We start from the raw sequence: 55,472 nt of genomic DNA, 5'->3' as shown, positions 1-55,472 counted from the left end.
TGCAGGAGGCGTGGGCGGCCACCTCCTGCTCGGTCAGCTCGACCTGCTGCCGGGCCAGGCCCTCGCCCTCGGGCAGCAGGTCGCCCCACTGTTTGTGATGATCGAGCAGGGTCAGCGCCTCGGCGGCGAGGACCCGTTTGACCCGGTGCGGGAGCAGAAATCCCAGCCGTGCGATTCCGGTCTCCGCCAACCGGTTCCGCGCGTGGTGCAACGCCGAGGGATCCACTCCCCTCAGGTGCCGTAGGGCGATGTCCACCGTGCTGTGAGCCGGCATCGCGCACGTCCCTTCACCCGGCCGTCGCGAACGGCCCACTGCCGAAAAGACCGGGTCGTGACCCGGGCGACCCGGTCTCAATTGTATTCCGTTGCCCGGCAACGACTATGGAATCGGGTTGCCAGTTGATCACGATCTGGAACGGCTGCCGCCGCCCGGACGCGCCGAATCCGCCCGATTTCGCCCGGGCGCCCCCGGCAGCGCGGTAGCTTGATATTCGCTATGGCGGATTACGGGCATGAGCTCCGTTTCGGGATCTTCGTGCCGCCCGAGGCGGCGCGCGGGCGTCTGCTGCTGCGCCTGGTGCGTCACGCCGACGAGTCCGGGCTGGAAGTGCTGGCGGTGCAGGATCATCCGTATCAGCCCGCCTTCCTGGACACCTGGACCCTGCTGTCCTATCTGGCCGGCGTCACCCGCAACCTCACCCTCATGCCCGCGGTCGCGAACCTCCCGCTGCGCCCGCCCGCGGTGCTGGCCCGCAGCGCCGCCAGCCTGGACCTGCTCAGCGGCGGCCGGGTCGAACTGGGCCTGGGCGCCGGCGCGTTCTGGGACGCCATCGAGACCATGGGCGGCACCCGCCGCAGTCCCGGCCAGGCCCTCGCCGCGTTGCGCGAGGCCATCGCGGTCGTTCGCGCGCTGTGGGGTGAGGGTGAACGCTCGCAGCTGGCCGGCCAGTTCTATCCGCTGCGCGGCGCGAAACCCGGTCCGCGCCCGGCCCATCCGATCGGCATCTGGCTCGGCGTCTACGGTCCCCGCGCCCTGCGCCTGACCGGTGAACTGGCCGACGGCTGGCTCGGCAGCGTCGGCTACGCCCCGCCCGCCACCCTGACCGCCATGATGACCGCCATCGACGCCGCCGCGCGCGGGGCGGGTCGCGTCCCGGCCCTGATCCGCCGCGCCTACGTCATCGACCCCACCATGACGCCCGGCCAGCTCACGGAAGTGGCCCTGGCCCACGGCATCAGCGAATTCCTGCTCCCCGTCGACCCCGGCGGCGACCGCGCCACACACCATTTCGCCACCGAGACGGTGCCCGCGGTCCGGTCCGCGGTCGCCTCGGCCCGCGCCGGTCACCCGGTTGTCTAGCCCCGAAGACAGCTATCTGGCCCCGAAGAATCGGTTGTGCATGATCTGGCGGATGGGGGAGAGCAGTCCGTCGAAGGTCACCCGGTCCGACCGGACGGTGTGCAGGCTGGCGTCGCCGCGCCTGGGGTCCTCGCAGATGACGCGCAGCTTCTTGGCGTTGCTGTGCACCGCGCCGAGCGTCAGGGTGGCGGTACCGTCGGCGCCGACGATGCCCCACGGACCGCTGATATCGGACGCCGCGATCTGGCACTTGTTGTCCGGCTTCTCGCCGGTGACCCGGGCGGTGACCTCGGTGCGGCCCTGGATCACGGCCTTGGGTTCGCCATGGGCATCGGTGGCGGCACCCACGGCGAGCACGGTGCCGAGGCTGCCGACCACGGCGACGGTGAGAACGCGGGTGCGCAGTGATCGAGACATAGCACCGATATTGGACCCTGCCTCGTGAGTATTTCGTGATGGCGCGGGATGAACTGCCAATGAACAACGCACCAAACCTGTTCGAGACCGCCATCGACGCGCAGGGTTGCCCTGCAGTATCTTGCATTTCAATCGCTGTGCACCCGACCGGAGTGTTTTCGGCGAGGATCGATTTGCTGTCGGTACGCTGTGCGCCGTTCTATGTGCCCTGATTGGTAGAGCTGGACGGAACCCTCCCGAGGAGGATGTGGTGACTGCAGTTGCTCCAAAGCCCGAACAGAATCTCGAGGCGATCCGCCCGTATCCGCCGCGACACGGTCCCAAGGGCTCGTTCGTCCTCAAGGTGATCACCACAACCGATCCCAAGATGCTCGGGATGATGTACCTGACCACGGCCATCAGCTTCTTCCTGATCGGTGGCCTGATGGCGCTGCTCATGCGTGCCGAGCTGGCCCGGCCGGGTATGCAGTTCCTCTCGACGGAACAGTTCAACCAGCTGTTCACCATGCACGGCACGATCATGCTGCTCTTCTATGCCACCGCCATCGTGTTCGGATTCGCGAATGTGGTGCTGCCGCTCCAGATCGGCGCGCCCGACGTGGCGTTCCCGCGCCTGAACGCGCTCAGCTACTGGCTGTACCTGTTCGGTGGCACCATGGCGACCGCCGGCTTCCTCACCCCGGGCGGTGCGGCCGACTTCGGCTGGACCGCCTACACGCCGCTGTCGGACATCGTGCACGCCCCGGGCGTGGGCGGCGACCTGTGGATTCTGGGTCTGGCCGTCTCCGGCCTGGGCACCATCCTCGGTGGCGTCAATATGATCACCACCGTGGTCTGCCTGCGCTGCCCGGGCATGACGCTGTTCCGGATGCCGGTGTTCGTCTGGACCATCCTGGTGACGAGTTTCCTTGTCCTGATTGCCTTCCCGATCCTCACGGCCGCCCTGTTCGCGCTGGCCTTCGACCGCCACCTGGGCGGGCACATCTACGATCCGTCGAACGGCGGCAGCATCCTCTTCCAGCATTTGTTCTGGTACTTCGGGCATCCCGAGGTGTACATCGTCGCGCTGCCGTTCTTCGGGATCATCTCCGAAGTCATCCCGGTGTTCTCGCGCAAGCCGATCTTCGGCTACACCACCCTGGTCTACGCGACCTTCGCCATCGCGGCGCTGTCGATCGCGGTGTGGGCACACCATATGTACGCGACGGGCGCGGTGCTGCTGCCGTACTTCTCGTTCATGACCTTCCTCATCGCGGTGCCGACCGGTGTGAAGTTCTTCAACTGGATCGGCACCATGTGGCGCGGTCAGCTCACCTTCGAGACGCCCATGCTGTTCGCGGTCGGGTTCATCGTCACCTTCCTCTTCGGTGGTCTGTCGGGTGTCATCCTGGCCTCGCCGCCGCTGGACTTCCACGTGTCCGACACCTACTTCGTGGTCGCGCACTTCCACTACGTGCTCTTCGGCACCATCGCCTTCGCCACCTATGCCGGCATCTACTTCTGGTTCCCGAAGATGACCGGCCGCATGCTCGACGAGCGCCTGGGCAAGTGGCACTTCTGGACCACCTTCCTCGGCTTCCACGCCACCTTCCTGGTCCAGCACTGGCTGGGTGCGCAGGGCATGCCGCGCCGGTACGCCGACTACCTGCCCAGCGACGGATTCACCACGCTGAACACCGTTTCCACCATCGGATCGTTCATTCTGGGCGCGTCGGTGCTGCCGTTCGTGTGGAACGTCTTCAGCTCCTACCGCTACGGCGAGGTCGTGACCGTGGACGACCCGTGGGGCTACGGCAACTCCCTCGAATGGGCGACCTCCTGCCCGCCGCCGCGGCACAACTTCTACGAGCTGCCGCGCATCCGCTCCGAGCGCCCGGCCTTCGAACTGCACTACCCGCACATGAGCGAGCGCATGCGCGCGGAGGCACATGTGGGGTGGGGCTCGAGGCAGCACGCGGTGGAGGAGTTCGAGAAGGCTCCCAGCTAGCTCGTTCCGCACGTCGGGCGCGGCGGCCGTCTCCGGACGGCCGTCGCGCTTTTTTGTGCGCTGAAAAGGAGCATCCCGGCAAGCAAAATTTTAGGTTTGACATAGAGAACGCATTTGGATAAATTTAGGTCCAACCTAGAAATGTCGGCGGAAGCGCCGGGTCTCACCGAAAGGCACTGCCAGTGCGCAAGATTCAGTTCTCCGGCCGTAGTCCCGTCGTCGTCACCGCCGCCGAGCTCGTGCCCGGCCCGGGCCAGCTGCTGGTGCGCACCGAGCTGGCGGGCGTCCACCTCGGGCTGGTGCGCATGCTGCAGCGGGACGGCGGCCCCGACGGCGGTGAGATCGTCGGCACCGTGGTGGCGGCCGGACCGGACCTCGCCGACTGGGTGGGCAAGCGGGTCGGCGGTGTGGTCCTCGAGGGGGCCTACGCCGAATATGCCCTCGCCGCACCGCAATTGATGTCCGAGATCCCCACCTGGGTGGATGCCGCAGACGCGCTCACGCTGGTGCGGGGCGGCGTCATCGCCCTGGGCCTGCTGCGGGCGGCACGGTTCGCCGCCGGGGAGTCGGTGCTGGTCACCGGCGCGGCCAGCGGGGTCGGGCATCTGGCCGTCCAGCTGGCCCGGGCGCTGGGGGCGGTGCGGGTGATCGCGGCCGTCGGCAGCCTGGACAAGGCCGGGTTCCTGCGCGACTGCGGCGCGGACGAGGTCGTCACCTACGCGGACGCCTGGACCGAGCGGGTGGACATCGTCCTCGACGGCGTCGGCGGCGACATGGCGCAACGCTGCGTGGACATCCTCGGCCCGCACGGTCGACTGATCGCCTTCAGCGCGTTCGGCGGAAATATCGACGCGGGCAGCCTGCTCGGCGAGCTGAAGACCGTCGGCGGCTTCTCGATGGGCCTGCTCAGCCGCACCCGGACCGATCTGCTGGAGGGGTGGCGTGCCGAACTGTGGAACCTGCTGGCGTGTGGGCGAATTCGTCCGCGCCACACCATTCTTCCGCTCGACGAGATGGACGCCGCACTCGAGCTCATCGAGACCCGCGGCAATCGGGGCCGGGTCGCGGTGCGCATCGCCTGAAGTCGGGGCGCACCCTCGGAAGCGGGTGCGCACCCCGGCGATTCGTCAGGGGCGAGGCCAGGGCCGCCCGTCGAGGCGCTCGATATCGGTGTTGAAGCGTTCGAGATAGCTCGCGAAGGCGGCCACGTCGTCGGCGGACCAGTTCATCATGACGCGGTCGAGGCCCTCGGTATTGGCCTGACGCTCGGCCTCCAGGGCCTGTTCGCCGGTGTCGGTGATGCGGAATTTGCGGGCGATGCCGCCGATGGGGTCGGGGATGCGGTCGACCAGTCCGGCGCGCAGCAGGGCGGCGGTCTGCCGGTTGACGGTCGAGGTGTCGAGGCCGAAGGCCTCGGTGAGCTGTCCGATGGACATCGGTCCCTCGACGCTGAGGCGGCTGAGCAGGACGTAGGCGCTGCGATCGAGGCGGGTGCCGTCGCGGCGGTAGCGGGCGGCAATGGAGTAGCGGCCGAGCAGCATGGTCTCGAATTCCACGCGGGCCGTGGGTTTTTCGGACGAGACCGGATTTCCGGACGAATCCGCGGGCTGTCCCATGCCGTCCTTTCGTCGCGAGCTGCGGAATCTGTCTATCACAGCGGGAAGAGTGATCGCCGTCCTGGCACCGGCCCGTCCCCTGATCATTCGTCCTTTGCGGCACTAGTCGAATAGCAGCGGACTTGCTGTTGCGGTGCGATACTGTCCGAATTCGGAGCGCGAAACTGCCGCGCTCCGGCGCAATCCGCAGGTCTCGACTCCGGGAGGGACAATGCTTGCCGATTCTCCGGATATTTGCGATACCGCAACGACGTTCGCCGGTAGCTCTACCGACTCGCCCTACGATTGGCAACGGCAGCTACGACGGTGGAACGACACCAGCACGGCCGTCGCGCTGACGCTACCCCAGCTGCTCACGCGGGCCGCCTCCTACGATCCGGAGGCTCCGGCCGTGGTCTCCGGGACCGTCACCCTCACCTACCGCGAGCTCGCAGAGCATTCGAATGCCTTGGCGTGCAAGCTGATCGAGTCGGGTATCGGCCCCGAGGACGTGGTGGCGGTGGCGCTGCTATCGCCCATGCCGGGCTCGCCAATCTGGTGGTGACCCAGGCGCAACGGTGCGACTCCGATCCGGACGCGCGGGTGCTGGCCGCCGCCGCGCCGGGCCGCGAGCTGATCGCCGACCCGTACGGCGTGCCCGGCGACCGGATGTACCGGACCGGGGAGCTGGGCTGCTGGCGCGGTGACGGCGAGCTGGACCACCACGGCCGGCTCGGGTCGCTGCCCATCGGACAGCTCGTCGGCTACGGCACCGCCACCGTGCTGAATACGGCGGGCGCGCTGATCTGACGGAAGTGGCTGCCGCCCGGCAGATTTCGCCGGGCGGCTACCCGATCCGCTCACGCCTGCTGGGTCGGCAGGACCACCACCTGGCGCAGGTTCACGTGCGCCGGACGGCTGGCGGTGTAGGCGATCAGATCGGCGATATCGTCCGCGCGCAGCGACTCCATGAACCCGAACATGCCGTCCAGCTCGCCACTGAGCTCGGCATTGTCGATGTGGCTGCCGAGTTCGGTGTCGGTGAGGCCGGGCTCGATATTGGTGACGCGCACCTTGCGTGCGCCCAGCTCGGTGCGCAGCGTCGCCGACAGCTGGGTGATGGCGGCCTGGGTGGCGCCGTACACCGCGTAGCCGGGGAAGGCCACGTGCGCGCCGATCGAGGAGATGTTGACCAGGTCGGCGGTGCGGCCCGCGTCCGCGGCGGCCAGCAGGTCGGGCAGGAAGGCGCGGATCATGCGCAGGCGCCCGGCCACATTGGTCTCCAGCATGCGGGTCCACTCGTCCTCGCGGCCGTCGGTGATCGGGTTGGGCAGCATGACGCCCGCCGAGTTCACCACCAGGTCGACCGGGCCGAACGCGGCGTGCACCGCGTCCGCCGCGGCGGTCACGCTCGCCGAGTCGGTGACGTCCACCGGCACCGCCAGCGCGATCCCGCCCTCGGCTTCGATCTTGGCGGCCAGGGTGTCGAGCCGGTCCGCGCGCCGCGCCAGCAGTGCCACCCGGGCCCCGTTGCGGGCCAGCAGCAGTGCGGTGGCCTCGCCCATGCCGCTGGCGGCTCCGGCGATGACGGCGGTGCGGCCGGACAGGTTCTCGTAGCTCATGTCGAATGCTCCTTCGCTCTCTGCGTGTGCATTCATCCTGCGAGCGCGCGCGATCGGCAACGAGGGTTGCGGTTTTCCTGGGTCTGCCGGTACCAGGATGGGTTCGTACGCTGGACCCCATGCAGAACGATCTCGGCGACTTCCTGCGCTCGCGCAGCTGGCCGGGGTGATATGTCGGTTACGCACTCCTTGGACTTGCGCCGAGACAGTTGAACCCGACTTTCACCAAGGGTTCCATGCCGGACCGGGACGGTCTCGAGCAGCGAACGACCTTACACGCCAGCAGAATTGGATGAGTTCGCAGCACTCGGACACGCCGGATAGGGGCCGTGCTCACGATCTGTGTCGGCTAGCGGATCGGCACTGTCACGCCGGGCGATGAGGGCTCCCCGTGCAGGATCAGATGGCTTGGAGTGACGTCTTTCTTTTTGCCCATATCGTCATTCTTGTTGCCTTCTTTATCGGGGAGTTCGAAGGCCAGCGGAATCGTGGTAGTGGTGCCGGGAGCGAGCTGGTGGAACTCGCCGTTGTACGGGTGAAGCCTCGCTGTGGCGGTTGCATCGGGGGCTACCGAGCGGCCGTCGACGGTGATCAGGCGCTGAGCGGCGATGGTGAACAGTTGCTGGCGTCCGGATATGTTCGTGACCGTCAGTGTCACGATGGTGTAGACGCGGTCTGCGTTCGCCGGGGCGGTGATAACTACTCCGGAAACCACATCGCTCACGGTGAAGGCGAAACTGCCGTCGTACACCGTGTGCGCCGGGTCTGCGGGCTGACCGCCGATCGTGAACGGCGGCGGACCGGACGCTGTTGTCGCCGAGGAAGAGGACTGCGCCGGGATGCTCGTACCTGGGCCCGACCCGGTGTCGAGGCCGCTGGTAAACAGCCACAGAATCACCGCAGCGATGAGTGCAATCCCGGCCGCCGCCGATATCCATTTGGGTCCCAAAGGATTTCGTCGTGGATCGGAATGTGCGGCAGGGGCAGGTGAGGATGCGTGGGACTGGTGCGTCACTGGGTGAGTCGCCGCCGGGCCGGTGGCAGTTATGACGCGGGTCGGCGGGCTGGGGCCGGGGGCTGCCGAGTCCAGGATCGGTGGGGGCGGTCGTGCCGGTGCAGGCAGGTCCAGGGCGGCTCGCGCGGCAGCGGCGAATTCTCCCGCGCTTGCGTAGCGATTGTCCGGGTTCTTGGCCATGCCGCGGGCGATGACATCGTCGAGCGCGGTCGGGACAGCAGGGGCAGCCTGCGAGGCGTGCGGTGGTTCGGACATCAAATGCGCGTGCATCTGCTGTGCCGGGTTGCCGCTGAAGGGCGGATGCCGGGTGAGGGCTTCGTAGAGTACACAGGCCAGTGAATAGATATCGGAGCGCGCGTCGAGCGTGCCGGTGAACCGCTCCGGTGCCATATATTCCAACGTGCCCACGACCAGACCGGTGGCTGTGAGTGCGGTGCTGTCGGCGGCGCGGGCGATACCGAAGTCGATCAGGTACACGAAACCGGTGGTGTGCTCGAGGATATTGCCCGGCTTGACATCCCGATGGATAAGTCCCGTCGCGTGTGCGGCATCCAGCGCCTCGGCTGCCTGGGCGATGACCTCCACAGCCCGAGCCGGAGCCATGGTGCCTGACCGCAGGCGCGCGGCCAGGTCGATGCCTTCGATGTAGGCCATCTCCAGGAACAGATGCCCGTTGATTTCACCGAAGGCGCGAATGGGCACGATATGCGGGTGGTGCAGCTGAGCCCCCAACCGAGCCTCTCGCTCGAAGCGCCGCCGATAGCCCTGATCTGCCGAGTTCGCGGCAGACAACACCTTCACCGCTACGGTGCTGCCGGTACGGTCGCGCGCCAGCCATACCTCGCCCATGCCGCCACTTCCCAGCAAGCGCTCGAGACGATAGGTCCCGAACGAGCCGCCGTGCTGCCCGGACATGCTCTGACCGTACCCCCGGAACAGACCGCTGCACGACCGCGACGGCACCGGGTGTACACCAGCGCCCGTTACCGGATGCCCTATCGCAGCGATGACCCTGGGAAACCTTGACAGACGTGGAATCTGAGTGTGGATATGAAACGGGTTGTCGACGCCTACGGTGGCTACGACGTGACCGGTGGCCGGGTTATCCGGTACTTGCCGATATCCAGGAGCTCCGATGGGTCGGTATTGCGCTCGGCCGATCGGATACGAGACAAGCGGCCGCGATAGAAGCTGAGCACCGTATCGCGTGCCTCCGCGGACTGGTGCCGAAGTCCTGGACCTGGCGAGCGCGCCGAGTCCCGGTGTGTCCTGCTGCGAGCGTGCGAGCGCGCGCGATCGGCAACGAGGGTTGCGGTTTTCCTGGGTCTGCCGGTACCAGGATGGGTTCGTACGCTGGACCCCATGCAGAACGATCTCGGCGACTTCCTGCGCTCGCGCCGCTCCCGCATCCAGCCCGCGGACGCGGGGCTGCGCGAATACGGCCGCCGCCGGGTCCCCGGCCTGCGCCGTGAGGAGGTGGCGCAGCTGGCCGGGGTGAGCGTCGACTACTACATCCGCCTGGAACAGGGCCGCGGCAAACATGTTTCGGATGCCGTGCTCGACGCGGTCGCCCGTGCCCTGCGGCTGAGTGATCAGGAGCGGCTGCACCTGTACGCGCTGGCCCGGCCGGGCGGCACCGTCGACGCGCATCCGACCACCGTGTCCAGCGTCTACAGCGACAACGTCCACCCCGGTGTCCGGCTGGTGCTCGACGCCCTCACCGCGCCCGCCTTCGTGCTGGGGCGGCGCATGGATGTGCTGGCCTGGAATACCCTGGGCGACTTGGTATCCGGCTTCTCGCGAATACCCGCCGCAGAACGCAACCAGGCGCGTTACCTGTTCCTGGATCCCGCCGCATCCACCTTCTATCCCGACTGGGAGACGGTGGCCGGCGAGACCGTCGCGTTCCTGCGGCGCGATGCGGGACTGCATCCCGACGATCCGCGGGTGGCGGCGCTGGTCGGGGAACTCTCCGCCCGCAGCGCGGTCTTCCGGCGGCTGTGGGCCGCGCATCCGATCAAGGAGAAGACGCGCGGCGCCAAGCTGATTCAACATGCCGAGGCAGGGCGGCTGGAACTCGGCTACGAAACCCTCGCGCTGCCGGGCGATCCCGATCAGCTGCTGGTCGTGTACACCGCCGCGCCGGAGTCACCGGCCGCGGCGGCGCTGGCCCGGCTCGCCGGGCTGCACTCCGTGCGCGCCTGAACCAGCGGTCGACTATCAGTTCGTGGCAATGGATTTGCGGTGCACCGGGCCGTGTGCGTCCTGGCAGTGCGGGACGTGGTCGTGCTCGGTGTCCGGGCATTCCGCGTGGTCGGTGTAGTCGACCTGGAGCACGCTGTGATCGATGTGGTGCTTGTCGGAGAGCATGCCGGCGACCGCGGCGCGCACCGCCTGGCTGTCGGTGCCGGGCGCGACCAGGATGTGCGCCGACAGTGACGGGGTACCGGAGGTGATCTCCCAGATGTGCAGGTCGTGCACCTCGATGACGCAGTCCACCTCGGCCATCTCCCGGCCGATCTCGATCGGGTCGAGGTGGGCGGGCGCGGCCTCGAGGAAGATGCGGCCCGAGGCGCGGACCAGGCTGACGCCGGCCTTCACCATGAGCACCACCACGATCAGGGTGGCGATGCCGTCGGCGCGGGCGAAGCCGGTGAGCATGATGATCAGACCGGCGACCGCGGTGGCGATGAAGGCGAAGAGGTCGTTGAGGATGTGCTGATACGCGCCCTCGACATTGAGACTGGTCCGGTTGGCGCGGCTGATCATCCAGCCGGCCAGCACGTTCACCACGATGCCGACCAGTGCGGTGGCCAGCACCAGGCCACCGGTCACCTCGGGCGGGTTGATCAGGCGGCGGACGGCCTCGTAGGTGAGCCAGGCCGCCAGGCCCAGCAGGGTCAGGCCATTGGCCTGGGCGGAGAGGATCTCGGCGCGCTTCCAGCCGTAGGTCATGCGGCCCGCGGCGGGCCGGGCCGCCAGCCGGATGGCCCACAGCGCCAGCACGATCGAGGCCGCGTCGGTGAGCATGTGGGCGGCGTCGGAGAGCAGTGCCAGCGAGCTGGCGACCAGGCCGACCACGACCTCACCGAGCAGGAACGCCACGATGACCGCCAGCGCGCCGGCCAGCCAGCGCTTGTCGCTGTCGGCGGTCGCGCCGTGTGCATGTCCGGCGTGGTCATGCCCGTGTGAATGCTCGTGCCCGCCCATAACCCTCCTTCGTGTAGTGCCCGACGAACACCATATGCATGAATCGCTATGTATGCAATGTTTGTGACACGTCCGATTCGGGTGGTTTGCCCGGAGAAAGCTCCGCCCTCTTCATGAGAGGTCGCGGAACGTCATGAGGAACCCGGCGAACGCGATCACGAACAATGCGACGAACCCGGCTGCCCGCAGCCACAGCCAGGGCCAGTCCCGGACCCACAGCCCGGTGAGCATGACCCCGACCAGCATCAGCGCCCCATAGAACGGCGTCCGCTGCGGATGGCGACCCATAGCTCCTGCATACGCCTGTTCCGGGGATCGAGCACTCGCGGCACGCCGGGTTCGCGCGGGATCGGTTCGCCTATAACTGCTCCGCGGGCGTCCCGCATCGCTGGTGGGCGCACACGCCCGAGATCACGACACGGCCGGTGCCGGTGGCCGACGCGCTGGTGATTCGCCGGCGGCCGCACCGTTCCAACCTGACAGCGCCCCGTCCGAGGGCCGAAAAGCCTAGAATCACAAGGGTGGACGCAATTCTGACAACCATCGGTGTGGTCGTGGTTATCGGCATCTCCGGCGCGGCCTATGCCGCATTTCTGTTGCTACGCGGTCGTAAATAGTTCGGGGGCAACGGGTTCGCGTTGCCGGGCGGTCAACCCTGGACTCGGGGCCAGGGGTAGAAGGCCAGGTGGATGAGCAGCACCACCAGTGCGGCCAGCAGGATGGCGGCGATCGGGTGGGCGCGGCGCTCCAGGTAGCCGATGGTGCGAAACAGGGTGGGGAAGGGCACATCTCGGCTGAAGAACATGGCCAGAATGCTGGGCACGATGACCCACATCAGGGCGATCAGTCCGTAGAGGACGTACGCACCCAGGTAGGACTGCGGGTGCATGCCACGGTCGGTCGCGGCGAACAGGACACCGAAGACGAAGGTGCCCACCGCGGCCAGCAGATACCCCGCGCCCAGCAGGGTGATCGGCGAATACGGGTTGGTGACACGGCCGTTCACGGTGAGGGTGCGCCCGGCGACCAGCTGTGGAGTGGGCTCGGGCGGGGTGGCCAGTTGCGGGACAGCGTAATACGCCAGCAGCACGATCACCGACACGACGATGAGCCGGACGAACGAGTGCTGAGTCTCCAGATGTCCGATGGTGTTCGAGATGGTCGGCCAGCTCGCCAGTCCGAAGACCGACGCCAGCTCCGAGGTGGCGATCGCCAATCCCGCGAGGCCCCACATGCAATAGCCCCAGAATTCCACCGAGCGCCCCGCCGCTGTCGGTACGGCCGCGCTGCCGACATCCTCCGTCATGCTGCCGTTGTATCACTAAAACGGGGGTCTACCTGGGAGCATGCACAGTCGATGCCGGGTTGTCACGGGTCCGACATCTAACGGTACCGGCGGGTCGGTTCGAGTGCGCCACAGCTGGTTTCGGCTCCCCCTGGCGGCCCGCCGGTGTACCGGCTATTTGCCGTCGGCGGTCAGGCGACCGGCCGTGCCCCAGCTGTCGGCGGGGGTCTCGTGGATCCACACCTGCACGGCCTCGGCGGGAATCTGATAGGCGTCCACGAAGGCGTCGGTGATGCGGCGGACCAGGTCCCGCTTCAGCTCGACGGTGCGCGGGCCCTGCTGCACGGTGACGATGGGCATGACTGTTCTCCTTCGCGAAAACTGCTGGGATACCGGCCATCTCGGAACCCGGGGTTCCGATCTCCGATCCGTTCGGCGGCCTGAGAACAGTTCACCGGAAAACCACACCCCGACCAATGAGCAGGTCGTTCGCGCAGCGATAAGCGATCCTTATCGCCTGTGCGCCCGCGAGATCCCTACGCGCGCGCGAGCAGAGCGCCCAGCAGGCGCAGATTCGGCGACGCCGCATCCGCCCGCACCGCCAGCGCGATGGGCAGGGTCAGACCCGCATCGGCGAAGGGGCGGAAGGCGACCCGCGCGTTGTGGACCTGCCGCGCATTCGATGCGTAGACCACCGTCCACATGGGCGAGCCCGCGCCGATGGCGGCCAGGGTGTCCTGGAGGGTGGTGGAGGTGGGCGCGGGCACCGGCTCGAATCCGGCGCGCACACACGCGTTCAGCACCAGATCCACCAGCGCTGGGTGGTTGCGCCGTTCGGTCAGCCGCAGCGGCACCGTGGCCAGGTCCGCCAGCCGGACCGAATCCTGGGTCGCCAGTGCGTGTTTGGCGGGCAGAGCCACCACCAGCGGATCGTCCCAGGCGGGCAGGAAGTCCAGTTCCGGGCTCTCACCGGGTTCCGGCGAGCGCACGAAGGCGGCGTCCAGACCGCCGTCCGCCACCCGGGCCAGCCGATCCCGCACCGGCAGCGCCACCAGCTCGACCTGCACCTGCGGCGCCTGCTCGGCGAAGGCATCCAGGACCGCGTCCAGGCGCTCGCCCAGCCCGGTCACCGTGCCCAGCCGGAACACCTCCGCGCGGCCACCCGCCAGGCCGGCCACGCTGGCCCGGGCCTGATCGGCCGCGGCCAGCACACCCCGTGCCGCAGGCAGGAAGCGCAACCCGGCCTCGGTCAGCCGCACCCGCCGCGGCGACCGGTCCAGCAATTGCACGCCCAGATCCCGTTCCAGCCGCCGCACCTGCTGGCTCACCGCGGGCTGCGCGATGTGCAAGCGCTCGGCCGCTCGCCCGAAGTGCAACTCCTCGGCGACGGTCACGAAATACCGCAACTGACGCAATTCCACGAGCCCATGGAACCATCAGTGCCCGCCCGGGGCCGTGGCGAGGCGGCGGGGTCGGCGTGACCGGCGGGGTCAGGCCAGGTAGCGGCCGTACCAGTCGAGCACCCGGTGCCAGGCCTCGGCGGCGGCGGTGGGCTGGTAGCGGGGGCCGGTGTCGTTGAAGAAGGCGTGGTCGGCATTGTCGGCCACGAAACTCTCGTGCGGGAGCCCCGCCTTGTCCAGGGCCGCCTCGGCGGCCGGGCGGGAGGCGTCGACCCGGCTGTCCAGCGCGCCGTAGACGGCCAGCACCGCGGCCTTGGATCCGGTGACCTCGCCGCCGTCGGGGAACGGGCCGTAGAAGGGGGTGGCGGCCGCGAGTTCGGGAGTGCCCGAGGTGAGCAGCAGCCAGGTCAGACCGCCGCCGAAGCAGAAACCGGTGGCGCCCAGCTTCTTTCCGGGCACGCGGCGCTGCAGCTCGGTCAGGCCCGCGCGCAGATCGGCGACGAATCGGTCCTGGGGGATCTTGCCGAGCGCGGCGGTGGCGGCCGCCTGATCGGTGAAGGTGGCGGTGCCACCCTCCTCGGAGAGCAGATCCACCGCGAGCGCCGAGTACCCGACGCCCGCGAAACGCCCTGTCACCGAACGGATGTGGTCGGTCAGGCCGCGGTTCTCGTGGATGACGAGCACGCCGCCCATGGGCTGGGACGCCTCGGCCCACGCGGCCTGCAGGGTGCGGCCCTCGGGTCCGGCGAAGGTGATCGCGGTGGGCTGCAGGGCCGTCGCGGTGCCGGGCGGTGCGGCCGGCGGGGACGCGGACGAGCTCGCGGCGGCCGTCGTGGGGGAGGACTGCTTGCCCGAGTCGGCGCAGGCCGCCAGCAGCGCCACGGCCGCCGGTGTCCCCATGCCGAGCAGCCCCAGCCGGCGTAGCGCTTCCCGGCGGCTGAGCAGGCCCTCGGCGTGATCGGTGGCGATTTCCTCTGCGATATAGCGCTGCAGCGGCGTCATGCCCTCAGCCTAGGCCGCCGGACCGGTCCGGTCTCGGCCGAAACGCTGTGGATCTGCCGTCTGCCAAGATGTCTGAATGATTGCCACCATGGCTGCGGTCGCAAACTCCGCGGCCGAGGTCACCGGTAGGCGGAAATGTCGAAGGCGCCGTTGCTCTGGCGGAACGAGACCGCTGAGTCCGGCCAGAGCAGCGTGACGCGACCGGTCTGTTCGTCGCGGTACCAGCTCGTGCAGCGGCCCTGGGTCCACACCGTGTCGCGGGCGCGCTCCTCGATATCGAGCATGGAGGAGCGGACCGCCTCTGGCGTGACCTCCAGGACGGTGTCCGCGCTGGAGGCGAGATGGTCCAGCGCGCTGAGCACGTAGTCGATCTGGGTCTCGATCACATAGATCGCGGAGTTGTGGCCCAGCGCCGCGTTCGGGCCGTCCAGCACATACATATTGGGGAAGCCGTCCACGGTGGTCGACGCGTGCGCGACCATGCCGTTGCTCCAGCGCTCGGACAGCAGCGAGGTGCGGCCCCGGATGTGCTTGGCGATCGACGGCCGGGTGGCGTTGAAACCGGTGGCGAAGACCAGGATCTCGAGATCGTAGGTGTGCCCGCTCGCGGCGATGGCCAGGCCGTCGTCGATGCGGGTCAGCTCGGTCGGTTCCAGGTGGACGGTGTCCAGCTGCAGGGCCGCGTAGTAGTCGTCGGAGAAAAGGATTCGCTTGCAGCCGATTTCGTAGTCGGGCGTGAGCCGCTGCCGCAGGCGTGGATCGCGGACCTGGGCCGCCAGATGGTCCGTGGCGCGCTGGTGCAGCAGATCGATCTCCGGGTGGCGGCGGCGCCGGGCGGCGATGTTGAGCTCGGCCTCGGCGAACAGCTCGTCGCGCAGCTCGGTGATGGTCCGCGGGTCGGCGGCGAAGCTCGACAGCTCGTCGGGGGTGTAGAAGCGGTCCCCGCGCGGCAGCACATAGGGCGCCGAGCGCTGGAAGACCACGACCTCGCTGGCCTCGCCCGCGAGCCGCGGCAGGATCTGGACCGCGGACGCGCCGGTGCCCACCAGGCCGACCCGCTTGCCGACCAGCGACACCTTCGGATTCCACCGCGCCGAATGCCAGCGCCGGCCACCGAAATTCTCCAGCTCCGCGACCAGGGGGATCCGGGGTTCGGTCAGCCGTCCGGTGGCGATGATCAGGGTGGCGGCCGAGAAGTCGCCGCGGGAGGTCCGGACGAACCAGCGCGCTTCGGCTTCGACCCACTCCGCCTGTTCCAGCGCGCAATTCAGCCGCAGATACGGTTCCAGCGCCTCCTGCTGGACGCACGACCGCAGGTAGGCGTGGATTTCCGCGCCCTCGGCGAACACCCGCGACCACCGCGGATTCGGCCGGAACGAAAAGGAATACAGGTGGGCGGGGATATCGCAGGCCACGCCCGGATAGCGGTTGTCGCGCCAGGTGCCGCCCACATCGTCGGCCTGCTCGATGATGACGAAGGAGTCCCGGCCCCGGCGGGCGAGCTGGATGCCCATGCCGATACCCGCGAAACCCGCGCCGACGATCAGCACGTCGACCCGTTCGAGGCTCGAATGTCCTTCGGCGGTGGCCGGATCCGTGCTCTCAGGCATGGCCGTACCGGGTGGTGCGGCGGCGCAGCGAGCGTCCCAGCCCCGCGGCGATCCGATCGACATCGGTGACGGTGAGGCTCAGCCCGGCCTCCGGGCCGGACTCCGGCGCGAGCCGGCCGTCGAGCAGCAGACCGCCGAGATCGTTCGCGCCGCCGCGCAGCAGTTCGACCGCCACCGCCAGCCCCAGCCGGGGCCACGCGGCCTGAATATTGTCGATGCGCCCGTGCAGGAGCAGCCGCGCGACGGCGTGCACCGCCCGCGTCTGCCGCCGGAGCGCTTCGGGCACAACGGGATCGAGGAAGCCGGACGCCGCGGTCACGGGAACCATGGGCATGGCGATGAATTCGGTGAAGCCGCCGGTGCGGTCCTGGATATCGGCGAGCAGCCGCAGGTGGGCCACCTGCTGCGCGGGGGTCTCCACATGCCCGTAGACCATGGTCGAGGTGGAGGTCAGGCCCGCGCGGTGGGCGGTCTCGATCACCTCCACCCAGCGGCTCACGGGCAGATCCGGGCTGCCCTTCAACCGGGCGCGGACATCGTCGTCGAGGATGCGCGCACCGGTGCCGGGAACCGATCCGAGGCCGGAATCCTTGGCCCGCACCAGGAACTCGTCCAAGGGCAGTGCGCGGCGCGCGGCGCCGTCGAGCAGTTCCTCCGGGCGGAAGGCGTGCAGGTGCAGGGGAGCGGTCTCGGTGATGGCGGCGATCAGCGCCAGATAGTCGTCATCGCTGTCGGCGGGCAGCGGGCCCTGCATGCAGATCTCGGTGGCGCCCAGCGCGTGCGCTTCGGACACCAGCGCGGTCAGTCGCTCCCGCGCCGCGGAGCCGGAGACCACGGCGGTATCCAGATTCCGGTTCACGACATAGGTGAGGGCATCGCCGACCGTCCGCTGCCGGAGCGCATCGGCCAGCTCGCACAACCGCTCCAGCTCGGAGCCGTCCGCGTGCAGCAGCGCGATGTATCCCGCGTCCGGCAGGCCCGCCGGATTCCGCTCCGCTTCCGCGAGCCACTCCCGCACCCGCCCCGCATCGGACAAGCCAACCTCGGCGACACCACGATCCACGATCGCCACGATACCGCCGCCCCTCCGGGCGTCCCGGCCCGCTCGGTGTCGCGAACACCCGGCCCCGAATCAGGCGGGCCGGAGGCGTCCGAGCATGGCCGGGAGTTTGGTGGCGGCGAGCAGGGCGCGGAATGGCCGGCTGTCGTCGCGAGGCAGGATGCCGGCACGCTGCGTGACATCGAAAGCGTCGTAGAGGGTTTCGCCCTCCGCCATGAGGCCGTCGGCAGTGAAGTGGTAGCGGTCGACCGCCGGGCACTGGATGAAGCGGCCGTCGCCGTACAGAGCGGGGGCGCTGCCGTCGTAGGGGTACAGGCGCAGCGGGCCACGCCAGTGGCCGCTGCCGAGGTAGCGGATGACGGTGCGCACGGTGCCCTCGGGGGTGACGTCGATGTAGGCCTGGCCGGGGATCGGGTCGTAGCGCCAATCGGGGATGGCGTCGAAGAAGGCGAAGTTGTAGGTGACGAAGTCGTCGATGCCGACGATGGTCCGGCCGAAGGTCGTGACATCGGTGTAGCGCACATCGGAGGCGTAGAGCTCGTGGTTGTGGCTCATGTCCCGGGTCAGGAAGCTCCACCAGTACTTCTTGGCCCACACCAGCAGCCAGGACAGGTCGAGGCCGAGCTTGCCGTAGAACTCCAGCTTGCGCTCGAACTCGCCGAACCACGCCTGGGTGCCGGCTCGGAGTTCGGATTCGGGCACCACTCGGATCGGAACCGCCCGATTGGCTTCCAGCACATCGGGAACCGGGCCCGAGAGCCGATTGCGGCGCAGGGCTTGCTGGAACTCGTCCTCGTCGAACACGACGCACCTCTCCATCAACTTGAATCATATGATTCTTGTTGAATCGTATGATTCAAGTTCGAGGACGGGCTGTCAACGGTTTCCCGGAACCCCTGATGCGACGATGAGGCCATGAACGCACCCAAGCTGTGGCGAGGACAGACCCTGCGGGACCGGTCCGTCGACCGTCGCGAGCAGCTGCTGGAGGTCGCGTTCGAACTGCTGGGCACGGCCGGGGCGGCGGCGGTCACCATGCGTGCGGTCACCCGGCTGGCGAATCTGAGCCCCCGCTATTTCTACGAAAGCTTCGACAGCCGTGAGCAATTGGTGACCACGGTGTACGACCGCGTCGACGACGAGCTGCGGTCCCGGATGCGGGACCTGCCCGCGGACGCCGGGCTTTCCGCGACGGTGCGCGCGGCCCTGGAGATCTGCGCCGACTATTTCGAGCAGGACCCGCGCCGCGCCCGCGTCCTGCTGCGCGAGCCGCTCGCCGACGACGAGCTGCGCCGCCATTCCGCCCAGCGCGCATCGGCTTTCGTCCGCGCCCTCGCCGCCGCGCTCGGCTCGGGCGCCCAGGCCCTGCTGCCCGCAGACGAGCAGACCCTCGCGCTCACCTCCACCGCCCTGAGCGGCGCGCTGGTGGCGCTCTATCTGGATTGGATCGACGGTCGCCTCGAGGTCTCCCGCGACGAGCTCGCCGACACCGCCACGGAGGTCACGCTGGCCCTGGTCGATCGCGAACGCTGACGGTTCCACTGGTTCAGGGCCGCCGGGTGGGCGGCCCCGAACCGGGGTGTCGACAACCATGCGGGTCAGGCGGCGGTGGTGTGCCCGATGGTGATGTTGCCGTAGGAGTTCCGGGCGTGGACCTCGACGATGTCCTGCGGCCGGCTGACGGGGTACAGCTGGTTCTGGATGGTGCCCTTCTGCGCGTTGGTTTCCATCCGGGCGGCGCTGCCCGGGTGGATGCCGACCGACAGGTCGCCGGTGGAGGTCTCCACGTCGATCACGCCGCGGGTGGCCTCGACGATGCGGATGTCGCCCTTCGCGACCTTCGCGGTGACCGAGCCGAGCGGGTGCTCGACGGTGATGTCACCGGCGGAGACCTCCAGCTCGCACTCGCCGAGCGGGCCCGCGCCCAGCAGGTTGCCCATGCCGAGCGAACCGGTCAAGCGGGAGCCGGCGGGCACCTCGATGGTGACCTCGACCGAGCCGCGGCCCGCGAGCGGGGAGAACTTCCGCCAGCCCTTGGGGGCCTGCACGGTCAGGGTGCCCGCGGCGAACTCGGCGCGGATCTGCTCGGCGGCGCGCACGTCCTCCTTCTTGGACGCGTCGGCCGGGCGGATCTCGACCACGGTATCGGTGCGGTTCGAGGCGATGACGGTGACGTTTCCGGCGGCCACGTCGACGGCGACGGTGATGGCTTCGGGGGTCTGGAACGCGGTCATGGTGTTTCTCCTTCGAGGGTCTGTGCTGCTGATGTGACTACTTTCGCGAGCCCGGCTGACAGCGGCCTGACGCCGGACTGACACGTCCGCTGACATGTGTTCGGTCCGGCTGGACAGCGCACGGCAGAATGGTCCGGGTGCAGATCGGAATGCTTGGGCCGCTCGAAATCCGGGCAGACGACGGCGGATTGCTGGAGGTGCCGGGCGCCCGGTTGCGGTCGCTGCTGATCGCGCTCGCGCTGGAACCCGGCCGGGCGGTCTCGAAAGCGCGGCTGGTCGACTGGATTTGGGGCGAGGAGCCGCCGTCCGATGCGGCGAATGCCTTGCAGGCCTTGGTTTCCCGATTGCGGCGGGTGCTGCCGGACGGGTCGATCGACGTGCAGGCGGGCGGCTACCGGCTGACGGTGGCGCCCGGCGACATCGACGCCGTGCGGTTCGAACAGCTCCTCGACCAGGCCCGTGGCGGCGACGACGTCCACCAGGCCGAACTGCTGCGCGAGGCCCTCGCACTGTGGCGCGGCGCGCCCATGCGGGACATCGGGGCGCAGGATGGCGCGGCCCTCGACGCGGTGATCGCCCGGCTCGAGGGACTGCACGTCGGTGCGCTCGAGGATCGGTACGACGCGGAACTCCGGCTCGGCCGGGGCGCGGAACTGGTCACCGAACTGAATGATCTGGTGGCCCAGCACCCCGTGCGGGAACGACTCGCCGCGTCGCTGATGCGCGCGCTCGCCGCCGCGGGCCGGGGCGCCGAGGCGCTGGTCGTGTACCAGCGGGTCCGGGAGGCCCTCGCCGACGAGCTGGGTGTGGATCCCTCGCCGGAGCTGTCCGCCCTGCACGTCGCCCTGCTGCGCGGGGAGGTGGGCGGGCGGGAGGACGACCGCCGGACCAACCTGCGCGCCGAACTGACCCGATACGTCGGCAAGCAGGCCGACGTCGCCGCGGTGCGCGCTCTCGTCGCCCGCCATCGGCTCACCACGGTGACCGGACCGGGCGGTTCGGGAAAGACCAGGCTGGCCACGGAGACCGGGCGCGCCCTGCTCGACGGGCTGCCGGACGGCGCGTGGCTGGTGGAGCTGTCCTCGGCGAGCGCGGGCGGTGACCTCGCGCAGGCGGCGCTGGCCGCGCTCGGGCTGCGGGACGCCCTGCTGGGCGGCGGGGCGAACGCGGAACCCATGGACCGCCTCATCGCGGCCATCCGCGAGCGCGACATGCTGCTGATCCTCGACAACTGCGAGCACGTGATCGAGTCCTCGGCGGCGTTCGCCCACCGCCTGCTCGGGGAGTGCCAGCGGTTGCGCATTCTCGCCACCAGCCGCGAACCGCTCGGCATCACCGGTGAAGCGCTCTGGCAGGTCGAGCCTTTGGCGCTGCCCGCCGCGGACGCGGCCCCCGGCGCGATCGAATCTTCCCCGGCCGTCCAGCTTTTGCGCGACCGCGCCGGCGCGGTGCGCCAGGACCTCGGCGCCGATGCCCGCACCCTGGCGACCATGGCCCGCGTGTGCCGTGCGCTCGACGGGATCCCGCTGGCGATCGAACTGGCCGCGGCCCGCCTGCGCACCATGTCCCTCGAGCAGCTCGCCACCCGTCTCGACGATCGGTTCCGGCTGCTGACCGGGGGCAGCCGGACCGCGCAACCGCAGCACCGGACCCTGCGGGCGGTCGTGGACTGGAGCTGGGAACTGCTCAGCGAGGCCGAACAGGCTGTGCTGCGCAGACTTTCGGTGTTCGCCGGCGGCGCGAGCCTCGAGGCGGCCGAACAGGTCTGTGCGAGTAGCGAATCCGAGGGGCGGCCCGCGGCGGTCGAACAGTGGGAGGTGCTCGAGCTGCTGACCGCGCTGACCGAGAAATCGCTGCTGCTCACCGCGGGCGACGGCGGGCCGCGCTACCGGATGCTCGAGACGATCAGGCAGTACGCCCGCGACCGGCTCGCGGAGGCGGGGGAGGCGGACGCGGCGCGGCGCGCGCATCTGGCGTATTTCACCGGACTGGCCGCGACCGCGGAACCGCATCTGCGCCGGGCCGAACAGCTGGAATGGCTCGCCGTCCTCGAACCCGAGCACGACAATATCGCGGCCGCCATGCGCGGCGCGCTCGCCGCGGAGGACGCGACCGCGGCCATGGGGCTGGCCGCGGCCGCCGGCTGGTACTGGTGGCTGAGCGGGCACAAGGCCGAGGGCATGGAGCTGGTCACCGCGGCCGCCCGGACGCCCGGCGAAGCCGACGACGAGACCCGGGCCACGGTTTACGGGCTCGTCGTGCATTTCATGACCTCCGGCCCGAATGACGAACACCACGTGGAGGAATGGATCCACCAGGCCTACCGGGCCGGCGGCGATCGGACCGGCGGCGGCCGGACCGGTCATCCGACGCTGGCCTTCGTGGTCGCGCTGGAACGCATGCTGCAGGGGCCGGACCAGTTCCTGCCCGCCTTCGAGGCGCTGCTCGGCGACGACGATCCGTGGGTGCGGGCGCTGGCCCGGCTGCAACTGGGCAAGTTGCGGACCGTGCTCGGCCAGGGCGGGCCGGAGGCCGATGAACAGCTGGAGCTGGCGCTGGCGGAGTTCCGGGCCGTCGGTGAGCGCTGGGGGATCTCGTTCGCGCTGACCGAGCTGGCCGACAGCCTCGCCCTGCGCGGCGAATTCGCCAGTGCGTGTGAATATCTCGAGCAGGCGATCGCGGTGGTCGCCGAGGTCGGCGCGATCGAGGATCTGGTCCGGATGCGGTCACGGCAGGCGCAGCTGTACTGGCTGCTGGGCGACGCGGCGGCGAGCGCGGCCGCCATGGCCGAGGCCCAGCGGTACGCGGATCAGACCGGCTGGCCGATCGCGCTGGCCGAAATGGCCCTGGCCCGAGCGGAATTGGCGCGCTGGAACGCGGATCCCGAAGAGGCGCACCGGCAGATCGGCGTCGCGAAGACCCTGCTGGAGGGGGAATCGGAGCAGCCGTTCATGAGTGCGGTGATCCACGATCTGCTCGGCTATCTGGCGGACGGTCTCGACGAGGCCCGCGATCATCGGGCTGCGGCCTTCCGGGTGGCGTCGGCGGCGGGGCACGCGCCCCTGCTGGCCAAGGTGCTGGTCGGTCTCGCGGATCTGGCGTTGCGGGCGGAGCAGGACGAGCAGGCGGTGCGGCTGCTCGCGGCCAGTACCGCGGTGCGTGGCGTGTCGGATCATTCCCACCCGGATGCGGCCCGGATCGAGCGGACAACGCGAAGTCGCCTCGGTGACATGAAGTTCACCGAGGCGACGGGGGAGGGGGCGCGGGCGGTCTGGCATGAACTGGCCGAGATCACGCTCGCTTCGTGAAAGTGGCACGGGACCACAGGTATCCGACGATCGCGAACCCGGCGCACCAGGCCAGCGCCGCGGCGGTGTAGCCGCCCGACGGGTGCCCGGTGAGGAACCCGCGCAGGGACTCGATGATCGGGGTGAAGGGCTGGTACTGCGCGAACTGCCGGACGCCCTGGCCCATCTGGTCGGCCGGGACGATCGCGCTGCTCACGAAGGGCAGCATGATCAGCGGCACCACGGACATGCCCGCGGACTCCGGGGTCTTGGCGGCCATGCCCAGGGCGACGGTCAGCCAGGACGCCCCGAACGAGGTGGCCAGAACGATGCCGAGCGCGCCCAGCCAGTCCAGCGCGGTGGCCGGCGGCCGGAAGCCCAGGGCGAACGCCACTCCCAGCACGGCCGCGATGGCGACCACATTGGTGAGCATGGTGGCCACCACGTGCCCGGTCAGCACGGCGCCGCGGGAAACGTCCATGACCTTGAACCGGTTGATGACGCCCTTGGCCATGTCCGAGCTCACCGCGACCGCGGTGCCGGAGAGCCCGTAGCTGATGGCCAGCAGGATCATGCCCGGTGTCGCGTAATTGATGTAGTGCTCGCCGACATTGAAGGCGCTGCCGAACACGTAGACGAAGATCAGCAGCATCACCACCGGCATCAGCGCGGCGTTGAAGATCGCGACCGGGTTGCGGGCGATGTGTTTGAAGTTGCGGCGCAACATGATCGCCGAGTCGCCCAGCGACGCTGCCAGGGCGCCGGTCGCGACGGTGCGGTTCGGGGTGCTGCCGGTGGAAACGATGGTGCTCATTGTGCGTCGGCCTCCGTGGTGGCGTGCCCGGTCAGGGCAAGGAAAACGTCATCGAGATCAGGGGTGTGGATGGAGACCTCCGCGGCCTCGACCGAGTGATCGGCGAGCCGATCCAGCAGGGCCCGCAGCGTTTTGGTGCCGCCGTTGCCGGGCACCTGCAGGGTCAGCGCCTCGCTGTCCATGGTCGCGGCGGGCAGGATCCGTGCGGCTGCTTCCAGTTCGGTGAGGTGGGTGAACCGCAGTTGGAGGTAGCTGCCGGGGACGCGGCGCTTGAGGTCGTCCGGGGTGCCTTCGGCGACGATGCGGCCTCCGTCGAGAACCGCGATCCGGTCGGCCAGCTGGTCGGCCTCCTCGAGGTACTGGGTGGTGAGGAAGATGGTCACGCCGTCGGAGGTCAACTCCCGCACGATCTCCCACATGGTGCGCCGGCTGCGCGGGTCCAGTCCGGTGGTCGGCTCGTCGAGGAAGACGATGTCCGGCTTGGTGACCAGCGTCATCGCCAGGTCCAGCTTGCGGCGCATGCCGCCGGAGTAGGTGGCCGCCTGCTTGCGCGCGGATTCGGTGAGGTCGAAGCGCTCCAGCAGCGTGTCGACCACCTGCTTGCGCGCCGCGCCCCGCAGCCGGTGCAGATCGGCCATCAGCTGCAGGTTCTCTTCGCCGGTCAGCAGGTCGTCCACCGCCGCGAACTGACCGGTCACCCCGATGGCCGCCCGCACCGCCTTGGTCTCGGTGGCGATGTCGTGCCCGGCGACCCGGGCCGTCCCGCCGTCCGCCTTCAGCAGCGTGGTCAGCACGTTCACCGTCGTGGTCTTGCCCGCGCCGTTCGGCCCGAGCAGCGAGAAGATCGTTCCCACACCGATATTCAGATCAATGCCGTCGAGGATCGTCTTGTCCCCGTAAGCCTTCCGCAGCCCCGAGGCCGCGATTGCTGTGCTGTTCATGTGGACTACTGTCGCGACCCGGCCTGATACCGGCCTGACACCGACCTGATACGCCCTCTGACACGGTGTTCTGCCTGGTCACGAGGGGTGGGCGAGGGCTGTCAGCCGTGGGGCGGAGCCAGCAGGGCGGCGGCCAGATGACGGGTCAGGCGGGGCGTGTCAGGGGTGGCTCGGAGGCGGGGGGTGGCGGCGAGATCGTTGATGACGCTCAGGGCGGCCTGGACTCGCAGGCGGGCTTCCAGCTCGTCCTGGCCGGGGTGGACCTGGCGCACCAGCTGCACCCACTCGGCGATGTATTCGTGCTGCACGCCACGCATACGGTGCCGATCGGCGGCGGGGAGTTGATCGATGTCGGAGGTGAGCAGCCGGATGAGACCGGTTTGCTCGAAGGCGAATTCGGTGTAGCTGGTGAGCAGCCGGTCGAGTGCGTCGGCGGCGTCGGTCGCGCGGGTCAGATCGCGGTACATGTCGGCCCGCAGGACGTGATTGCCCTGGTCGAGAACGGCGATCAGGATGTCGGCCTTGCTGTCGAAGTGGTTGTAGACGCTGGGTCCGGCAATGCCGACGGCCGCGCCGATGTCCTCGAGCGCCACACCGGAAAAGCCTTGCTCGGCAAAGAGTTTCGTCGCCGCGGTGAGAATGGCGATACGCCGCGACGGGGACCATCCCGCCGACGGGCCGGCGGGCGGTGCGGTCGCGGGACGCGGGACGGGGAGGTCGGCGGTGAGGATCGCGTCGACCATGTCGGTGAGCACCTGCACGAAACGCTGACGCGGCAGTTCCAGATTGTGGAACGAGATGCTGGACGCCGTGGAAAGCGCTGCCCAGCCGATTATTTCGGCCTGAGCGGGCGTCAGCCGCGGTGTCCGCGTGCGCAGCAGATCGGCGAACCGTGCGCCGATGCCGCGCGCCCGCTGCCGGAGTTCGGTTTTCGCGTCGGGGTCTAGGTTGTGTCTCGAAGTGAGTGATGGGGTGGCACCGCGCAGCGGTGCCACCCCATCAGCATGTTTGATGAAAGTTGTTGGCCGCGTTGGCATATAGGCGAGGTCTCCGGTAGGTGGTTTAGCGACCAAGCAAAACCGGAGACCAACCGGAGACCTCGTTGACCAGCGTAGCGGTGGCGGGGCGAGCGGACCTGACCGATGCCCAATGGGCGCGGCTGGAGCCACTGCTGCCTCGACCGAAGAAGGCGGGACGCCCGCCGAAGTGGACCAAGCGGCAGCTCATCGATGGGATCCGGTGGCGGTGCCGCGCCGGGGTGCCGTGGCGGGACGTGCCGGCCGAGTACGGGTCCTGGCAAGCGGTGTACGGGTTGTTCCGGCGCTGGCAGCGGGCCGGGTCGTGGGCGGTGATCGTGACATCGCTGCAGGTGGCGGCCGATGCGGCCGGGGTAATCGACTGGCAGGTCAGCGTGGATTCCACGATCACCCGAGCCCATCCGCATGCCGCCGGCGCCCGCCGCGACAGCGGCGGGCAGGCCGAACCACCGGCCGGGCCGGGGCAGTGCGAGCCCGCCGATCACGGGTTGGGGCGTTCGCGGGGTGGGTGGACCAGCAAGCTGCATCTGGCGTGTGATCGGGGCTGCCGGGTGTTGTCGGTGCTGGTCACCGCGGGTCAGGCCGGTGACAGTCCGCAGTTCACGGCAGTGCTGGACTCGATCACGGTGCCCAAACGCGGTGGCGGGCGGGCTCGGACCCGGCCCGAGCGGGTGTTGGCCGACAAAGCGTATTCCAGTCGCGGGAATCGGGAGTGGTTGCGTCGTCACGGGATCCGCGCGACGATCCCGGTCCCCGCGGATCAGGTCGCGCACCGGCGGCGTCGCGGTAGTGCTGGTGGGCGGCCCCCGGTGTTCGATCCGGTCCTCTACCGTGACCGCAACGCTGTCGAGCGGGGCATCAACCAGCTCAAACAGCATCGGGCCGTGGCCACTCGCTTCGACAAACTCGCCGTCCGTTACCAGGCCACGATCCATATCGCTGTCATCAACCAGTGGCTGCGACACAGTTGAGGGCGAGCCACAGGCCCGCCCTCAAAACTTCGAGACAGAACCTAGGTGCCGCGCCTCCCGGTGCCAGAGCACGCCGACGGCGCGCTGATCGAGCATGACGGTGGCCAGCGTCCGGGCGAGATCGGTGTCCGGCTCGGCCCGCGCCGCGTCGAGCAGTTCGGTGACGATCTCGATGGGCTGGGCCACCACGGCGCGCAGCAGATCGTTCTTGTTGCGGAAGTGCCGGTACAGCGCGGACGGTCCGACCGCGACCGCGTCGGCGATGTCGCCGGTGCCGACATCGGCGTAGCCGCGCCGATAGAACAGTTCGGTCGCGGCGGCGACGATGAGGTCGCGGCGATTGGCTGGGCGGGTGGCAGCGTGCTCGGCGGTGTCGCTCATGGTCGCCGCTCCTTCTCGCTCGCCGGTGGTGGGTCGCCCGCCCTCACTATAGGGAGCGGGCGACCCGGCCCGATCGGCCGCGGACGCCCGCGGCTAGAAGATGTATCCGCCGCCGCAGACCAGGGTCTGGCCGCTGACGTAGTCGGAGTCCGGGCTGCACAGCAGGTACACCGCGCCGGCCGCCTCGGCGGGTGTTCCGGCCCGGCCCAGCGGGATCATCCGTTCCATGGTCGACAGCAGATCCGGGTTGACGCCCACCTTCAGCTGCCGGCCCAGCACGTCGATGGTGCTGTCGCCGTCGGCCGGCGTCTCGGTGAGCCGGGTCTTGATGAGCCCGAAGGCGACCGAGTTCACGGTGACGTTGTAGCGCCCCCACTCCTTGGCCAGGGTTCTGGTGAGTCCATTGATGCCGGCCTTGGCGGCGGCGTAATTCGCCTGTCCCGCATTGCCTCCCGTGCCGGCCAGCGAGGAGATGTTCACGACCTTGCGGCACGGCACCGGCGTGCCGGCCGCGACCGCCTGCCGGGCGAGTCCGGCGATCACCGGCTGGGCGGCGCGCAGAATCCGGAAGGGGGCCTTGAGGTGGACGTCGAGGATGGCGTCCCACTGCTCGTCAGTCATCTTCTGGATCACCGAATCCCAGGTGTATCCGGCGTTGTTGACGATGATGTCGAGTCCGCCGAAGCTGCCGGTGGCGGTGGTCACGAAGCGTTCGGCGAAGTCCTCGTCGGTGACCGAGCCGATGCAGGCGACCGCCCGGCCGCCGGCCGCCTCGACGGCGGCCACGGTCTCCTTGGCGGGTTCGGCGTCGAGGTCGTTGACCACGACCGACGCGCCCTCGCGGGCGAGCTTCAGGGCGATCTCGCGCCCGATGCCGCGCCCGGATCCGGAGACGATGGCGACCTTGTTGTCCAGAGTTCCCATGGAGCAATACCTTTCGGAGGAGGTGAGAAGTCAGAGCGCTGTGACGGTGGGCCCGATGAGCGCGACGACCGCGGTCCCGGTGAGCGTGACGGTGCCGTCGGGCAGGGTGACGGCGATGTCGAGCGCGCCGCCCTTCTTGCTGTAGACGTCGGTGATACGGGGTGACGCGGTCAGCGTGTCCCCGGCATAGTCGGTGGCGTGGTAGATGAAGTGCCGCTCGCCGTGCAGGATTCGGCGCAGATCGACACCGAGCCCGGCCAGCCGGCCGAACGGGTCCGGCTGCTCGAGTTCGATCGCGAACAGGAATGTCGGCGGCGCGGGCAGGGCGCGGTGCCCGGCAGCGGCGGCGGCGCGCTCGTCGGTGAAGACCGGGTTGGTCTCGCCGATGGCCTTGGCGAAGAACCGGAGTCGACCCGCGTCCAGGGTCATGGTGATCGGTGGCAGCTCGGTGCCGATCACACCGGGATCCAGCGCCATGCTCAGTCCACCTTCTGGTAGAGGGTCACGACGGCCGCCCCGCCCAGGCCAATGTTGTGCTGCAGGGCGATTCGCGCACCCTCGACCTGCCGGGCGGCGGCCCGGCCGCGCAGCTGCCAGACCAGTTCGGCGCACTGCGCCAGGCCGGTGGGTGCGCAATCCTCGGGTATGTTCAGCTCCCGATCCTCAGATTCAGCTATTCATTTTTCACTTACTTTGGCCTCGGCGTCGGCGACCCCAACTGTTGGGGCTGTCGGTGGCTGCGGCCCGGGTTCGATACTTGCTCCCGCCGAGATCGAGAACGATGGAGCCACAGATGAATTCGAAGAAGACCCTCGCCGCGTTCGCCGTCACCGCGGCCCTTCTCACCCCCGCCGGCGTGCTGGCCGCCCCCGCCCAGGCCGATGCGCCGGCGCCGGCGCCGGCGCAGGCCCAGCCTGTGGACACCACCGCCACCGGCTCCTCCAGCGGGTCCTACTCCGCCGCCAACTACCTGGTCTGCATCCTCTTCCACACCAGCCTCAACGGCTCCGTGGGCATCCCGTTCTGCTGACGGCCGCCGGCCGGGACTGTGATTCATCACGTTTATCTGCTTCAGTGACCCGTACTGTCTCGGCGCCGCTTACCGTCGCGAGGCACAACAGTTTGTTTGGGAAGGTGGCAACAAGCGTGATCGGTACGCGGGCGAAGCTCGATGAACTGGCCAAGATCCTGGAGATCGCCGCAGAACCCGCGGGTGAGGCCGGTATCGCCAAGCGGGCGTCGAAAGGCATTCCGAGCGTTCGGCAGCGGGTGGAGATGCTGCTCGACCGCGGCACGTTCATCGAGACCGGCGCGCTGGCTCGCCAGCCCGGTCAACCGGACGCGCTCTACGGTGACGGACTGGTCACCGGTCGCGGGCTGATCGGGGGGCGCCCGGTGGTGGTGATCTCCCACGATCAGACCGTGTACGGCGGGTCGGTCGGGGTCACGTCCGCCCAGAAGTTCATGCGGGCACTGAAATTCGCGTTCGACAACGCGTGCCCGGTGGTGACGATCAACGATTCGGGCGGCGCGCGGATCCAGGACGCGGTGGGTTCCATCGCATCGTTCGGTGATATCTCCCGGGTGCTGGAGAAGCTGTCCGGCTATGTGCCGCAGGTGTCGATCATTCTCGGCAAGTGCGCCGCGGGCTCGGTGTACGGGCCGATCAATACCGACGTACTAATCGGCACCAAGGATTCCTACATGTTCGTCACCGGGCCGGAGGTGATCAAGGCGGTCAACGGCGAGGACGTCACCGCCGAGGAGCTCGGCGGCGCGAAGGTGCAGGCCGAACGCGGCACCCTGCATCACGTGGCCGAGACCGAGCAGGAGGCCTACGAGTGGGCCCGTAACTACCTGAGCTTCATGCCGACGAGCTGCGTCGAGCAGCCGCCGATCGTGAATCCCGGCCTGGAGCCCGAGATTACGGCCAGTGACCGGGAACTCGACACGATCATCCCGGATTCCGATCGTGCCGGCTACGACATGCACGAGATCCTGCTGCGCATCTTCGACGACGGCGAGTTCCACGAGATCCGAGCCGCGTTCGCGCCGAACCTGATCACCGGCTTCGCCCGCGTCGACGGCTACCCGGTCGGCGTGATCGCCAATCAGCCACTGGTGCTGGGCGGTTCCATCGATGCCGCCTGCTCGGACAAGTCGACCTACTTCATCCGGCTCTGCGACGCCTTCAACATCCCGCTCGTGTTCGTCGCCGACACCCCCGGTGTGCTGCCGGGCCTCGCGGAGGAGGCCAACGGCGTCATCATCCGCGGCGGCCGTGTCCCGCGCGCCATCATCGAGGCGACGGTGCCGATCATCAACCTGGTGGTACGCAAGTCCTACGGTGGCGCATACGGCATGATGGCCGCCCGGCAGGTCGGCGCGGACGTCAGTTTCGCCTGGCCCACAGCCCGTATCGCGGTGATCGGCGCCGAAAGCGCGGTCGACCTCCTCGGCAAACGCCAGTTGGCCGCGATGCCGGAGGAACATCGCGCCGCAGCCCGCGAATTCATGATCAACCAGTACAACGAGACGGTCGCCACCCCCTGGGTCGCCGCCGAACGCGGCTACATCGACGCTGTCATCGAACCGTCCCGCACCCGCCTGGAAATCCGCCAGGCCCTCCGCCTGCTCCGCGACAAGAAGCCGGTCAAGCCGGAGTTCAACCCCCGCAAGCACCCGATATACCCGATGTGACCCACCGGCGCGAAAACCGTTGCGAGACAACAGCCGGATGGCCCTGAGCCATCCGGCTGTCGAAGTCTCCTCGCGATCAGCTCCTGTCGGTCGTCGATATTCGATGCAGGCGTATAGGTCCCACGAAGCGGCGCGTGGGTGCTGGTTTGGTGTTCACGAGCGAGAGGTCGCCGCCGTAATGGGCCAGTACGCGGTGGTCCATGACGGCACGCCACAGCGGGGGAATGGCGGCGACAAGGATCAGGGTGGCGTAGCCGGCCGGGAGCTGTGGTGCCGTTTGTGAGCTGCGCAAGGTTTGGTAGCGGCGACCGGGATTGGCGTGGTGGTCGCTGTGGCGTTGCAGGTGGAACAGGAATACGTTCGTGACCAGGCGGTCGCTGTTCCAGCTGTCGCGCGGGGAGCAACGTGCGTAGTTGCCGTTGGCGCGGCGCGGGCGCAGCAGTCCGTAGTGCTCGATGTAATTGACCGTTTCCAGCAGCCCCGAACCCAGCACCGCCTGCACAATCAGAAACGGAATCACCCCGAGGCCGAAGGCCAGGATCATGGTGCCCCACAACGCGACACTCATCGACCAGGCCTGCAACAGCTGATTGTGCCAGCTGAACCAGCGCTTTTCCTTGCGAGACAGGCGTTCTCGCTCCAAGGCCAGCGCCGACCGGAAGCCGCCGACCGCGCTGCGCGGCAGGAACTCCCACAGCGACTCGCCGAATCGGGCGCTGGCCGGATCCTCGGGCGTCGCCACACGCACATGATGACCCCGATTGTGTTCGACGAAGAAATGCCCGTAACCCGACTGTGCCAGAGCGACCTTCGCCAGCCAGCGTTCCAGGTGTTCGGCCCGGTGCCCGAGTTCATGGGCGGCATTGATTCCGATGCCCGACACAAACCCGAGCGTCACAGCCAAACCGAGCTTGTCGGCTACGCTCAGCTCCTGACTTGCCCAGAGATAGCCAGCAATGAGCAGCCCGATGAACTGCAGCGGCAGAAAGAGGTACGTACACCACCGATAGAACCGGTCTTCGGATAATGCCTCGTAGTCCTCCTCGCGTGGGTTGCTCCCGTCATCCCCCACAGACAGATCCAGCAGTGGGATCAGTACCAGCACGAAAACCGGACCGATCCACCAGAAGATGGTGAGCCCCGTGCGGGCTACCAGTTGTGAGGGAACTACAGCGCACGAAGGAGCGATCAACCCGAGAATCCAGAGGTATCGCTTGGGGTCGCGCGACTTCGAATCCTGGAAAATCGACATAGGCGCCTCTTTGATCCAACTGAACGACACTCGCTCGTGAGTGCACGTGGCCGAAATCGTTTGGCTCAAACCCGTCGATTAAGACTAGTCGGATTTCTCCGCCGCGCTAGGTGAACTGCCAAAAATGGTGACTGACCGGGCAATTCAACCCATCCCCGGTGACGAACATCGAGTTCTATACACGAATGCCCGGCAGCCGGGATCGGTGCGAGGACCGATCCCGGCTGCCGGGCATCATGGACCGAACGTCAGAGGGTCAGGGCAGGGCCCCGCAGTTGCTCGGAGCAGGCCAGCCGGCGAGCCGATCGGTCAGCCACTGTTGCGAGTCCGCCAGCGACGGAAAGAACGCCAGCACATGGGTGCCCACCAGACCCGAAACGGTCGGAATCTGCGCGTTCGGATCCAGTTCGATGGTCACGCCGCTACTGCACCAACCGGCCGCCATCTCCCGCACCGGCACGTAGGGCGCACCCTCATCGTTCATGGCCGAGGCGGTGAGGACAGGCACCGACGGAGTGAGCGTGCCGATGCGCTGTTCGTCGAAGGCCGATTTCAGCTCGGGGTTCCGATCGATGACCGCGGTGAGCGGCTCGCCGCTGGTGGTCCATTCGGACGTGCGCGGATGGTCCTGGGCCAGGCTGGCCGGGACGGCGCATTTGCCCAGAGCGTCGTGCAGGATCGCCTTGCCGGTGTCATTGAGCTCGGCGTCGAGGATCGGGCGAGTCTCCGGGTAGTCGGCGGCGATGCCATTGAGGATCCAGGCGAAAGCCGGTGCGATGGAGGGCCGTCCGTCGTTGTATCCGATGAAGTATTCGTCGTCGACCACCGGACCGCCCACATAGGCACCGCGTACATTCAGCTCGGGAGCGTAGCTCGACAGCAGTTCGGCCGCGCCCGCGGAAGCCATGCCGCCCTGCGAGTATCCGTAGAGAACGACCGGCGTGCCGGGGTTGAGGCCGGTGCCGGGCAATTGCAGTGCGGCGCGTGCCGCATCCAGCAGCGCGTACGCCTGTGCCTTGCGGTTGAGGTAGTCGTGCACGTCGGGGGTGCCGAGGCCGTGGTAGTCGGTCACCACCACCGCGATTCCGCGGGCGAGCAGCGAATACAGCGCCAGCAGGTCGTATTCGAAAATGATGTCCGCCGGGGGCTGGTATTGCACGACCTGCGTCATCAATTTCGATGGCGCACATTGATTGCCCTGGCCCTTGGTGCCGCCCGCGTACGCGACCAGCGGGCGCTCGCCGGGGCCGGTCCACGGCACGCTCGGCTGCAGGTACGTGCCGACGACCGCCGTCGGCGCATCGTGGGTGTCGCTGCTGACGTACATCATTCGCGTCGCGGCAGCCGGAACGACGCCGGGCATTCCGGGTGCGGAGAAGGCCACCTGTGCCGGTTCGGCGCGCACGATGGCTCCCGGTGTGGGTGGTAGCGGCGGCGGCAGGTAGAAATCGTCGCCCGCCGCGACGGGTTCCGCGCTGGCGAGCAGCGCCGAGTTCGTGGCGCCTCCGCCAACCATGATGAGGGTTCCTGTCAAAGCTACGGCCAATCCAAGCAGTCGCCTCCGCACTTTATCGATCCTTCCTGCGAGTGAGGGACCCAGGGCATCTCGAATCGGGTGTTGAGGCTATACGCAGGGCTATCGGTTTTTTGTGAATCAGTGGAAGAAACGCCGAACTCACGTCGGCCCACCGCGTGTCGTTATGGGATTGCCCGTCGTGTCGGCATTGCCAATTCGGGGATGTCTATGAATGACCTCTGCGCCCTACGAGATTGGGAATCCTCGGGTTGCGCAGGCGCGAGGGCTCGTTGATCGGGTGACCGGCGTCGGGCAGACGAGCATGTGAATCCCGGTCTCGGGGAGGACTGTTGGCTGATCTATGACAAACGCCCGTTTTGGTGTGTTGCTGGAAGTTTGCCGATATAGTCGTTTCAGAATTCGGACTGGCTTGTCGAACGACGTGAACTATTCATGGAGGTCAGACACGTGCTTGGTCGGTTTCCTGTTTTCCTCCGCAGCGGGTCGGCGAAAGTTGTGGCTGCGCTGGGTGGTGTGGTTCTTGGGTTGTCGATGACGACAACGGCTGCGGCGGATCCGATATATCCGATACCCGATCCGGATCCGTTCTACGCCGCCCCGGCGGATCTGGCGGCACACCGGCCCGGTGATGTGCTCCGCACGCAGACAATGCCGCCGGTGGCCATATTTCCCGGCGCCACAGTTACATTGGTGCAATTCCGATCCACCAACTCCCACGATGAGCCGATCGCGGCCACCACCACGATCCTTACCCCCGTCGGTCACCAGCCCGACGCCCCGTTGATGTCGTATCAGCACTTCATCAATGCGCTCGGCACCAGCTGCGCCGTGTCGCATCTGCTGTACTCCGACGATCCGAATCTCCTGACGACAGCGTCGATTCTGAATATGGTACTGGCGCAGGGCTGGAGCATAGCGCTGCCGGATCATCTCGGTCCGTACGTCGCATTCGGGGCGGCACGTCTGGGTGGCCGGATCGTTCTGGACGGTGTCCGAGCGGTGAAACAGCTGCCGGAACTCGCCGCCCAGCACAGTCCGGTCGTGTTGGCCGGCTACTCCGGCGGCGGCATGGCCACCGGGGCGGCGGCTGCGCTCCAACCGTCGTACGCGCCGGAGCTGAAGCTCGCGGGTGCGGCCATCGGCGGTGCCCCGATGAACCTGCTGACGATGGTGCAGGCGTTGGGCTACGACCCGCACCCGGCCTTCGGGCTGGCCATGGCGGCGGCGATCGGTCTCGAGCGCGAATATCCGAACGAGCTGCCGATCAGCTCGTACCTCAACCAGAATGGCTTGGCCCTCCGCAATGCCATGGCCAATGACTGCACCAATCAGATCCTCGCCGAGGGTGTGGGCGGCAGCGCGCGGGCATACATGGCCGATCCCGGGGGCTTCAACGTCCGTGAAGGCGAGTCGGTGCTGGAGGAGAACAGCTTGGAACTCTTCGGCGAAGTGCCGGAAACACCGGTGTTCGAATGGCATTCACCCGACGACCCGCTGATTCCGGTCCAAGCGATCGACAACACCGACCACCGCTGGTGCGCGGCCGGTGTTCCGGTGCAGACGCTGCGCGTTCCCGCACCCGAGCATCTGTCGGGAGCGGTGCTGGGTGCCCCCGAGGTGCTGGCGTGGCTCAACGGCCGGGTTCGCGGCGAGCCCGCACCCAGCAACTGTTGACAGGGTTGCCGTGACTCCACGGCCGGCGTTCTCACCCGGTCCGGGCGGCCCGGCAGGTCGCCCGGACCGGGCCTAGCTGTCCGGACCGGGCGGCCCCGGCTTCCTGCCCCGGCGAGGCAGTCGGCCGAGTTCGACGGTCTGACCTGGATAAATGTGCCCTCGGCAGGATTCGAACCTGCGACACCCGCTTTAGGAGAGCGGACCAGGTCCCGTTTGTCGGGTTCTGCTGACGTTGACGCGGTTGGAAAACTAGCGATCACCTGCACCATTGCCATTGGTGACGTTGGCTCGTGGCAGGGGTGTTCAGCGATGCTGCGTACATCCTGCGTACACGACTGAGCCTTGTCGAGCATCGTTGCCGTGTACCGAATCAGTCCCCGTGAGCACTGCGAGCGGGTCCGGCAAACGATGGTACATACAGCTCGCGCCGCATCACATCGCGTAGTTCTTGAAGTGCCGTCAGGAAGGGCTCGTGAACGGCGATCCAGTCTGCCGAGCCTGTTCCTTGACCCCCAACCGTCAGGCTCTGCGTAACCAACGCCTCCCGGATGGCTTTGAGAGCCTTGTACACAACACCAGCGGCGTCGCCAACAGTCTTTGGGGCAACCAGCTCAAGTTCATACAGAGCCGCGACCAACTGATTCGACCTGAAGGTGGCAGTAACGTCGGCACGGCTCAACGGGGTTGCACGACCTATGGCTAATGCCTGCATGGCATTGTCCGTCTGCGTCAAGGCCGTCAAGAACTTCACGTACGTGAATCGCTGCGTGTCTTCAAAGCGGAGGGACCGCTCGCGGCGTGCCCGGATCGAGTCGACCAGGACTGAAGAACTTGCCCCCACGATCGCGCCACCCAAAGTCCCGGCGACCGCTAGCCATTCCGTGCTCACGAGCGCGACTCTAATGGAGGAGTCCTGGTTTCACATGCCAGTTCGTGAAGCGGATGCTTTGGTACTCAGCGCCTTTCGCGGCTTGGACCACCGAGCCGATCCTGCTCGGGTTGTGCCCGGCATCCTTTCGGCGGGGGTGTGTCCGACGCTGCCCTACCCACCAGAACCCGCCGTCACGTTCGACCATGATGCCCCCGTTCGCCCGAGTACCCGCCATTGTGCTGCGCCCGCCGGCGAGCATCAACTATCGAGAACTCGTACCGGTGACCGAACCTGTTGAACGACAACAATCTCGATCTGAAGGACCCGTTCGACCACCGCATGCGCTTAAAACCCTCTGTTGTGGTCCACCTTCCAGGCGTCTGTGTATCGAGACGTCCGTCCTGAGCGAAGACGCCTGTTTCAGCGCCAGCACCTACGTGGTTTCGGCTACGTTGATTAGCACGCTCCGAGGGGAGGCGACGATGGTTACCGGAGGTACTCCTCTAGCGCGGCGGCGCACGCCGGTCGGGGGTCGAGGACGGTCGCTTCGGCGGCCCGCACCGCCGGATCCACCAGTGCTACCGCCGGATCCACCAGTGCTACCGCCGGATCCACCCCCACCGTCGCGCGATACGTCTGCACCGACATCACCGACCTCTCGGTGGACAACTCTGACCGCGCTCGCGACCTCGGCAGCTGCACTCCTCGCGGCGGTCACTGCCGTTGGCGCCCTCTACTTCACTGGCCAATCGCTGCGTGCTACCAACAGCCAATACAGTCTGGCCCAGCAGACGGCGGTCACCGACCGGTTCCGACTCGCTGCAGAACAACTGGCATCTGACAAGATCAATGTCCGGATCTCGGGCATCTACCTATTCGAGCGATTAGCGAAGGACTCGCCCTCCGACTATTCGACGGTGTTCGCGGTGCTCGCATCGTTCGTGCGCACCCAGACAATCGCGGCAGCGTGTGAAACTCCGCCTCCTCCACCGGCCGTAGTCCAAGTGCCGAGCGACATTCAGACCGCACTGACGGTGATCAGCCGCCGCGATCCGAGTCACAATCTCGGTTTTCGGCTCGACTTCCGGCGGGCCTGCCTCGATGGCGCGAACATGATTGGTGCGCAACTGAACGGCCGCCCTATCGGCGCGTCGTATCTTGTGACCGAGGACGGCGGCGGCGTGGACCTCGGGCAAGCGCATCTGAACAACGCAAAACTCGTCGGCACGCACCTTGTCAGTGCCGGCCTCGCCGACGCACACCTCAGCGGTGCGGACGTCAGCAGTTCGGACCTCAGTGGCGCGGACCTCACCGGCGCGGACCTGTCTGGTGCGTACCTGCTCTATACGGACTTCACTAATGCGAATCTACAAAATGCAAACCTACGTAACGCGGGCATGAGCGCCACAAATCTTCGTGCCGCTGATCTCGACAAAGCGGACCTCACGGGCGCGGACCTCACGGGCGCGGACCTGAGCAGCGCAAGCCTGCGGGGCGTGATTCTCCGCGGTGCTGACTTCGAAAGCTTGGAGCTCGCGGTGGTCCTAACCACGAACATGCCTTACGCGAACCTGGACGGTGCGGACCTCACCGGTGTGAACCTGACCCGCGTGAACCTCACCGGTGCGAAGCTGACCGGAACAAACCTGAACGGCGCGCACCTCACCCGCGTGGATCTCACCGGCGCGAATCTCACCGGCGCGAATCTCACCGACATCGTCTACGACAGCAGCACCCGGTGGCCGGCGGGTTTCACGCCTCCTCCGTCCGCCCGGTGACCGTTCCGGGCTCGGTAACCGGATGGTGGCGAGTCCTGAAAGACAGGGATTGGCCGGATGGGCCGCTGAGTGCCGATTAACGCACGATGACTCCATGTGGTGCGCGGGATTTGAACCTGCGACTTCTTCGTCCCGAACCACGAAACGGCCCGTTTTGTCTGATATCGGCGGTTGTGGACTGAGTTGAGATCTGGCCTCTATCACGGAATTTCGTCGTTGTCCGTCTTGGCGGCAATCGAAGGTGCATGCCGCTGCTGCGGACTCCCTGCGGAGCGCGCTGCCGGGCGAGACTCCCCGCCCGGCAGTGTTGGAGTACTACTTGTCGGGGCCGCCCCAAGCCGTACGGAACACGGCCAACACGGCCAGCAGGACGGCGGCACCATCATGCCAGTTGTCCATCACGCCGATCGTGATGCCGCAGCCGAGCGCGACCAGCACCGCCAGCAGCGGATGCGGCCGCCCGTCGGGCGAATTGCCTCTGCCGCGGTGGACCGGACGGGTAGGGGGAATCATGTCGTCGGACATCAGTCAACCTCTGGGTATGACTAATTGGCCCCGCATTGAATGGGGCCTGCGATGTCCTGGCGTGACCTATATGTCACGCGGGTCCGGGTCCGGAGCCCGGAACGTTCAAGCCAGCGAACACTACCTCACTACCTGCCGTAGTGCTCGATGACACGCCGTAGTTCCTCGAAGCTGATGCGGCGGACTCCTTCGTCGGCGAGGAGATCGAGTATGGGTTCCAGCTTCTCCCCGCGTACCTCGAAGCTGCCGGTGAACCGGAATATCACGCGGTCGGCCTTGGTCAGATTCTGCTCGTGACCGCCGAGTCGTTCATCGCCGCGCACCCCGATGACTTCGATGTAGTCCTGTCGGGTCATCCGATCCATGCGCATCGAGCGGTGCTGATTGGTGAAGGCTTGCGACCGTCGGCCCCAAGGGGGCCTGACGCCCCACCGGAGCTGTTTGGTGGCGGACATGGCCGGTGTCACCATGCGGTCGGTGGTGAACGTGCCGAGGATTCGTTCGATGGTCTGCTGTCGCTCTGTACCGCGGCGGGCTCTCTGTACGTCGAACACCTGGATGTCCACGGCCTGAACCAGATTCCCGGCGTGGTCGTAGCCAAGGGGGTGTTCGTATTCGTCGCGGATGGACATGGCCGGGGCGAGTGCCTCCTGGGCGATGCGCCATGCATCCTCGGTTGCGCGGCGAGAGCTCTCCTCGAAGAAGTCGGTCACGCCCTTCAACGGTAGTGAACTCGTCGCGCTCGGATGGCCGTAGCGGCAATTGGCGGTATCGAGGTGCGCTTTAAGGCACACTGCATATGGCCTGGCGGCTGTCGGAGCGCGCATTCAATAGGGCGTCCGCTGCTTCGGACCGCTGCGCAGAAGGCGCAACGTTCCGCGCGTCCTGAACGATGAGCGAGTGCCTGACGTCACACCCGCCACCAGATCGGCGGCTGAGTTCACTGGGAAGGGGCTGAAGCTTGATGGACGGGGACCAGGTTGCAGTTGACAGCAGCGCGATGGACGATGACGTGCTGTTGACCGCTGGCGTGATCGATCGGGTAGCTGTCATGGAGAGTCCCTACGCTTTTCTTGATGAGCTCCGGAGTGAACTTGGGTTCTTGCATCTGTGGGAGGTTCCTGATGATGCATCGCCGACCGGCAAGGCCGCCTTCTGGGCGTTTGGCTACGAGATTGATTTTACTGAAGAGAATGGCAGGAATCGCGTCAATCTATCGCCGCGCCACATGTTCGGAGAGGTCTATCACCCGCCAAAATTGTCGGATATACCCGATGAAATGGTAGAAATCTGGCGAGGGTTGCAGAAGGCTGTCAAGTCGGCTCACGCTAAGGCTCGATTCTCTCATATTCTCTTTGAACTCAAGGTGGCCGACAAGAGGGAGCAATGCCTCGCGGCGATAGATGCATATTTTGATTCTGCACTCGGGTGGGCCAGCCTAGTTGATTCTGCTATGGATCTAGGTGCCGCATTACGATTGTCTCGCGCAATCGGAGAAAATGGCAAGCGCGCGGAAGCTTTAAATAAGCTGCTAGATATCGCCGACAATGTGCTTAAGGTCGAGGAGCCGTTGGCTGGCGTAGTCTATCGAGCGCTCAGCTATGCGATCACAGATCCCGATTGTCCGGATCGTATCGACGAATTACTCGAAACGGCGTCGAACAGTTGGCCGGATGCGAATAGGAATGATCACGCATTTGAGTTTATGCTTCAGCGCAAGCCGTCTGAGGAGAAGCGGGCTGAGATATGGAGTAGGCGTGTTGAATCCCATCTCGCAGAAGCTGAGCGCGAGTCGTCGCCTATCGTGCGTTCCGTACGCCGCGAACGGGCGCTCGAACTTGCAGACAAATCGGGTTATCCGACGCTAAGAAATGTGGCTGCCGTCGCTCTGCAATCTGTCAGGAACGAGCAGCTTGATTTCATGCATTTTTCTGCTGCGACCAGCCTGTTCAGGGAAGAATGGGAGCAGTTGCGAGACTCCTTTATATCCGATGAAAGCTGGCAAAAGTCGCTGATCTCGTTTGGTTGTGCAGGACCGTTGACGGGCGATTTTGAGGTCAACCGGAAGTTCGTTTCAGAATCAAATGCGCAGCATCCCTTGGCTTCGCTCTTTCCGGTTCATGTGACCGGCCCGGACGGTCTCCCTGTATTTAAAACCTCCACTTCGGAGGAGAAGTTTGAGTACGACCTCGTGCAGCGTGAGTTGCAGTTCCTTAGGATGAACATCACGCCGCTGATCGATGCTTGGATGGTGATACCGCAGCGTTTCGGTATGCCTAGTTCCGCAGAACTTTCCGATTTCCTCGGAAATTTCCCTGGCATCCCGAGGGAAGTTATCCGGCCGCTGATAAGGTCGATGCAGCGTTCGTGGTGCGGAGATGATGAGGGTGCGTCATATGCTCTGATGCCTAGGATAGAGATGCAGGTACGCCGTCTGGTGATTGAAGCTGACGCCGGGGTTTATCGCCTTCAGCGAGAAGAATCTCCCGGCCAGTTCCCGGGATTGGGATCATTGATCGGTACGCTTGTAAAATACTACGACATAGATGAATCTCGTCGTCGTTTTCTAAATGCCATATTCTGCTACCCGGGAGGGATGAATATGCGTAACTTGATGCTGCATGGATTCTATTCGGGTGACAATGAGGTCGCTGCGCCCCTGCTGATACACACAGTTCTTATGCTCGGACTCCTGCAAAAGAAGACTATGCCTGACGAGTAGCGGGTCCAGTTCGCGGTGAGCTGTTGACAAGATTTCGTGGCAAGGCCCGGAGGGGCGCGGCAGCACTTCGGGATTGGTGTCGACCATTGCGTGATGTGGTGTTCGATTCGGTCCCCCTACTCTGGCTCTGCGCCGGGGTGCCCGCCCGCAGCGGAGCGAGGACCGGACACCCCGGGCGGCGCGCGCATGCGCGCCGCTCTTGATCCTGTAGAGGAAAATTCGGCAAATTCTCTACTCGGGTTCCGTCTTCTCTTTTCTCTTCTTCTTCCCTTCTCCGGAACCCGACTCTGTTCTCTTCTGTTAGAGCAGCTGTTCGATAGCTCTGGCGCAGATCGAACACGAGCTGTCGTACTGGCCAAGAGGCGGGTGCCATCCGTCGAAGTCTGGTGGCGGCCGATCTGCGCGACGCAATGAGCCGTTAATGTTGTTGTGCTGCAACACTTCTTCTCACCTCATAAGAGGGGATCTCGATAGAATGGGGTATCTTCTCCGGCCGGTTCTCGGTCACCTCTTACGCAGTGAAATTCGAGGGATTCTGCATGTTCATCGGTGGACCATTGGCAACCGCAATCGATCGGGTCTGGGACGGCATCCGCCAGCGACACCCCGACGTACCCGAGGCGGTGGTGGCGATCGCCTCGGGCTCGACCGGGCGCGGCCGTGCGGTGCGGCTCGGGCACTTCGGCCCGGACCTGTGGAGCCGCTCCGGCACCGCGATGCCGGAGTTGTTCCTCGGCGCGGAAGGTTTGGCCGGCGGCGCCCACGATGTGCTGGCCACGCTGCTGCACGAAGCGGCCCACGGGATCGCCGTCGCCCGTGAAGTGCCCGCGGCTAGCGACGGCGGCCGCTATCACAACGGCAAGTACCGGCAGATCGCCGAGGAGATCGGCCTGACTGCCGAGCGGGCTCCTCGCACGGGCTGGTCGGTGACCATGCTGCCGGAAGCTACGGCAGGCGAGTACCGGCGCGAGATCGGCATCCTGGCCAAGGCGATCGTGGCCCACCGCCTGCCGGAACCAGCTGCCGAGGATGCCGACCCGACTGCCGAGGCCACCGACGACGGCGACGGCGCGGTGCCGGGTCCGAAGTCGGCCGATCGTAACGGCAGTCCGCTCACCTGCCGGTGTGAGCCGCCGCGCCGGATTCGCGCGCACAAGAAGATCATTGCCGCCGGGCCGATCCTGTGCGGCCTGTGCCAGCAGCCATTCGCCCAGTAGCGCAGGTGTTCCAATTTGAACACCTGGGTCGGCTGGATCTCTCCGTTGTGGTCCCTCATCGGGGAGTCCTTCCCCTCTTAAGAAGGGACCTCGCTGGCCTCGTAAGAGGGGAATGTGCATCCCACCGGCGGTGTCCAGAAAATTGGACAGGACTACCCCGCGTAAGAGGTAAGCGAGGTCCCCTCTTGCGCGGGGTAGGCCACTCCTCGGCTCACTGCATAAGAGGTGAAACTGCTCCCCGCATAAGACGTGACTCTGCCTTCCTCGTAAGAGGTGATCCCTTCGTTGTGGTCGTTCTCGGTACGCACCCCGCATCGCATCGTGACGCTCGCTCGCAACCCTTCCCGTTGTGGTCTTCTCCCAACGCAACTCACATGCCAACGCACCATCTGCACCCAACTGGCCCCCTTGTGGTCCTCTCTTTGTGGTCTTTCGAATCTCTAACCCTCCCAATCACAATCGCTCCCGACCATGCCCTCTGAACCCAAAACTGGCTCTTGTCTCTCGTGCTCCTGATTCCCTTCAACGAAGTGGGAGGGAATCAGGAGCACGAGAGACAAGAGCCCTGCGCCGAAGGCGCAGATCAGAGGGCATGGGCGGGAGCGATTCCCCGGATTGATGCCGGATGGTTTGGTCCCGGCACTGTCCCGGCTTTGTCCCGGCACTGTCCCGGCACTCTTCCGGCAGCTAGAGCAGCTGCGCCATGCTCGTGATCATGGCTGCTGGCGAGTGCGCGGCGAGCCTGGCGACCTTCTCCGGGCGGTTCGCAAAGGCTATGCATGCGATCTCAGCAGCCTGTGCCGCAAGGACGTCTGATACTGAATCACCCACGAACACGCAGTCCTCCGGGGTGGCGCTGAGACCCGCAACGGCCTGATTCAGTAGGTACGGATCGGGCTTCAAGTGCGACAGGTCGGCGCTGTCGCGGCCATACACACCGCGGACCAGGCCGCGTAGATCGTGCTGGATCATGAACGCCTCAATGGCAGCCGATGAATTGTTGCTGACGACCGCGACGCGGTGGCCGTCCGTCGCGAACCGTTCAATCACTTCGGCCGCGCCATCCGTGGGTTGGGCAAGCCGGACGGCCTCCAGTTCAATCTCCCTGAAGCGGCGTTCGGTCGCTTCGGCCTCCACCACACCGAGTGTTGCGGCGAAGTGGAGGATGTCGAACGGATCGCGGCTCTTCTGAACATGGTCCGGCGCTGAAGCATTGATGCCGGCCAAAAGCTGCTGCGCCGCTTCTCGGTTGGAGATCCCGGAGAACACGGCACAGATAGGCCCGTCGAAGTCGAGCAGCAGGATTCCGCGGCCTTTCGAAAGGTCTGCGGCGGTCGTCAACGCTGATAGTCCCTGGCCACAGTGGTCCAGATGCTGTCGAACCACATCTGCGACTGCTTCACGAACTGGCTCTCCTTGCCATCCGGGTCGGCATTCTGCGCGAACTCGAAAAGCGTTGCGTCCTTGCCCATGAGGTCCCATATCGCCTCGGCTTCACCATCCAACTGAAGCTTGTGCTCGCGGACCGGGTAATAGCCGTAGAACGCTCGGGAAGCATTCAAGATGTACAGCTTGAAGAGCGGAACCGCCGGATAGGTGCGGACCTGCGCAGACGCACTTGCGACCAGCTCCAGCTCTGCGAGTTCGTTGACGGCATCCACCACCGCGAGTGCGTGCCGCTCCATGATCCGGGTCGCGCGCTTCCGGAACGCCGGACTGTCCCCAAGGTCATCAACCCGCGATGGCAGAGACCAGGGTGAGGATGTGTCGGGAACCAATAGCCGGACAGTCAGAGACTCAGGCCGAAGGCGCCCGTCACGGATCTTATCGATCGGTTCGGCAATCGCACCATGCAGCGTCTCACCTGAAAATCCCGCGAAATCTATTGTCACAGAAGCCTCTTCGAACGCCCGCTCAATGTGCGGGCGCAGCCCAACGGGACGTTCCGTGCGCTCACGGACGTATACGCCGCTTCCCTGCCGAGAGACAACCAGACCTTCGTCTCGGAGCACTCGAATCGCCTGCTGAACGGTCATGCGGGCTACGCCGTACCGTTCCGCCAGCTGCGGCCCGGACGGAAGCTTTTCACCGGGCGCTAGCTTCCGCGTCAAGATCGCGGCGCGCAGCACATTCGCCACCTGAAGGTAAGGCGGACGAGGGTCGTCGGGATCAAGTGCGTCCATGCGACACACCCTAGCCCTGTGGTCGGAAGTTTTCTAGGCAACCTAGATGAATCAGCTGCGTTGGCCAGCGCGGTGCGCTACGATCAACTTGTCTAGGCAAGCTAGAAAGCTTGTTCAAGGACACTCCCCGGCAGTGTCCAGCCACCGGGGAGCCAACACCAAAGCGGTTGCACCCGCTTCAGCAATTTCCCACCTCAAGGACGAAAGGTCCCTGAAGCATGTCCAGTGTAAAACGTGGTGCGCTGGTGCCAAACCAGTCTCTATCAGCGGTGATATCGATCCCGTCGCGGGTCGCGCGGCTCGTCCGGGTTCGGTGGTGGGTTCGGTGAGGATCAACGGGAAGCGGGTCGGGCCGCTGTCGAATGTCATTCCGTTTCCTGTCCCCGCGCAACCGCTCCCGGTGCCGGACTACCGACGCGGCGCGGAGGTTGATGCTCAGCCGGAACCACAACGGAGGGAGGTGGTTCCGAACGAGCATCTGTCGCTGTTGATGGAGTCGCTCGGGATCACCCCCACGGGTCTGGCGCATCGCATGCGTGCGGTGAGCGAGAGTGACGGCGGCCGGCCGGTGCATCTGAAGCACACCAATATCGTCGGGTATCGGGACGGGTTGCATGATCCGAAGCCGCGGACCCTCGATGTGATGCTGACGGCCCTGTCGCTCAAAGCGGGTCGCCAGGTCACTGCCGAGCAGATCGGTTACGCCGCACCTACACCGGCTGAGCTGCGGGCGAACACCTGGAAGCAACTCGACGAGTTCACGGCAGACGAACCGCATTTCGAAACACTGCGGACCAGGGCAATGGTTACCGAGTCTGCGCCGCGTCCGGGGTCGATGGCTGATCGGGAGTCGGATGCGGCTAGGGCGGATCGGCTGCGGTTGATGCTCGCGATGGCTGAGGCCAGTGCCCCGCTGAAGGAGCGCGACCTCCACAGTGGTGACGTTCGCGGTCTTTCGGTTGAGGCGCCGGCGCGTCCGGCGGTGGATCGGAGGCGGTCACGATGACCAGCGGAGCACGTGACCGCAATATCGACGGCGGAACGGAATTGAAACGGCTTCTGCGGCAGAAGCATTGGGATACCCACAAGGTTTTCCAGCGCGAGTACAACAAGGCTGCGCGGAAGGTCGATCGCAACCTGGGCTGGTTGGATGGCCCCAGCAAGGCGCAGTTCTACAAGTGGCTCTCCGGTGACCTGAAAGGGATACCGCAACCGGATCATTGCGCGGTCCTGGAAGCGATGCTGCCCGGCCATACCGCAGAGGAGCTGTTCGCGCCCGCTGCTCTGTTGCTTGAGGTCCAGAAGACTGGACAGAGCCTGCCTGTCTCGCCGGAACACCCGGTGTCGGTCGAACCGATCGAAACACCCTCTACCGCAGGATCTTTGGATCGAGAACTGCGGATCGCGGATCGCGCAGGTGTTCCAAATGGATCACCTGACCGGTTGGTCGGTTCGGCCGGTGATTCAAATGAATCACCTGACTCGGTGGTCGGTTCTGGTCGTGTCCGGGATCAGCGGGAAGTGACGGCCGTGATCGATGCGCGGGTGCGGTCACTGATGTCCTGGATCGGGGCGGATACCGCGCCTCTGAAGGAACGCGACATCCACCGCGACAATGTTCGCGACCCTTCGGCGGAAGCACCGGCGCGTCCGGCGGTGGATCGGAGGCGGTCGCGGTGACAGATGAGGCGATCATTCTGGGCCTGCGCTCAGACGGGCGAGGCTACCGCGACATCGCCAACACGTTGGGGATCACCGCCCGCCAGGTCGAAAACGTCCTGGGCGAAGTCGGCGCTTTGCGGGCGGCTGGTCTCGGTCACAGCGAGATCGGACGCCGTGTCGGTCTGGCCCGCAGCACCGTCCAAGACCTCCTACGGAAGGAGCGGTCTCCGCGATCGACGATGCGGAAGTCCGCGGCGGTGACCGCGCTCGCAGAGCAGGGCGGCATGCAGCTCGATGTCCTGGGCTGGTTCCTGGACTTGGACAAGAACCACACCTATGTGCTGGTCAAGGAATTACGTGAGGAGAAGATCGTCCGCGATCTTGAGAAGATCCGGGCGGGGGACAAGTGGGTGCTGCTCACCAGGGGTACCGAGTCCCGGATCCTGGGGTTCCCGGTGCGGGAGTTCCGGCCCTCGGTGAAGCAGGCCGAACACCATCGCGCGGTCGCCCAAGCCCGGATCATGCTCGTCGGTGACGATCTCGAACGCTGGATTCCTGAGCGGGTCCTGTGGCATCGCGCCGAGATCGCTGCCCGCGAATCCAGTTCCAAGCACAAGGAATTCAGCACCAGTCGCAACCCACGGGGCGGTGTCTCCCATGTCCATGACGGGCGGTTCCTCGGGGACCTCGACGGTCTGCACGGGTGGTGGGCCCTCGAAGTCGAACTCACCCGCAAGTCCGCCGACGCCATGGATACCGCCCTGCGCGGGGCGCTGCGGGCTGCCCGCGACGCCACCCCGGAGAAGGTCGTCGGCCTGCTGTACCTGTGCCGCTCAGCGGGGGTCCTCGACGGCGTCCACGCGGCCGTGAAACGCCTGCCGGTCGAGTTGAGCAACCGCAAGGAGCTGGCTTTGGCCATCGGTGACTTCGACGACGAATGGGGCGACTTCCTCATCCAGCGCGCCGCGAAACGCAAGCGCCGCAACAAAACTCGAACTTCCAAGGATGCATCATGATCAACACTGAAACCCTCACCCACCGCGACGTGCGCGCGGTGGTCGGCCTGGCCGAAATGCGCGCTATGCAGCTCGACGTACTCGGCGACTACCTCAAGTTGGGCCGCAGCCAAACCTACGATCTGGTCGGCAAGCTGCTCGACGCCAACCTGATTCACCCACTGGTAGAAGTGCAGGAAGGACCGAAATGGGTAGTCCTCAAGCCCAGTGCATCCACGTGGGCGTTGGGCTGGCGGACCGGCGACTGGCGGCCCTCGCCGATGTGGGCCGAGCATTGCCGCGCGGTAGCCCAAACCCGTGTCGCATTGGATGCATGCGCGTCGCATGAATGGATGTCCGAGCGCATCATGCGACACGACACACCAGGACGCGGCCCATATCCCTATGACGGGCGGCTGATGCGGCCGGACTGGCAGTGCGTAGCAGTCAAAGTCGATACCACTCGGTATCTGACACCGGAAGAATTCTCACACCGCCTCCACGCGATGCGCGACCAAGCGCGCCACGACCAGTGCGCCGAAGTCCTGTACGTCTGCGGCGGCTACATCCGCCCCGACACTGCTGTCGCCATCGCGCGACAGGTCCTGCGCTACGAGTCCGACCTGGACTTCACGGCGATGGACCTGGATTCACTGATCGCGAAGCACCTCGCGCCGAAGCACTCCGGCAAGGGCGTCGTCTTCCCACTGCGACACCGTGCGACAGGTGGTGCGCACTGATGCGACAGCCCCGCGACAGCCAATGCGACACGCGTCGCACCGATAGCGCACACCGCGACAGCCTGCGCACCGCACGCGACAGCTCCTACGCACCGCGCGACACCCTGCGCACCACATCCGACAACACCGCCCAGACCACCACTCCCCGAGGACATTTCATGAACGACGACCGCTACCTCCAGGCAAAAGACTGCGAAGAACTCACCGGCATCCCCGCGTCCACGTGGCGCTACTGGGCGCACATCGGTTCCGGCCCCGTGAGTTTCAAGCTCGGCCGCCGGCGCGTGTGGCGCAAGAGCGTGATCCTGGCCTGGATCGCCGAACAGGAATCCGCGACCGGCGGGGTGGCGTAGTCCCATGACAGCACGACGGAACCGCCGCGCCGGGGTCGAAGACCTCTGGTACAAGACCGAGCGCGACCAGGACGGCCAGACGCGGCGAGTTCCGTCACTGCTGTACGGCAAGGGCAAACGGTGGCGCGCCCGCTACGTCGACGCCAACGGTAAGGAACACTCGAAGCGGTTCGCCCGGAAGACCGACGCACAAAGCTGGCTCGACGGGCAAACGGCCGCGGTAGTCACCGGCGTGCACGCGCCTCCGTCCGCCGGGCGGGTCACGGTCGCCACCGTGGCAGACGCATGGTTGACGAGCAACCCCGACTGGGAAACCTCGACTCGCTCCCGATACGAGTCCATCGTCCGAAAGCACATCAAACCCATGTGGGGCCAGGCGCGATTGCTGGACCTGACTCACGAAGTCATCCAAGACTGGGTCTCCTCCCAGGCCGATACCGGCGTCGCCGGGGGCACGGTCCGTAAGAACCTCGGGGTGCTGTCCCAGATCTGCGACTACGCGGTCGTCACGCGGCGGATCGCGATCAACCCATGTGTGACCGTGAACCGTCCGAAACAGCGCCTCGCCTCCCGGCGCTACCTATCCGGCCTGGAGGTCGAACGGCTCGCCGAATGCGCCGGCCGGAACTGGCTCACGGTGATGGTGCTCGCGTACAGCGGGCTCCGGTTCGCTGAGTTGGCGGGCTTGCAGGCGAGCAACGTGCACATGCTGCGCCGCCGGTTCCAGATTGAACGCACGATCACCGAAGTCGACGGCGTACTCGTCACCAAGGCCCCGAAGAATCATCAGCGCCGAAGCGTGCCGTTTCCGGCATTCCTGGCCGAACCACTCCGGCTGCACCTGGAGGGCAAGCGCCCGGATGCTGAGATCTTCACCTCGCCGCAGGGCGCCGTGCTCAGGGTGCGGAATATGCGCCGGGATTGGTGGGAGAAGGCCACGACAAAGGCTGGGTTACCTGGCCTTACCCCTCACGAAATGCGGCATACCGCGGCATCGTTGGCGGTCTCTCAGGGCGCGTCGGTGCTCGCGGTACAGCGGATGCTCGGTCACGACAAGCCGAGCACAACCCTCGACGTGTACGCGGACTTGTTCGATGACGACCTGGACGAAGTCGCGAGCCGACTGGATACCGCCCGTATCGAGTTCGCCACTGCGTACTCTCTGCGTACCCAAGAGGAAAACGCTCCGCTCGAATAGCGGGATTTAGGGCTCTGACCTGCGCCGTAAGTGTGCCCTCGGCAGGATTCGAACCTGCGACACCCGCTTTAGGAGAGCGGTGCTCTATCCCCTGAGCTACGAGGGCTGGACATGCCGGGCGGGAGGCCCGGCCGGGACGTCGGGGAGTCTACCTGGTCGGGGGGCCGGGGGTCGCATTCGTGGTCGGGATGGTGGAGTCGGCTGATCGGCGGGGTGGTGGGCGCGGCGAGCCCGGCCCGGAGTCGCTAGCGGCCCGCGGGTCGGCTCTCGTCGTAGTCCGACGGTGCGAATCTGCTTGTCTTCCAGCGGAAGAGGAGGGTGGCACCGGGCCAGTTGTTGGTGATGCGGCCGGAGGCGTTGCGGTACCAGCTGGAGCAGAAGTTCCAGGGGGTGTCCTTCAGCCGGCGCTGCAGCCAGTCGTCCCAGGACTTTTCGGCGTCGGGGCGGGGCGAGAGGACGTGGCCGGGGCGGGCGGAGAGGTAGTCGATGACCTGGCGGATATAGCGGGCCTGGGACTCCAGCATGTAGATGATGGAGCCGGAGCCGACGTTGGTGTTCGGGCCGTACATCATGAACAGGTTGGGGAAGCCGGGGACCGACATACCGAGGAAGGCGCGGGCGCCCTCGGGGGACCATTCGTCGGCGAGTTTGCGGCCTTGCAGGCCATAGATATTCATGGGGGCGAGGAACTCGGTGCCCTTGAAGCCGGTGCCGTAGACGATGACGTCGACGGGATGTTCGACGCCGTCGGCCGTGCGAATTCCGTTGGGCGTCACCGCTTCGATGGCGGTGGTCTCCACGGTGACATTGTCCTGGGTCAGTGCGGGGAAGTACTCGTTGGAGAACAGGCCGCGCTTGCAGCCGGCGGCGTAGTCCGGAGTCAGCTTGGCGCGCAGCGCCTCATCGGGCACCTGCTGGTTGCGGTGCCGGTCCGCGACGGCGATCACCGGGTGCTTGATGGCGGGAATGTCGGTGAGCGCCAACGCCATCACCTCGAAGAAGGTCCAGATGGCGAATCGCTCGGCCAGCCGTGTCCCGGGCACGTACTTGAACAGCGCGTGGTGCAGCGGGGTGTACTCGGTGTCGAACTTCGGCAATACCCAGGCGGCCGAGCGCTGGAACAGCGTGAGGTGTTCGACCTTCGGCTGGATTGCCGGAATGTATTGGATGGCACTGGCTCCCGTGCCGATGCACGCCACCCGCTTGCCCGTCAGATCGACCGAGTGATCCCACTCGGCGGAGTGGAAGGCCGCGCCGGTGAAGGTGTCGATGCCGGGGAGGTTCGGCATCGCGGGGCGGGAGAGCTGGCCGACGGCGGGGATGAGGACGTCGGCGAGGTGGGTGACGCCGTCGGCGGTGCGGACCCGCCACCGGCCGCCCTGCTCGTCGAATTCGGCGTCCACCACCTCGGCGCCGAACTCGATCCTGGCGGGCAGGTCGTGCTTTTCGGCGACGGTGCGCATGTACGCGTGGATGTCGGCCTGCTGCGAGAACCGGCGTGGCCAATCGGATTTCGGCTCGAACGACCACGAGTACAGCGGCGAGGGCACATCGCAGGCGGCGCCCGGATAGGTGTTCTCGCGCCAGACGCCGCCGAGGTCGGCGGCCTGCTCCAGGATGGTGAAGTTGGTCAGGCCGTGGCGTTGCAGTTCCAGCGCCATGCCCAGCCCGGCGAATCCGGCACCGATGATCAGAATGGAGGGCTCTCGCTGCATATCAGCAACGGTAGGGCGTATTCCCGCTGGTCCTGCAGACATCGCCGGACAGTGAATCCGTATTTTCGGTCACGTCGGTCGGGTGAGTCCGGATTCACCCCTGGCAATCATGGGAAGGCCGCTCTCACGGCCCGCTGTCCGGGTCAGTGAGCGCCGTCTGACCTGCGACGCTGTCCTCGACTGGACAGCCCGGTGTCACACTCAATATATTCACGGAAGTTCTTGCTCCAATTTACTTGTCCTGGTTAGTGATTGGCTATTCTGCGCCGCCGCAGGGGGCGTCGTCAGCAGGTCGTGACGCTGATCAGGATTGCGGAGCCGGCTGGTCGTCGTGTTGGGCGGCGGCGGGTCGGCTACGGGCTGCGGGCGGCGAGGGTGGGGTTCGCCGCCCGCAGCTCGAATATTTCGCCAGCTCACCGGCCCCGGACTGAGGTCACCATGCCGTCAGTCCGGGCCCCGACCTGTGTATGTCCGAATCGGCTAGGCTCGCCGCAAGTGACTCAGTTCACTCTCCAGTAGGTACATGCAAGGAGCGGTTGGGAAATGTTGAGCACCATGCAGGACGAGCAGCTGTCACTCGCGACGCTGCTGCGCTATGCCTCCACCTTCCAGGGCGACAGCCACGTCTCCACCTGGACCGGTGACGGCTTACGCACCCAGACCTATCGCGAGGTCGGCCAGGATGCGGCCCGGCTCGCCAATGCCCTGCGTGACCTGGGTATCGGCGTCGGTGACCGGGTCGGCACGTTCATGTGGAACAACAACGAGCACATGGTCGCCTACATCGCGGTGCCCGCCATGGGCGCGGTGCTGCACGCGCTGAACATCCGGCTCTTCCCCGAGCAGCTGGTGTACGTGGCCAATCACGCCGAGGATCAGGTCGTCATCGTGGACGGCTCGCTGCTGCCGATGTTCGCGCAGTACCTGCCGAACCTGAAGACGGTGCGCCACGTCATCGTCGCCAATGGCGATGCCGCCGCGCTGCAGGCCCCCGAGGGCGTCACCGTGCACTCCTACCGGGAGCTGCTCGACGCCCAGCCCGACACCTACGACTACCCGGTCATCGACGAGCGTTCCGCCGCCGGCATGTGCTACACCTCCGGCACCACCGGCGACCCCAAGGGCGTCGTCTACTCGCACCGGTCGAACTGGCTGCACGCCATGCAGGTGATCTCGCCCAACGGCATGGGCTTCACCGCGGCCGACACCGTGCTGGCCATCGTGCCGCTGTTCCACGCCAATGCCTGGGGCATTCCGTACGCCGCGCTCATGTCGGGCGCGAATGTGCTGATGCCGGACCGTTTCCTGCAGCCCGCACCGCTGCTGGAGATGATGGCCGAGGCGAAGCCGACCTTCGCCGCCGCGGTCCCGACCATCTGGGGCGGCGTGCTGGCCGGGCTGCAGGCGCAGCCGCAGGACATCTCGCACCTGCGTACCTGTGTGGTCGGCGGCGCGGCGGTCCCGCCGTCGATGATGCGGGCCTTCGAGGAGCGGCACGGCGTGAAGCTGCTGCACGCCTGGGGCATGACCGAGACCTCGCCGCTGGGTTCGGTGGCGCACCCGCCCGCCGGCGCCGAGGGCGAGGAGGCCTGGAGCTACCGCTACACCCAGGGCCGCTTCCCGGCCGGCGTGCAGGCGCGCCTGGTCGACGATGACGGTTCGGTGCTGCCGAACGACGGAGAGGCCCTGGGCGAGTTGGAAGTTCGCGGCCCGTGGATCACCGGCGCCTACTACGCGCCGTCGGGCGGCGAGGTCGATCCCGACAAGTTCCACGACGGCTGGCTGCGCACCGGCGACGTCGGCAAGATCAGCCCCAATGGCTACCTCACCCTGGTCGACCGCTCCAAGGACGTCATCAAGTCCGGCGGCGAATGGATTTCGTCGGTGGACCTGGAGAACGCCGTCATGGGTCACCCGGCCGTGGCCGAGGCCGCCGTCATCGGCATCCCGGACGCGAGGTGGGACGAGCGCCCCTTGGTCGCCATCGTCCTGGTCGAGGGCACCGAGGCCAAACCCGAAGAGCTGCGCGACTTCCTGGCCCCCAAGTTCGCCAAGTGGCAGCTGCCCGAGCACTGGTGCTTCATCGCCGAGGTCCCCAAGACCAGTGTCGGCAAGTTCGACAAGAAGCGCCTGCGTGCCCAGCACGCCGACGGCTCGCTGACCGTCGTCACGCTGTCCTGACCCACCCGGGTGCGCCCTCGGCACGAGGGCGCACCCGCCGGTCGGCCGAATGCGCTGTGTCGCAGCGCTTCACGCCGTCCCGAGCGGATTCAGGACGGCGAATCGCCATTCCCCGTTCTCGAGCTGCCGGGCGATATTCGCGGTGGTGCCGGTGGGGGAGACTCGCGTGCCGTCGGGCGCGTCGATCTCCAGGGTCCAGTTGGTGACCAGCAACGCTGCGTCACCGCCGATCAGCAGATGTTTGCTGTTGTTGGTGAGCTGCCCGCGGGCGGCGACCGTGCCGCTGATCTCCTGACGCAGGGCGTCCGAGCCGGAAATGACGGCTCCGGTGGTGGTGCGCATGGTCGCGCCCGGGGCGAAGAGCAACAGCACCCCCGTCACGTCGCCCGCGTTCAGGCGCTCCTCGAAAACCCTTGGCAGCTGGGCGGGATCGGCGATCTGGGTGGCCATGACCTGGTCCTTTCGTGGTCGGATCGACGCTTTCCATGCTGGTCTGCGGCGGTGGCCCGGGCGAGGTCGAAAGGGGACGCGTCATGGTCGAAAGTGGACAATCGTGGTTCGGCTAGCCCTCCGGGTAGAAGACGAACAGGGTGCAGCCGGTGACCGTCGAGGGGACGTGCCAGGAACCGGCAGGGGCGTGCAGGAAGGTTCCGGCGGGGTAGTCGCGCGCGCCGTCGTTGAAGACGCCCGAAACCACGTACACCTCTTCGGGACCGGGCTCATGGATGTCGCGACCGTGCCAGGAGGCGTTCGGGTCCAGCTCGACGACATTGGCGCTCGCGCCGTTCGGTCCCGTCCAGAGGGCACGCACCCGGATGCCCGGGAAGATCTCACGCACAGGGGATTCCGTGACGGAGGCCGAGATGTAGCCGGGCTGGGTGAGGATTTCGGAAGTCATGCCGACCACGGTGCCGTGCGCAGCCTGGGCGGCACAGTGTCAGAAAAGACATCATAGGGTACTTTTCTGCCATGCATCGCGTGACGGCTCTGGTGCGGCCGGTCCAGTCGACCTTCGAGCTCGGCTGTGCCGCCGAGGTATTCGGCACCAAACGGGAAGGTGTGCCGAACTACTACGAATTCGGGGTGTGCACCGAGAAGCCGGGACCGGTGCCCACGACGGCCGGGTACTCGCTGGATGTGGCGGACGGGCTTGCGGCGCTGGCCGCCGCCGACACTGTGATAATTCCGGGCTGGACGCCGGTGGAGGCGCCGCTCTCCGACCCTGTGCGTCGCGCGCTGCTGCGGGCGCACGGCCGCGGTGCTCGAATCGTCACGATCTGCCAGGGGGTATTCGCCCTGGCGCGCACGGGATTACTCGACGGCAGGGCCGCCACCACGCACTGGGCGCGCGCCGACAGGCTGCAGGCGGAGTTTCCCCGGATTCGCGTGCAACCGGACGTCCTCTACGTCGACCACGGCGACGTCGCCACCAGCGCCGGTGCGGGCGCGGGCATCGATCTGTGCCTGCACCTGGTCCGCCGCGATCACGGTGCCGCCTACGCCGCACTGCTCGCCCGGCACATGGTGATGCCGCCGCACCGTGAAGGCGGCCAGACCCAATACGCGCCGACGCCCCCGCCCTCCGACCTGCTGGACGGCCTGCTCGACTGGGTGGAGGGCCGGCTCGGATCCCCACTCTCGGTGCGCGACATGGCCGCTCACCTCAATGTCTCGCCCCGCACGCTGGCCCGCAGCTTCGACGATCGGCTCGGCACGAGTCCCGGTGCGTGGTTGCTCGCGCGCCGGGTGGCGGCGGCCCGCACGCTGCTGGAGGACACGGACCTGCCGGTGGACGCCATCGCGACTCGCGTCGGTCTCGTCTCGGCGGTGAACCTGCGCCGTCGTTTCCGCGCACAGGTGGGGACGACTCCGGGCGCGTACCGCCGGGCCTTCCGGATCTCGTGAGCGGCCGGTGCCGCCGCGGGCTAGACATCCCAGGTCCGTAAGTTGTCAAGCGGCTTGGGTGTTTTGGCGGTGTGCCCAGGCGGTGTGTTCGCTGTAGGGGGTGCGGTGGCGC

The 55,472-nt window shown here is 66.8% G+C and carries 55 protein-coding genes, 2 tRNA genes and 1 pseudogene (1 of these 58 running past the window's edge); 23 read left to right on the top strand and 35 right to left on the bottom strand.

What is annotated here, in order from left to right; translation table 11 throughout:
• Window positions 1-274, bottom strand: partial view of a hypothetical protein gene (locus tag ACFXIV_RS05355; RefSeq protein WP_379397799.1) — the start only. It extends 452 nt beyond the left edge of the window; only the first 274 of its 726 coding nucleotides appear in the window; the start codon lies at window positions 272-274; its stop codon lies off the left edge, out of view.
• A 222-nt stretch (window positions 275-496) separates the two neighbouring features.
• Between ACFXIV_RS05355 and ACFXIV_RS05350 the strand changes: the two genes are divergently transcribed.
• A complete protein-coding gene (locus ACFXIV_RS05350; RefSeq protein ID WP_379382868.1) occupies window positions 497-1,360 on the top strand; it encodes an LLM class flavin-dependent oxidoreductase in 864 nt (287 codons plus the stop codon).
• Window positions 1,361-1,372: 12 nt separating this feature from the next.
• Here the strand turns inward: ACFXIV_RS05350 and ACFXIV_RS05345 are convergent, their stop codons facing one another.
• Window positions 1,373-1,777: a hypothetical protein gene (locus ACFXIV_RS05345; RefSeq protein WP_379397797.1), complete on the bottom strand. Its 405-nt coding sequence runs from the start codon at window positions 1,775-1,777 to the stop codon at window positions 1,373-1,375.
• Window positions 1,778-2,027: 250 nt separating this feature from the next.
• On the opposite strand from ACFXIV_RS05345, the gene ctaD reads away from it, so the two are divergent.
• Window positions 2,028-3,764 carry a cytochrome c oxidase subunit I gene (gene ctaD / locus ACFXIV_RS05340; protein WP_379397795.1) on the top strand — a complete coding sequence of 579 codons (1,737 nt, stop codon included), beginning with the start codon at window positions 2,028-2,030 and terminating at the stop codon, window positions 3,762-3,764.
• A gap of 182 nt (window positions 3,765-3,946) precedes the next feature.
• Window positions 3,947-4,846, top strand: a complete 900-nt coding sequence (locus tag ACFXIV_RS05335; RefSeq protein ID WP_379397793.1) for a zinc-binding alcohol dehydrogenase family protein — start codon at window positions 3,947-3,949, stop codon at window positions 4,844-4,846.
• 45 nt (window positions 4,847-4,891) lie between these two features.
• Here ACFXIV_RS05335 and ACFXIV_RS05330 read toward each other — a convergent pair whose 3' ends face one another.
• On the bottom strand, window positions 4,892-5,380 hold the full coding sequence (locus ACFXIV_RS05330; protein WP_379397791.1) for a MarR family winged helix-turn-helix transcriptional regulator: 489 nt from the start codon (window positions 5,378-5,380) through the stop codon (window positions 4,892-4,894).
• Between the two features lie 211 nt (window positions 5,381-5,591).
• Here ACFXIV_RS05330 and ACFXIV_RS05325 point away from each other — a divergent pair, with 211 nt between their 5' ends.
• Both ACFXIV_RS05325 and ACFXIV_RS05320 read left to right on the top strand, forming a co-directional pair.
• Window positions 5,592-5,924 carry an AMP-binding protein gene (locus tag ACFXIV_RS05325; RefSeq protein WP_379397789.1) on the top strand — a complete coding sequence of 111 codons (333 nt, stop codon included), beginning with the start codon at window positions 5,592-5,594 and terminating at the stop codon, window positions 5,922-5,924.
• Complete coding sequence (locus ACFXIV_RS05320) at window positions 5,921-6,169, top strand: hypothetical protein (RefSeq protein WP_379397787.1); 249 nt, start codon at window positions 5,921-5,923, stop codon at window positions 6,167-6,169. Before ACFXIV_RS05325 ends, ACFXIV_RS05320 begins: the two co-directional genes overlap by 4 nt.
• Window positions 6,170-6,219: 50 nt before the next feature.
• Here ACFXIV_RS05320 and ACFXIV_RS05315 read toward each other — a convergent pair whose 3' ends face one another.
• Both ACFXIV_RS05315 and ACFXIV_RS05310 read right to left on the bottom strand, forming a co-directional pair.
• Window positions 6,220-6,981, bottom strand: a complete 762-nt coding sequence (locus ACFXIV_RS05315; protein ID WP_379397785.1) for an SDR family oxidoreductase — start codon at window positions 6,979-6,981, stop codon at window positions 6,220-6,222.
• A 349-nt stretch (window positions 6,982-7,330) separates the two neighbouring features.
• On the bottom strand, window positions 7,331-8,911 hold the full coding sequence (locus tag ACFXIV_RS05310) for a serine/threonine-protein kinase (protein WP_379397783.1): 1,581 nt from the start codon (window positions 8,909-8,911) through the stop codon (window positions 7,331-7,333).
• A 447-nt stretch (window positions 8,912-9,358) separates the two neighbouring features.
• On the opposite strand from ACFXIV_RS05310, the gene ACFXIV_RS05305 reads away from it, so the two are divergent.
• Window positions 9,359-10,201 (top strand): helix-turn-helix transcriptional regulator, encoded by an 843-nt coding sequence (locus ACFXIV_RS05305; RefSeq protein WP_379397781.1) that lies wholly within the window; start codon window positions 9,359-9,361, stop codon window positions 10,199-10,201.
• Between the two features lie 15 nt (window positions 10,202-10,216).
• Here ACFXIV_RS05305 and ACFXIV_RS05300 read toward each other — a convergent pair whose 3' ends face one another.
• The 9 genes from ACFXIV_RS05300 to ACFXIV_RS05260 form a co-directional block, all read right to left on the bottom strand.
• Complete coding sequence (locus ACFXIV_RS05300) at window positions 10,217-11,206, bottom strand: cation diffusion facilitator family transporter (RefSeq protein WP_379397779.1); 990 nt, start codon at window positions 11,204-11,206, stop codon at window positions 10,217-10,219.
• 111 nt (window positions 11,207-11,317) lie between these two features.
• Window positions 11,318-11,494: a hypothetical protein gene (locus ACFXIV_RS05295; protein WP_354830724.1), complete on the bottom strand. Its 177-nt coding sequence runs from the start codon at window positions 11,492-11,494 to the stop codon at window positions 11,318-11,320.
• A gap of 361 nt (window positions 11,495-11,855) precedes the next feature.
• Window positions 11,856-12,512 (bottom strand): hypothetical protein, encoded by a 657-nt coding sequence (locus tag ACFXIV_RS05290; protein WP_379397777.1) that lies wholly within the window; start codon window positions 12,510-12,512, stop codon window positions 11,856-11,858.
• Between the two features lie 153 nt (window positions 12,513-12,665).
• A complete protein-coding gene (dmpI, locus tag ACFXIV_RS05285) occupies window positions 12,666-12,851 on the bottom strand; it encodes a 4-oxalocrotonate tautomerase DmpI (protein WP_036545806.1) in 186 nt (61 codons plus the stop codon).
• A gap of 176 nt (window positions 12,852-13,027) precedes the next feature.
• On the bottom strand, window positions 13,028-13,912 hold the full coding sequence (locus tag ACFXIV_RS05280) for a LysR substrate-binding domain-containing protein (RefSeq protein WP_379397775.1): 885 nt from the start codon (window positions 13,910-13,912) through the stop codon (window positions 13,028-13,030).
• 69 nt (window positions 13,913-13,981) lie between these two features.
• Window positions 13,982-14,893 (bottom strand): dienelactone hydrolase family protein, encoded by a 912-nt coding sequence (locus ACFXIV_RS05275; protein ID WP_379397773.1) that lies wholly within the window; start codon window positions 14,891-14,893, stop codon window positions 13,982-13,984.
• Between the two features lie 119 nt (window positions 14,894-15,012).
• A complete protein-coding gene (locus tag ACFXIV_RS05270) occupies window positions 15,013-16,503 on the bottom strand; it encodes a flavin-containing monooxygenase (RefSeq protein WP_379397771.1) in 1,491 nt (496 codons plus the stop codon).
• The gene (locus ACFXIV_RS05265; protein ID WP_379397770.1) at window positions 16,496-17,566 is read right to left on the bottom strand and encodes an FO synthase; all 1,071 of its coding nucleotides are present in this window, start codon (window positions 17,564-17,566) and stop codon (window positions 16,496-16,498) included. Before ACFXIV_RS05265 ends, ACFXIV_RS05270 begins: the two co-directional genes overlap by 8 nt.
• Window positions 17,567-17,635: 69 nt before the next feature.
• A complete protein-coding gene (locus ACFXIV_RS05260) occupies window positions 17,636-18,382 on the bottom strand; it encodes a nuclear transport factor 2 family protein (protein WP_379397768.1) in 747 nt (248 codons plus the stop codon).
• A gap of 96 nt (window positions 18,383-18,478) precedes the next feature.
• Here ACFXIV_RS05260 and ACFXIV_RS05255 point away from each other — a divergent pair, with 96 nt between their 5' ends.
• Window positions 18,479-19,096 (top strand): TetR/AcrR family transcriptional regulator, encoded by a 618-nt coding sequence (locus tag ACFXIV_RS05255; RefSeq protein ID WP_379397766.1) that lies wholly within the window; start codon window positions 18,479-18,481, stop codon window positions 19,094-19,096.
• Window positions 19,097-19,161: 65 nt separating this feature from the next.
• On the opposite strand, the gene ACFXIV_RS05250 is transcribed toward ACFXIV_RS05255, so the two are convergent.
• Window positions 19,162-19,797 (bottom strand): DUF4097 family beta strand repeat-containing protein, encoded by a 636-nt coding sequence (locus tag ACFXIV_RS05250; RefSeq protein WP_379397764.1) that lies wholly within the window; start codon window positions 19,795-19,797, stop codon window positions 19,162-19,164.
• A 128-nt stretch (window positions 19,798-19,925) separates the two neighbouring features.
• On the opposite strand from ACFXIV_RS05250, the gene ACFXIV_RS05245 reads away from it, so the two are divergent.
• Window positions 19,926-23,105, top strand: coding sequence for a BTAD domain-containing putative transcriptional regulator (locus tag ACFXIV_RS05245; protein ID WP_379421218.1), 3,180 nt, complete (start codon window positions 19,926-19,928; stop codon window positions 23,103-23,105).
• Here ACFXIV_RS05245 and ACFXIV_RS05240 read toward each other — a convergent pair.
• From ACFXIV_RS05240 to ACFXIV_RS05230, 3 genes are all read right to left on the bottom strand, one after another.
• Window positions 23,089-23,898 carry an ABC transporter permease gene (locus tag ACFXIV_RS05240; RefSeq protein ID WP_379405850.1) on the bottom strand — a complete coding sequence of 270 codons (810 nt, stop codon included), beginning with the start codon at window positions 23,896-23,898 and terminating at the stop codon, window positions 23,089-23,091. The two genes, ACFXIV_RS05245 and ACFXIV_RS05240, sit on opposite strands and share 17 nt — an antisense overlap.
• The gene (locus tag ACFXIV_RS05235) at window positions 23,895-24,839 is read right to left on the bottom strand and encodes an ATP-binding cassette domain-containing protein (protein ID WP_379405852.1); all 945 of its coding nucleotides are present in this window, start codon (window positions 24,837-24,839) and stop codon (window positions 23,895-23,897) included. The genes ACFXIV_RS05240 and ACFXIV_RS05235 overlap by 4 nt, the downstream gene beginning before the upstream one ends.
• A gap of 101 nt (window positions 24,840-24,940) precedes the next feature.
• A complete protein-coding gene (locus tag ACFXIV_RS05230) occupies window positions 24,941-25,834 on the bottom strand; it encodes a TetR/AcrR family transcriptional regulator (RefSeq protein WP_379421217.1) in 894 nt (297 codons plus the stop codon).
• Between the two features lie 107 nt (window positions 25,835-25,941).
• On the opposite strand from ACFXIV_RS05230, the gene ACFXIV_RS05225 reads away from it, so the two are divergent.
• The gene (locus ACFXIV_RS05225; protein WP_379421216.1) at window positions 25,942-26,847 is read left to right on the top strand and encodes an IS5 family transposase; all 906 of its coding nucleotides are present in this window, start codon (window positions 25,942-25,944) and stop codon (window positions 26,845-26,847) included.
• A gap of 21 nt (window positions 26,848-26,868) precedes the next feature.
• Here ACFXIV_RS05225 and ACFXIV_RS05220 read toward each other — a convergent pair whose 3' ends face one another.
• The 4 genes and pseudogenes from ACFXIV_RS05220 to ACFXIV_RS05205 all read right to left on the bottom strand — a co-directional run.
• Window positions 26,869-27,228, bottom strand: coding sequence for a TetR/AcrR family transcriptional regulator (locus tag ACFXIV_RS05220; protein WP_379404543.1), 360 nt, complete (start codon window positions 27,226-27,228; stop codon window positions 26,869-26,871).
• A gap of 93 nt (window positions 27,229-27,321) precedes the next feature.
• Window positions 27,322-28,152, bottom strand: a complete 831-nt coding sequence (locus ACFXIV_RS05215; RefSeq protein ID WP_379404544.1) for an SDR family NAD(P)-dependent oxidoreductase — start codon at window positions 28,150-28,152, stop codon at window positions 27,322-27,324.
• Window positions 28,153-28,182: 30 nt separating this feature from the next.
• Entirely contained in the window at window positions 28,183-28,629 is a 447-nt protein-coding gene (locus tag ACFXIV_RS05210; protein WP_379404546.1) for a MaoC family dehydratase N-terminal domain-containing protein, read from the bottom strand.
• Window positions 28,630-28,631: 2 nt separating this feature from the next.
• Window positions 28,632-28,778: pseudogene (locus ACFXIV_RS05205) on the bottom strand (lipid-transfer protein); the annotation flags it as partial.
• A gap of 167 nt (window positions 28,779-28,945) precedes the next feature.
• Between ACFXIV_RS05205 and ACFXIV_RS05200 the strand changes: the two are divergent.
• The gene (locus ACFXIV_RS05200) at window positions 28,946-29,182 is read left to right on the top strand and encodes a hypothetical protein (protein ID WP_379404548.1); all 237 of its coding nucleotides are present in this window, start codon (window positions 28,946-28,948) and stop codon (window positions 29,180-29,182) included.
• A 116-nt stretch (window positions 29,183-29,298) separates the two neighbouring features.
• Window positions 29,299-30,852, top strand: coding sequence for an acyl-CoA carboxylase subunit beta (locus ACFXIV_RS05195; protein ID WP_379404550.1), 1,554 nt, complete (start codon window positions 29,299-29,301; stop codon window positions 30,850-30,852).
• Between the two features lie 76 nt (window positions 30,853-30,928).
• Here ACFXIV_RS05195 and ACFXIV_RS05190 read toward each other — a convergent pair whose 3' ends face one another.
• Both ACFXIV_RS05190 and ACFXIV_RS05185 read right to left on the bottom strand, forming a co-directional pair.
• Window positions 30,929-32,104, bottom strand: a complete 1,176-nt coding sequence (locus ACFXIV_RS05190; protein WP_379404587.1) for an alkane 1-monooxygenase — start codon at window positions 32,102-32,104, stop codon at window positions 30,929-30,931.
• Window positions 32,105-32,360: 256 nt separating this feature from the next.
• Window positions 32,361-33,620, bottom strand: a complete 1,260-nt coding sequence (locus ACFXIV_RS05185; protein ID WP_379404552.1) for an alpha/beta fold hydrolase — start codon at window positions 33,618-33,620, stop codon at window positions 32,361-32,363.
• A 552-nt stretch (window positions 33,621-34,172) separates the two neighbouring features.
• Here ACFXIV_RS05185 and ACFXIV_RS05180 point away from each other — a divergent pair.
• Complete coding sequence (locus ACFXIV_RS05180; RefSeq protein WP_379404554.1) at window positions 34,173-35,315, top strand: lipase family protein; 1,143 nt, start codon at window positions 34,173-34,175, stop codon at window positions 35,313-35,315.
• A 157-nt stretch (window positions 35,316-35,472) separates the two neighbouring features.
• Here the strand turns inward: ACFXIV_RS05180 and ACFXIV_RS05175 are convergent.
• From ACFXIV_RS05175 to ACFXIV_RS05165, 3 genes are all read right to left on the bottom strand, one after another.
• Window positions 35,473-35,594 (bottom strand) — tRNA-Arg (locus ACFXIV_RS05175).
• A 91-nt stretch (window positions 35,595-35,685) separates the two neighbouring features.
• Entirely contained in the window at window positions 35,686-36,204 is a 519-nt protein-coding gene (locus ACFXIV_RS05170) for a hypothetical protein (RefSeq protein WP_379404556.1), read from the bottom strand.
• Window positions 36,205-36,672: 468 nt separating this feature from the next.
• The gene (locus tag ACFXIV_RS05165) at window positions 36,673-36,834 is read right to left on the bottom strand and encodes a hypothetical protein (protein WP_379404558.1); all 162 of its coding nucleotides are present in this window, start codon (window positions 36,832-36,834) and stop codon (window positions 36,673-36,675) included.
• Window positions 36,835-37,103: 269 nt separating this feature from the next.
• On the opposite strand from ACFXIV_RS05165, the gene ACFXIV_RS05160 reads away from it, so the two are divergent.
• The gene (locus ACFXIV_RS05160; protein ID WP_379404559.1) at window positions 37,104-37,964 is read left to right on the top strand and encodes a pentapeptide repeat-containing protein; all 861 of its coding nucleotides are present in this window, start codon (window positions 37,104-37,106) and stop codon (window positions 37,962-37,964) included.
• Window positions 37,965-38,279: 315 nt separating this feature from the next.
• Here ACFXIV_RS05160 and ACFXIV_RS05155 read toward each other — a convergent pair whose 3' ends face one another.
• Window positions 38,280-38,489, bottom strand: coding sequence for a hypothetical protein (locus ACFXIV_RS05155; protein WP_379404560.1), 210 nt, complete (start codon window positions 38,487-38,489; stop codon window positions 38,280-38,282).
• Window positions 38,490-38,617: 128 nt separating this feature from the next.
• Window positions 38,618-39,202: a hypothetical protein gene (locus ACFXIV_RS05150; RefSeq protein WP_379404562.1), complete on the bottom strand. Its 585-nt coding sequence runs from the start codon at window positions 39,200-39,202 to the stop codon at window positions 38,618-38,620.
• Between the two features lie 287 nt (window positions 39,203-39,489).
• Between ACFXIV_RS05150 and ACFXIV_RS05145 the strand changes: the two genes are divergently transcribed.
• Together ACFXIV_RS05145 and ACFXIV_RS05140 are read left to right on the top strand one after the other, a co-directional pair.
• On the top strand, window positions 39,490-41,211 hold the full coding sequence (locus ACFXIV_RS05145) for a hypothetical protein (protein WP_379421215.1): 1,722 nt from the start codon (window positions 39,490-39,492) through the stop codon (window positions 41,209-41,211).
• Between the two features lie 539 nt (window positions 41,212-41,750).
• A complete protein-coding gene (locus tag ACFXIV_RS05140; RefSeq protein WP_379404564.1) occupies window positions 41,751-42,428 on the top strand; it encodes a hypothetical protein in 678 nt (225 codons plus the stop codon).
• 687 nt (window positions 42,429-43,115) lie between these two features.
• Here ACFXIV_RS05140 and ACFXIV_RS05135 read toward each other — a convergent pair.
• Both ACFXIV_RS05135 and ACFXIV_RS05130 read right to left on the bottom strand, forming a co-directional pair.
• The gene (locus ACFXIV_RS05135) at window positions 43,116-43,769 is read right to left on the bottom strand and encodes an HAD family hydrolase (RefSeq protein WP_379404566.1); all 654 of its coding nucleotides are present in this window, start codon (window positions 43,767-43,769) and stop codon (window positions 43,116-43,118) included.
• Complete coding sequence (locus ACFXIV_RS05130) at window positions 43,766-44,611, bottom strand: GntR family transcriptional regulator (RefSeq protein ID WP_379404567.1); 846 nt, start codon at window positions 44,609-44,611, stop codon at window positions 43,766-43,768. The genes ACFXIV_RS05135 and ACFXIV_RS05130 overlap by 4 nt, the downstream gene beginning before the upstream one ends.
• A 460-nt stretch (window positions 44,612-45,071) precedes the next feature.
• On the opposite strand from ACFXIV_RS05130, the gene ACFXIV_RS05125 reads away from it, so the two are divergent.
• Genes ACFXIV_RS05125 through ACFXIV_RS05100 form a run of 6 tightly spaced genes read left to right on the top strand, consistent with a single transcriptional unit; the run spans window position 45,072 to window position 49,559 of the window.
• The gene (locus ACFXIV_RS05125; protein WP_379404568.1) at window positions 45,072-45,617 is read left to right on the top strand and encodes a hypothetical protein; all 546 of its coding nucleotides are present in this window, start codon (window positions 45,072-45,074) and stop codon (window positions 45,615-45,617) included.
• A complete protein-coding gene (locus ACFXIV_RS05120; protein WP_379404570.1) occupies window positions 45,614-46,291 on the top strand; it encodes a hypothetical protein in 678 nt (225 codons plus the stop codon). The genes ACFXIV_RS05125 and ACFXIV_RS05120 overlap by 4 nt, the downstream gene beginning before the upstream one ends.
• Window positions 46,288-47,289, top strand: a complete 1,002-nt coding sequence (locus ACFXIV_RS05115) for a hypothetical protein (RefSeq protein WP_379404572.1) — start codon at window positions 46,288-46,290, stop codon at window positions 47,287-47,289. Before ACFXIV_RS05120 ends, ACFXIV_RS05115 begins: the two co-directional genes overlap by 4 nt.
• Window positions 47,286-48,008, top strand: coding sequence for a hypothetical protein (locus tag ACFXIV_RS05110; RefSeq protein WP_379404574.1), 723 nt, complete (start codon window positions 47,286-47,288; stop codon window positions 48,006-48,008). The genes ACFXIV_RS05115 and ACFXIV_RS05110 overlap by 4 nt, the downstream gene beginning before the upstream one ends.
• Window positions 48,008-48,361, top strand: coding sequence for a helix-turn-helix transcriptional regulator (locus tag ACFXIV_RS05105; RefSeq protein ID WP_379404576.1), 354 nt, complete (start codon window positions 48,008-48,010; stop codon window positions 48,359-48,361). The genes ACFXIV_RS05110 and ACFXIV_RS05105 overlap by 1 nt, the downstream gene beginning before the upstream one ends.
• A 4-nt stretch (window positions 48,362-48,365) precedes the next feature.
• On the top strand, window positions 48,366-49,559 hold the full coding sequence (locus ACFXIV_RS05100; protein ID WP_379404578.1) for a tyrosine-type recombinase/integrase: 1,194 nt from the start codon (window positions 48,366-48,368) through the stop codon (window positions 49,557-49,559).
• A 33-nt stretch (window positions 49,560-49,592) separates the two neighbouring features.
• Here ACFXIV_RS05100 and ACFXIV_RS05095 read toward each other — a convergent pair.
• Both ACFXIV_RS05095 and ACFXIV_RS05090 read right to left on the bottom strand, forming a co-directional pair.
• Window positions 49,593-49,665, bottom strand: a tRNA-Arg gene (locus ACFXIV_RS05095).
• 139 nt (window positions 49,666-49,804) lie between these two features.
• Entirely contained in the window at window positions 49,805-51,274 is a 1,470-nt protein-coding gene (locus ACFXIV_RS05090) for a flavin-containing monooxygenase (protein WP_379404579.1), read from the bottom strand.
• A 543-nt stretch (window positions 51,275-51,817) separates the two neighbouring features.
• On the opposite strand from ACFXIV_RS05090, the gene ACFXIV_RS05085 reads away from it, so the two are divergent.
• Complete coding sequence (locus tag ACFXIV_RS05085; protein ID WP_379404581.1) at window positions 51,818-53,455, top strand: long-chain fatty acid--CoA ligase; 1,638 nt, start codon at window positions 51,818-51,820, stop codon at window positions 53,453-53,455.
• A gap of 69 nt (window positions 53,456-53,524) precedes the next feature.
• On the opposite strand, the gene ACFXIV_RS05080 is transcribed toward ACFXIV_RS05085, so the two are convergent.
• Both ACFXIV_RS05080 and ACFXIV_RS05075 read right to left on the bottom strand, forming a co-directional pair.
• Window positions 53,525-53,905: a YybH family protein gene (locus ACFXIV_RS05080; protein WP_379404583.1), complete on the bottom strand. Its 381-nt coding sequence runs from the start codon at window positions 53,903-53,905 to the stop codon at window positions 53,525-53,527.
• A gap of 112 nt (window positions 53,906-54,017) precedes the next feature.
• Entirely contained in the window at window positions 54,018-54,353 is a 336-nt protein-coding gene (locus ACFXIV_RS05075; RefSeq protein ID WP_379404584.1) for a cupin domain-containing protein, read from the bottom strand.
• Window positions 54,354-54,424: 71 nt separating this feature from the next.
• On the opposite strand from ACFXIV_RS05075, the gene ACFXIV_RS05070 reads away from it, so the two are divergent.
• A complete protein-coding gene (locus ACFXIV_RS05070; protein WP_379404586.1) occupies window positions 54,425-55,360 on the top strand; it encodes a helix-turn-helix domain-containing protein in 936 nt (311 codons plus the stop codon).
• The last annotated feature ends 112 nt before the right edge of the window (window positions 55,361-55,472 follow it).

It is taken from the genome of Nocardia sp. NPDC059236, assembly GCF_042754085.1.
Taxonomy (GTDB): Bacteria; Actinomycetota; Actinomycetes; order Mycobacteriales; family Mycobacteriaceae; genus Nocardia.
This window is presented reverse-complemented; position numbering and strand designations above follow the sequence as displayed.

Coding starts and splice junctions, on each gene's coding strand:
- ACFXIV_RS05350 (WP_379382868.1), top strand. CDS start 497: ATGGCGGATTACGGGCATGAGCTCCGTTTCGGGATCTTCGTGCCGCCC.
- ACFXIV_RS05345 (WP_379397797.1), bottom strand. CDS start 1,777: ATGTCTCGATCACTGCGCACCCGCGTTCTCACCGTCGCCGTGGTCGGC.
- ACFXIV_RS05330 (WP_379397791.1), bottom strand. CDS start 5,380: ATGGGACAGCCCGCGGATTCGTCCGGAAATCCGGTCTCGTCCGAAAAA.
- ACFXIV_RS05325 (WP_379397789.1), top strand. CDS start 5,592: ATGCTTGCCGATTCTCCGGATATTTGCGATACCGCAACGACGTTCGCC.
- ACFXIV_RS05315 (WP_379397785.1), bottom strand. CDS start 6,981: ATGAGCTACGAGAACCTGTCCGGCCGCACCGCCGTCATCGCCGGAGCC.
- ACFXIV_RS05310 (WP_379397783.1), bottom strand. CDS start 8,911: ATGTCCGGGCAGCACGGCGGCTCGTTCGGGACCTATCGTCTCGAGCGC.
- ACFXIV_RS05305 (WP_379397781.1), top strand. CDS start 9,359: ATGCAGAACGATCTCGGCGACTTCCTGCGCTCGCGCCGCTCCCGCATC.
- ACFXIV_RS05300 (WP_379397779.1), bottom strand. CDS start 11,206: ATGGGCGGGCACGAGCATTCACACGGGCATGACCACGCCGGACATGCA.
- ACFXIV_RS05295 (WP_354830724.1), bottom strand. CDS start 11,494: ATGGGTCGCCATCCGCAGCGGACGCCGTTCTATGGGGCGCTGATGCTG.
- ACFXIV_RS05290 (WP_379397777.1), bottom strand. CDS start 12,512: ATGACGGAGGATGTCGGCAGCGCGGCCGTACCGACAGCGGCGGGGCGC.
- dmpI (WP_036545806.1), bottom strand. CDS start 12,851: ATGCCCATCGTCACCGTGCAGCAGGGCCCGCGCACCGTCGAGCTGAAG.
- ACFXIV_RS05275 (WP_379397773.1), bottom strand. CDS start 14,893: ATGACGCCGCTGCAGCGCTATATCGCAGAGGAAATCGCCACCGATCAC.
- ACFXIV_RS05270 (WP_379397771.1), bottom strand. CDS start 16,503: ATGCCTGAGAGCACGGATCCGGCCACCGCCGAAGGACATTCGAGCCTC.
- ACFXIV_RS05260 (WP_379397768.1), bottom strand. CDS start 18,382: ATGGAGAGGTGCGTCGTGTTCGACGAGGACGAGTTCCAGCAAGCCCTG.
- ACFXIV_RS05255 (WP_379397766.1), top strand. CDS start 18,479: ATGAACGCACCCAAGCTGTGGCGAGGACAGACCCTGCGGGACCGGTCC.
- ACFXIV_RS05250 (WP_379397764.1), bottom strand. CDS start 19,797: ATGACCGCGTTCCAGACCCCCGAAGCCATCACCGTCGCCGTCGACGTG.
- ACFXIV_RS05245 (WP_379421218.1), top strand. CDS start 19,926: ATGGTCCGGGTGCAGATCGGAATGCTTGGGCCGCTCGAAATCCGGGCA.
- ACFXIV_RS05240 (WP_379405850.1), bottom strand. CDS start 23,898: ATGAGCACCATCGTTTCCACCGGCAGCACCCCGAACCGCACCGTCGCG.
- ACFXIV_RS05235 (WP_379405852.1), bottom strand. CDS start 24,839: ATGAACAGCACAGCAATCGCGGCCTCGGGGCTGCGGAAGGCTTACGGG.
- ACFXIV_RS05220 (WP_379404543.1), bottom strand. CDS start 27,228: ATGAGCGACACCGCCGAGCACGCTGCCACCCGCCCAGCCAATCGCCGC.
- ACFXIV_RS05215 (WP_379404544.1), bottom strand. CDS start 28,152: ATGGGAACTCTGGACAACAAGGTCGCCATCGTCTCCGGATCCGGGCGC.
- ACFXIV_RS05210 (WP_379404546.1), bottom strand. CDS start 28,629: ATGGCGCTGGATCCCGGTGTGATCGGCACCGAGCTGCCACCGATCACC.
- ACFXIV_RS05200 (WP_379404548.1), top strand. CDS start 28,946: ATGAATTCGAAGAAGACCCTCGCCGCGTTCGCCGTCACCGCGGCCCTT.
- ACFXIV_RS05190 (WP_379404587.1), bottom strand. CDS start 32,104: ATGTCGATTTTCCAGGATTCGAAGTCGCGCGACCCCAAGCGATACCTC.
- ACFXIV_RS05185 (WP_379404552.1), bottom strand. CDS start 33,620: ATGGTTGGCGGAGGCGCCACGAACTCGGCGCTGCTCGCCAGCGCGGAA.
- ACFXIV_RS05180 (WP_379404554.1), top strand. CDS start 34,173: ATGACGACAACGGCTGCGGCGGATCCGATATATCCGATACCCGATCCG.
- ACFXIV_RS05165 (WP_379404558.1), bottom strand. CDS start 36,834: ATGTCGGTGCAGACGTATCGCGCGACGGTGGGGGTGGATCCGGCGGTA.
- ACFXIV_RS05155 (WP_379404560.1), bottom strand. CDS start 38,489: ATGTCCGACGACATGATTCCCCCTACCCGTCCGGTCCACCGCGGCAGA.
- ACFXIV_RS05145 (WP_379421215.1), top strand. CDS start 39,490: ATGGACGATGACGTGCTGTTGACCGCTGGCGTGATCGATCGGGTAGCT.
- ACFXIV_RS05140 (WP_379404564.1), top strand. CDS start 41,751: ATGTTCATCGGTGGACCATTGGCAACCGCAATCGATCGGGTCTGGGAC.
- ACFXIV_RS05130 (WP_379404567.1), bottom strand. CDS start 44,611: ATGGACGCACTTGATCCCGACGACCCTCGTCCGCCTTACCTTCAGGTG.
- ACFXIV_RS05120 (WP_379404570.1), top strand. CDS start 45,614: ATGACCAGCGGAGCACGTGACCGCAATATCGACGGCGGAACGGAATTG.
- ACFXIV_RS05110 (WP_379404574.1), top strand. CDS start 47,286: ATGATCAACACTGAAACCCTCACCCACCGCGACGTGCGCGCGGTGGTC.
- ACFXIV_RS05105 (WP_379404576.1), top strand. CDS start 48,008: ATGCGACAGCCCCGCGACAGCCAATGCGACACGCGTCGCACCGATAGC.
- ACFXIV_RS05100 (WP_379404578.1), top strand. CDS start 48,366: ATGACAGCACGACGGAACCGCCGCGCCGGGGTCGAAGACCTCTGGTAC.
- ACFXIV_RS05090 (WP_379404579.1), bottom strand. CDS start 51,274: ATGCAGCGAGAGCCCTCCATTCTGATCATCGGTGCCGGATTCGCCGGG.
- ACFXIV_RS05085 (WP_379404581.1), top strand. CDS start 51,818: ATGTTGAGCACCATGCAGGACGAGCAGCTGTCACTCGCGACGCTGCTG.
- ACFXIV_RS05080 (WP_379404583.1), bottom strand. CDS start 53,905: ATGGCCACCCAGATCGCCGATCCCGCCCAGCTGCCAAGGGTTTTCGAG.
- ACFXIV_RS05075 (WP_379404584.1), bottom strand. CDS start 54,353: ATGACTTCCGAAATCCTCACCCAGCCCGGCTACATCTCGGCCTCCGTC.
- ACFXIV_RS05070 (WP_379404586.1), top strand. CDS start 54,425: ATGCATCGCGTGACGGCTCTGGTGCGGCCGGTCCAGTCGACCTTCGAG.